We start from the raw sequence: 57,671 nt of genomic DNA, 5'->3' as shown, positions 1-57,671 counted from the left end.
TTACGTTTTATTAATATAAGTAATGAAATAATACCCAGTAAATGATGAAAAGGGAAATATATTGAAACAAATATAGCTGTAACAATAGAACCAAAAATATCATCATTTTGCGTTATAGATTCGTATCCCCTATTGAATGGTAGAAAAGTGATAAATATTAATATCCATATTAACCAAGAATAGAAAAAGAAATATAAAATTCTATATTTTTTAGGGTTTAACAATTTTAAAATAATATATCCTAAGGTATATACCGTAATAAATAACATTATTACAAAGACTAAGAATAAAGTATTGAAACTTGGTATTATGCTATAATAAATCATCAATTTCATTTCTTGTAATTAGACCTTCTCTTTTAGTAGTATGAATAACTCGACCATTATAAAAAATTTTTCTTTCTCCATGTCTGTAATCTTGTTCTTCATTTGTTGTGATTGAACCTTTAATATTAGGATTTGCCCTTTCTGTATGTCCTATAACTATAGCTTCAGTCTTTCCATTAGAATAAAGTAATTCAGATAACTCTTCACACATATTATCATGCAGATATAAATTACCTGCCGTTAAGCAACCATGAATTTCTATTATACATTTATTATTGCATTTTTTAAAATTTATTTCATCTATTTTTCTGCTATCTTCGTGTAAGTTACTTCCTCTCCAAAACCTAGTAACACTCCCAAGATATAATGAAGCATTCAAATTATTACTCTCAACACTCTCTTTACTGATTGTTTCATAAATACTTGCGCCTTTTATAAGGTATAAAGCAAACATATCTCCATGAGAAAAGAAATCTATAGATTTAATTGAATTATCTTCTTGCGAATCAATTTTTTCAACTATTTGTTTTCCTGAACCTACAGATTCTCTACTTGATAAATCATCTATATAATTTCTTCTATAATCATTATAAACATTTAACGAGGCAAAGTGAAAAGCACTATTATCAGCAAGACTTCTTGCTCCTCCATGAAATAATAGTCTAACAAAAGTAGACTGTAATTCTTCAGTTTCATTAACTGCAGTGGTTGTATAATCCACATTTGTTACAACATCATTAAAACTATTTTGTATTCTGTTTTGACGATGAGAAATTTTTTCGGTAATATTATATTGATTTGTTGCTTTCATGGTTTTTTGTTTAAAAAATCCTTTATCTCCTAAATACAAAATGTGTTTTATTTTTTTCTTTTTTAGGAAAATGTTTTATAAAACTTGCAATTGTAATTCTGTATGTGATACTACAAATTTGTCACTACTAGAACATAACAGGTATTTTGGAGTAGCATTATTGGTAATAAATTTTTCTGACATTTCTTATTGTTTTAATAGATTTTAGTACATTATAATAATTACTCTAAACTGGTATTCTCATATATCAAACTTCTATCTTCTCTCATAATATCCCATTGCCATTTAAAAAATGAATACATATTGTTTCTATTTGGATTTGGAAGCCCTACACTATTCGGGTTTGGGTCATATTGATTGAAATAATCCATATGATTATCTGTAAAACCTTGATAAAAAGTAAATGGACTTACATATTTTTCTTCAAAAGTATGAGGTAATGAGAGCGAATGTCCCAATTCGTGTATCATATTAGAATCATCTAGCAATCCAAAAGGGAAGAGTACTATAGAATTTCCCCAACCAGGAATTTCTTTATCAGGATGGCCGGCATAGGCCATACCCCTTAATTCTTCTCCTGTATGAGGATGTAAAGGTTTAAAAGGAGTACGAAATATATACGTTTTCTTGGATGCATTACTATTTATAGGATTTAGAACCTCGTTATATAGACTAAATAAATAAAGCAAATCGTCTTCAAATTTTAAAAGAGCATTTGAATCTGCATTGCTTAATGTAGGGGTATTGATATACATCTCTGTAAAATCTCGCACTACTGGGGCTGTTAATGGTAACAAGCTAATATCAAAAGAAATAGTATCAACAACTACGGGTTTAATCATTGCCTGTGTAAAAGATAGTTTTAACAAAGGATAGTAAAAAGAAGTATTATAACTTGTTGGATTTCCTGCTATACTTACATCAACCACTACAATTTCAAAGCTGGGAATAGTACTATTTTTATATACCATTAATTTTCCCACCTCTTCTTTTTCCCCCTTTAGTTCTGCAAAAATCTTTATTTCCTGATGATCTTCTAATACACCTCCTTCACATTTTACAGTAATCACTTTTTCTGCTAGATAATAGTCTTTGGTGGTATTCTCCCAATTTTTCGTTTGTTTATCTAGCAAGAGATCATTTAACGGAATTTTTTCAGGAGTGACTATTAAGTTCTCGTTATCACATTCAAAGATAATTTCTGTTTCATCTGATTGTAATGGTTCAATTTCTTCAATTTCTATATTTAATTGAACTTGATTTACATAACCTTCTTCAGTGTCAGGAAAGATTGACAACCATGCTGGGTAATAATCTATTCCATAAGGAGATATAGGACTTACAACATCTTTTGTCTTATATTCATTTTTTAAATCATTAGGGTTTTTACATACTGGCAAGGGAACATTATCTAAATCATTAGTAGTATTATGATCTATTGTTTCAATAGGATATATATATTCATCTCGTAGCCAATCAAATCCATACTCTCCTTTATAATCTTCTGGTCTTCTTACATTAACCAAAAACTTTTTTAACACAGCATTTTCTGAATCTGGTAAATCTGTAGGAACATCTATTTGTGCTGTATCTTCAATAGCTATATCAACTCCTCCTGTAGCACATTTTATGGTAGAGTCTTCTACTAGCATCAACTCACCATCAATTTCTACATCACTTGCCAATCCTTGCCATTGTGTGGGTGAAATTACACTGGCACAGGGTGGTTTGTTTTTACGCCATTTATTGCAAACGCCTCCAAAAACGAGATTAGATTTATTTCTATCCCCATTGGTTGCCCATGGTACATCTTGCAATTGTACTTCTGTATGTGATACTAAAAGGGTACCACTGCTTGAGCATAGCGGACATTTTAAAGTTGCACCATTGATTACAAATTTCCCTGGCATAACTTATATTTGTTTGATTCTAAAACTACTTTGATATTCTTCTCTCCCGTACTTTTCCAGAACTGTTATTTCTGCTTTTTCAATCCATGAATTTTCTTTTTCACAAAAATCATACATTGCGTCTATAGTAAGGTATTCTTTTTCTTGGGGATAACTAGCACTAAGCGTTAGTTGTATCTTTTCTGTATCATCAATGGGTTGTAACAACACTTCTTCATCTATCATAACCTTACCATATTTTGTGATCAGTGGTTGTGTGATTAGTATACTATGGTCTGTACTGTATTGATGACACAGGGATTTTAATACTCCTCCTAAATGTTGATATTCTAAGAGATAATCAATACTATCGGTCTCCGAATGTATTAGATACTCTGTTTTATGAATATAGCGTTGTACTTGTTCGCCTTTATAATGTTGTTGTATAAATTCTTTTTGCTCCTTCCATTTATCCTGTAACTCTTCTAGATTATCTATACCAACGATGACTCCCTTATAGGATACTCTAAGCTGAATTTTGTCGTATATGGATGTAACTCTCTTTAAGATATCTTTCATCGCATATGAGCCGTCAGAAAAATTCAACTCATGATTTTCTATGCTTATATTAACCAGTCTAACATAAGGCTGATCTTCATCAAAAAGTATTTCTATACACAATTTTCTTGTTGAAGAACATGTTATTTTTTTTGAATAATTGATTGGGTATATACTTTCTTGATAATATGTAAATACGCCCTCTTTTGGCATGTATAGTTGTCGTTCTTCTGTTCTAAATCTAAATGCGTTCTGTATCATTATAACTACTATTAATTAAACAATTTGTTTTGTACATCTTACAATTATCCCTTACTGATTTTTACATTCCCTCCCCCTTGAAAAGATGCTGTAGCTCCACAGGCAATTTTTATATTTTGTTTACTTTGTATTTCGGCATTACCACTGTTTTGAATTAACTCTCTTCCTACAGAAGTATTCATTTTATTTTCTACTGTATTGGTATGATTCTGTGACGAGGTATCAAAATTATTTTCTGTATAAATGGTTGTATTTCTTCCTATATTAAAAACAGCATCTTCCTTTACATTCATTTTGAAATTCTTGGCATTTAGCGTCATATTCTCTAGTGCAGTAATGGTAATATTGTTATTAGCTGTGTCAATAGTAATGATATTAGCGTTTTTATCTGTAATGGTAATAAACTCTGATCCTTTTGCATCATTTAATTCTATAGTATGCCCACTACGAGTTCGTATCGCTTTGATATCATTTTTGTTGGTTTTCCAACCAGATGGATTTGCTACTCCATTGTATAATGATCCTAACACATATGGTTTTTCTGCATTACCCCCTTCAAAACCTATCAAAACTTCTTCTCCTATTTCAGGAATAAAATGAAATCCTTTTTCCGTTCCTGCATGAGGAGATACTATTCGTAACCATGGGGTTCTCTCACCTAATGGTTCTTGCCAAAAAAACTGTACTTTGATACGACTTAATCCTTTTGGGTCTGCATTTTCTACAACTTTGGCTACTTGGGTTTCACTCTTAGGAAATGCTGTAAGATCAGTATTAGGATAGATGTCAGAATCTGAGACAACTCCTTCAAATTCATTGCGATACTTCCCATTTTCATTTACTATATGAGAAACTTTGGTTATCCTAAAAGAACCATACCCTATTTCATCATCTTCTATACTAATCACACTTCCTAGTTTTACCCCTGGATTATCGCTCTTTCCTTTTATAATTACCTGATTAAGTTCTGTTGCTTTTTTTTGTTGCTCGATGAGCTGATCAAATCTTTGTTTTAATTGAGGGTCATCATATGAGCTAACATAAACTCTTGTTTTTTTTGCAAATAAGGATTCACTTTTTTGGGTTGTAAAGTGATTAAGCCCATTAAGCCCTGTATGGATATCTGCACTATGTTTTTCGTGTTTCTCATCCAATAGATAATCTGTGGTGCAATAAATGTATGTATTGGGTTTAGGTGCCAGATTCAAAGAAAATTCATGAAGATCAAATCTATATCGTAACTTTATTTTTTTCTGATCTGGATTTCCAAAAACAAGTTTTTTACCATCATAATAAAACCACTCGTTATATTGGGCTGCTAATCGACTGGCATAGGCAAAAGCACTTTCATTATGTTGCACGCAATAGTGTAGAGGAGAGTTATTTCTGGGAGTAATATCCATTGCTAACTTTGATCTGTCATAGCCCATAAAAACATCTTGTAAAATATCAGATAATGAACTATCTGTATAGGATGCATAATGAGAGCCATCATCGGTTATTATACAAGCCCCTTCTCCAGAAATAGTAATTATATCTCCTTGAGATTGATGAAACCCTTTGGCTATATTCACAGAGGTTACAACTCCTTTAAACTCTAATTCTTTGTATTCCTCAGTAAAGTCAACAGAAGATACTTGAATTATAAAGATTTCATTTAAAAAACTTTTTGATTCTATTGCTATTTCTGATCTGGGGTTTTCTATAGTATCTACTCTACAGATTAGTTCAAAATGATGATGATCATCTATTTTTTGATTTAAAGTAAATTTTTTGAAACAAGTTATTGCTGTTTCTCCTATGTATATTTCTAGTTTTGATTGTAAAGCCATTTTGATTTGTGATTAAAAAAAATATTTAAAAAAGGGAGAGGTGAAATTTTATATAATAAAACAAGACCTTGTTCCTACTTATAACTGTATTTGTATACCATATCTCAATAAGTTCTAAGATTATATATTGATATTATTTTATCCTAAATAACAGTTGTACTAGTTCTTACTCTATTGTTTCCCCCAACGAATAATAACTGTTTTAAATAAAAGATGGAACCATCACAAAACATGAAACTAAAAATACTTTTTATATGATTCTATATCAAATTTAGAAAACTTTTAATAGAAATAAACCCCTGTTTCCCACCGAAACATCACCCTTGATTTCCACTAAAAAGATTGATTTCTAATTTTGTTTAATTACTTCTTTTTATTCAAATGTAGATTAGAACGATGAGAAAAGGGTGCCAGATTATAATTTGGAACATGAAGTTTACTTAGCCTATGGGAATTTGTTTAGTATGGATATAGGTAGAGATATAGTTGTAGATGATAAAGGCAGTAGGTTTGTGTTTTTTTTAAAGTACAAAACTCAAAAAATGGTATTTTTTTATTGTTATCAAATTTATTTCAATAACTCTTTGTTAATAGATATTAATCATGAAATCAAGAAAACATATAATTGAAGAGTTAAAAAGTTATAAGGAAATAGCACCTTTAACTTATCATCTGCTAATCAAATGATTTGAAAACTCTTCTACTTTTTCACAACATATTTGTTCCATTACTTGTTGCAACTGAGTTTTTAAGAGCGAAATAGTATGATTTCCTCCAGATTTGCCCAATGCAGAAACACCATACATGAATGGTCGCCCCATAAAAGTAAATTCTGCGCCACTAGCTAAAGATCTAGCAATATCTGGCCCAGAACGCAAACCACTATCCATCATTACTTTAATATCTTTACCATATTTAGAAGCTATTCTAGTTAACGGTTTTATAGAAGATTCTCCAGCATCCAATTGTCTCCCGCCATGATTAGATACTATAAGTCCATCTAAACCTAGTCTAATTGCTTTTTCGGCATCAGCTTCATTAGCAACTCCTTTTAAAACTAATTTTCCTTTCCACATATCGCGAATAGGGGCTATTTTTTCCTCATTTAATCTTCCAGAAAAAGTTTGATCCATAAATTTTCCTAATTGCTTCAAATCTAAATTATTCGGCATATAGGGTTTTAAAGTCTTAAAAGAAGGTTGCCCATGTAATAAGGTATTTAACGCCCATCTTGGTTTACCTAATATTTGTAGAATGTTTTCTATTGACATTTTTGGAGGCATGGCTAATCCATTTCTAATATCTCTAGGTCGAAATCCAAAAGTCGGAACATCACAAAGAATAACCAAAACTGGGCATTCTGCTACTTCTGCTCTCTTTATTATATCATCTCTTAATTTGTTTTCTGCAGGATGATATAATTGAAACCACGCTTTTCCTTCTGTAATTTCAGCGATTCTTTCTATACTACTTGTTGTAACTGTACTTAATATAAAGGGAATATTGTGTTCAAACGCCGATTTTGCCAAAATTTCTGGAGCATTTGGCCACATAAGCCCCTGTAGACCTACTGGAGCAATTCCAAAAGGAGCATCATAAGTATGCCCGAATAGTTCTGTTTGCATATTAGAACGTGTATGCTTACTTAAATAATAAGGAAGGAGTTCTATTTCTCGAATTTCAGCAGTGTTTTTATGAAGATTAACATCTTCATTGCATCCTCCGTCAAGATATTCAAAAGCAAATTTTGGAATTCTGTTCTTTGCTTTTTTTCTTAAATCCTCAATTGATGGATATTTGAAATTATAAGTAAGTTTCATATTGTCTTTTAAATTAATTCTGGAGCGTAAATATCTTGTCCATTATCAATTTTTTCTAATGAAAAATTTTTATTCACTATTATAATCATAAATGGTCTATTCTTGATCAAGAAAATTTCTAAATCTTCAATGCCAGACTTTTTTTAGGCTTCCTGAAAATAGAATAGTTTGAAATTCAAATTTACTAACTTTAAATTCAAACTGTTACAATAAAAAACAACAAATTTAGCAAAAGTCAAATTATCAGGACGCTCAAGGAAAATGAAAAGATTGATCGGTTGGGAGGCTATCTCGAGAACAGGGCATTGGTAATAGTATATTCTATTATTGATGAAAGAAGTACGAAAGTATGGAACAGTAATAATTAAAACGTTTAAAAAATCTAGAAGATGAGAACTAGTTAGCAATAAGGTACTTATAAGTGTTGTTGTTGAATTCCTTAACGAAGTTCATTACAATTTTACTGTCTAAGTGATTTATCAGAATGTTTCCTTCAGAAAATTCTGCAGCAAGCCAGATATAAGATGCCATTGGTATCAATTAAGGATGTTAAAGTAAAGATGGTTATTTTTCTAAAGCAACCAAATAGATCGATGTTTTAAGAAAAAGTGACCATTAAATATTCCTATTTATTAAAAAACTTCAAATTCTAAGGATATAGTATAGAACGGTTAATTCATTCAGGTTTTTATAAAAAAGAACTTAATGGAATGCATTGGAAGTTATCCAATAGTTGTACAAAGATCAAAGCAGAAGATTGGATATATTAATCAATTTCCAATAAAGTACTGGATAGCATTATAAATCTATTGTTAAATACTTTCTTTTTTAATTAAAATTAACCCCCTCTTGTTTTCAATTAACCCTTTTGTTTTTAATTTTTTTAAATTTCTAGTCACTGCTTCACGAGAACAATTTAATTCTTCAGAAATTTCGTTTTGTGAGATAGGCAATTCTAGTGTATTATATGAATTCGATTTTATTAAAAGATAGTTGTGTAAACGTTTCTCTAAACAATCAGTTGTATAGGAGTGAATTACATGTAAGATAGAAGAATAATGATATTCTTTAGACTTGATGAAGCTTTTTCTAAATTCTTCATAATCCAACGAATACGCTCTTATTTTATCTAGAGATATAAATAAAATAGCAGACTCTTTCAGAGATTTACAATAAAAATCAATAGGAGTATCGCTTAATGAACTATAAATGCTTACGATTGGTAGCTGCTTATTTTCTAGCTTATATAAAAACACCTTTTTCTCAGAACGATTTAGATAAAGTTCTAAGGAACCGTAGATTAAAAATTTATAAAAATTGGCTGTATCATCACTGAAAGAAAAGAATCCTGGATCATAATATTTTATACTATTATTGGATTCAAACAAAAATGGAAATTGTTTAAAAACCTCTGATGTTTTTATTCGGTTTGTGATTGTATTTAAAATCATATGTTAAAAGTCTTGAAAACAATAATTTAAGTATAAATTATGAATGGTAAATGAGGGTTAATTAACAGTTAGTTATTCATAAACTAAATTTGTTTATTATTATTTGTTCTTCACTTAGTGTGATTTGTTTTTTTGTTTTAAGGGTTTTTATAATTTTAAAGACAGTTGTTTTTGAAATTTGTAAATCTGAAGCTATTTCATTCCAAGAGATACAAAGTTTATTTGTTTTATAGATACTACTCTTGGTTAGTAGATAATCAATAAACCTATCCTCAATAGATTTCCTCATAATAGTATCCATTGTTAATAAGAGCTGTTGATTGTTATAGTGGTATGAGGATAACATTTCAATTTTTAATAATGGAAAAGAATTAGCTAGCTCCAAGATGTCTGCATTAGACACCCATAATAAACTACTTTTTTCTAAAGAGGTAATAGAAGTTTTTACTGAGCTAGTATAAAAATTCATTAAACTTATGATACATTGGTTTTGAGAGTCTATGTGATATAGTAATAAAGGCTTTTTTCCTTTTAAGGTTACTTTAAATAATCCTTTAAAAATAAAAGCAGTTTTATCTTTTACAGACCCATTTAAAATAATGAGGTCTCCGTGGTTATATTTTTTTTCCTCTCCTTTCTTTTTTAAGGCATTATATAGTTTTGGGTTAGAATCTAGAATCTTTTTTAATGCCATTTTTGCTTTATGAATTTTTAAAATAAAATTAAATACCATGTTGAGTTTTTCAACATCGATATAATAATATATTTATATGAAAAATGATGCCTCTATATTATAAGAGGCATCATATCAGTAAATTGAGTTTCTTAAGAAAATACTTCTGTTTTAGTGTTTTTTATAGAAAAATGATATCCAAAAAAGGGTTTGAATACTTCTTATACCTAATATTGGAGATTTTTAAATTTTGAATCTATTACAAAAAATTATTGACAGACTCTGTTTGCAGGATATAATTGTCTTACTGCGATTATATCTTGCTGACTCAGCGTGCCAGACTGAAATAATGATACATCTATATTCCCATTTAATACAGCATGAGCTTGAGCATTCATTGTAGATCTGGAATCATTCATAGGTGTCCCTTCTATATGACTACTACCTGGATCATTTTGATTTGTATGTCCAAAACCAATATTATGACCGATTTCATGTCTGAGTACAAATCTTAAAACTTGAGTTCTTTGATTTGCTGGGAGAACATCATATAAAGCAGGATCAATCTCTATAACTGGCCCTGGTCTTCCGTCTGCTGTAGGAAACCTTCCTGAGCCGGCATTTCCTATTTCTCTATTAATATTAATATCAGCATTACCAGTTCTTACCAATCGAACTCTTAAAGAACTATTCACTACCTCATTCCAACTGTTAACCGCATCACGTACTAGATTGTTAATACTAGGAATGTTATTTTTTACAGTTACACGTCTGGCTGCATCACAACTTAATATATTTGCGGCTCTTCTATGTTTAGCAGATGTAGTTGTTGCATTTAAAATTGTTTTTGTAGGAATTATAATATCTCCTTCAACCAAATACCCTTCCTTTTTCTGGAGTACTTCATAGTCTACAGTATTAAATCCCATAGCATTCAAGCCATTTATAATCTCTTCTGGGATAGGATCTTTTGCTTGTTGGAATTCTTCGATACCTTCGTCTTGACATTGTACCATTAATAATGCAACTAGTAAAATTGCAAAAAGATTTAGATTTTTCATTTGTTTAAGTTTGTGTTATTAAAAAAAATGTTTCTATTCTATTGTTATTATTAATTTTATACTCGGAAAAAATAAGGGTTAACCCAAAAAATATAACTAGTTACATGGTGTCTTTTCTTTTATAATACCCTTTTGAATCTAATGTTAAATTAGGGAAACCATTTCCTGAAAAACACCCGTAGAATTTAAATTAAATTCTATGCGCTATTTGGGTAATAATTATAAATGGAACCTTATTCACATTAATTAAAAAAGGGTATTAATTAAGCCTTAAGATGTTGCTAAACTATTAAATAAACATGCGATAAAAGAGAGGAAATCAAGCAGTAAACAAGATCACATTGCTATAATTAACACTAAGCTCTAAAAAGAATATTGAGTTTAAGTATTTCTAATTCATTGAACTATACGAATCCATTTTTAAGAAAAAAGACAAAAACAGTAAAAAGATTATGGTTAATAAATAAAAAATACTGCTTTTGGATATAGGTGTTTAACACCGTTTAACATAATTTTCACAATCACTAATTCGACCAAAATTAACATATTGAGATACTCTTAATCCTTAGAGCAGATATAAATTATATATTTAAGCCTATTTTTTATCATTAAATTATTTAAGAATGGAATGTCAAAAAATGAAAAACATCCTTGCTACTTTCAAATCCTGAATGAAAAAAATTGAACTTTGAGGGTATGGAGGGCAATACCTATAGATTTTTTATATTCCCATAATAATTCTTTTACTCTATCACTTATAATAAAAAATAGTAAATAAGTTCGCTAGATAATCTTTTTTATGCTACGATATTCTAAAAACAAAGAATATTATTATTTTTATCCAGTTGTATTATTGTATTACAAGCATAATCTATAGTTGGCGCTATAAAACATTGAATACACTATTCAATTATAAAATAGAAACATTTGATTTTAACCACTCTTCTTAATATTGCAATTTTTCAAGGAATTGTTTTAGGGGGCATTATTTTAAAATCCCCTTTGTTCAAGAGTAGTGCCAATAAGTATTTAGCCTTTGCTTTTTTCTCGCTCTCTATTTCTTTGCTAAATTATGTTCTTGATGATATTGGAGTGTATAAGAATATTCCATTTTTGCGCTTTATTGATATTATAGATTCTGGCATTCTTTTCCCTGTTTTTATTTTTTTATATGTTATTAATCAGATTAACCACCCAATTAAGAACTCTAAAAAGGTAATATGGTTATTTGTACCTTATCTATACGCTACAATTTTTAGTGTTTTAGATGAACTGGATACCATTAGTACTTTTGATTCCCCTTTTAGTTTTATGCTACTTTTTCTGGAAATTACACATATTCTACTCATAGTATTTTTCATCCCTGGGATTTTACTATGCACATATGTCTTTGTTAGATATTCAAATAACATTCAAGAAAAAAAATGGCTTACTTATCTATGGTTGCTCACTTTTATAATAATGATTTCTTTTGTTCTGTCGATTATTCTCGCATTACTTTTTGATTTTGATATTACATCAATTATGAGAGCTTTGGCAGTACTATCTACATTTTTAATACATTGGACAGCCTATTATGGTATTTTTAAATTCAGACTAGCGAGAGATCAGGAAGAAATTAAAGCCTTGATGAATAGAAAAAATCCAGTCAAAAAAAATCTAGTTGCCACAGAAATTACCCTACCTAAGGTATCTGATGATAAAAAAGAAGAAACTTTTACTAAGGAAAATATATATTTTAAAAAGTTGGAAGACCTTTGTGTAAACCACCACATTTATAGAGACAGTACATTAGATAGAGATAAAGTAGCAGAAATGTTAGGCATCAGTACAGGCTATGTTTCTCAACTTATAAATATAATTACAGGAAATAATTTTGCCACATATATTAATCACTATCGTGTTCAAGAAGTAAAAGATATCATTTTAAATACTGATTTTGATAATTATAGTCTTTTGGCGATTGGATTGGAATGCGGTTTTTCTTCAAAATCAACCTTTCATAACGCTTTCAAAAAAATAACAGGTATCACGCCAAATGCTTACAGAAAGAAGTATAAATAAGTCCGGATTTATTAAATTTTAAGGTATTGAAACCTTCAAAAACCATACTTCATATAGGTTTGTAGCGAAATAATTACAAATAAATAAGAAGGTATGAGAATTAAGAACATGATGAATATTGCATTCATTTGCAGTATATTTTTTTCGAGTTGTAGTAATGATGACAATTCAAATGATCCTCCAAAAACGCTCAAGGATGATATAGAAAATAAAGAATTTGTCAAAACTATAGAAGATAATGTTTCAGACTTACCAAAAAATGTGCAAATCGCTATAGCAATTATAGATAATGAATCTACAGAGTATATTGGTGTCTACAATGATAACAATGTATTAAGAAAAATTGATAATGCCGATAAAATTTTTGAAATAGGATCTATAACAAAAATATTTACAGGTATATGTTTCTCTAAATTAATTGCCACTAATAAAGCAACATTAACAGAAACATTACAGAATCAATTTGATTTCCCTTTGCAAGCTGGTGGAGATATTACTTTAATGCAGTTGGCCAATCATACTTCTGGACTACCTCGATTGCCTACCAATATTGATGAAATTATAGATTTTAACCCCAAGGATCCATTTGCAAGTTATACTCCTGATAATTTGAAAAGCTACCTACAAAGCCACGTTGTTTTAAATGCTGAAAGTGGTGCACAGTACGAATATTCAAATTTAGGAATGGGAATGTTTGGCTATATTTTATCTAAAAAGATGATGACATCGTATGAAGAGTTATTACAAAAGCAGATTTTTGAACCGCTTCAAATGTTTAATTCTACGACACTTCTAACAAATGTAGATGCCGAAAAGCTAGTGCCTGGGTGCAATGAAAGTGGTGATGCCGTTCAGAATTGGAATTTTACTGAAGTGCTGACAGCAGCAGGCTCTATAAAATCTTCAGTGACCGATCTGGAAAAATTTGTTCATAAAAACTTTGAAGATGACATGGTGTACAACTTACCGCAAAAAACAACATTTGAAATAGGAGGAGGTATATCTGTTGGGTTAGGGTGGCACGTTCATGAAACCGAGGGATTTAGAGTGTTGACCCACTCTGGGGGAACTAGTGGTTATGCCTCTTATTTGGCAATAGACAAGAGAAATAAAAAAGCCATAATCGTATTGTCTAATGTTTCTGGACTTACTGAAAGTACTTACGGATATAAAATAAGTGAATTAGGTGCTGATCTGTTAGGAAACATATCTGTTAAATAATAAATAAGTACAGATATGTTCAAATTAAAGGTATTAAAACCTTAAAAATGGGGAATTCTAATACAATTATTATCAAAATAAGTAAATACTAAAATAAAGAAACATAAAACGATCCACCATAAAAGTTTTGACATATAGCAGAACATGATTACTTGGGAAGTTCTATGTGACCTATAAAACAATATTATAAACATATGAGAATACATAGTATTATTTTTCTATTCATGGCTGTAGTACACCTTCAAGCCCAAACTCAAAGCAGTAGTGTTTCTTTTTTAGACAGAACAGAGTTTAAGGTAGGATATTACGGAAACTTTCTTTGGGATAATGGACTTGCTATTGGTGCTGAATACGCATGGAAGAAATTTGAAAATATCAAAGAACGAAAGAAAGGACAAAAGGTTATCACTCACCAGTTTTTGTTTAATGGTAGCCTTGGTTATTCTACAAACTTTGCGACACAAACAGACAATGGATTATCAACTTACTATGGTCTTACCTGGCGTAGAACGAATCCCAAAGGCAAGCAATACAATGTAGAGGTAAACCCGCTTGGATATTATCGTTCGTTTTTACCAGAAACCTATGAGGTAAAAGGAGAGCATGTGTCTAAAGTTTCTTTACCTGGTAGAGGATATTATGCACCTTCTATTGCTATTGGAATAGGAAAACAACGTAAAGGGAAAAAACGCTCAGGTTGGTATCTAAACCTTCAATATACCCTACAAACAAATTATAATGCAGGAGCATTACCTATTCTCTCATTACACTACGGTCATCGATTTAATTTTAAAAGAAAAAAATAATGGAAAAAATGATTCTTCATCACATAAAAATAGTCGTTCTCATACTTATATTGATGAGTGTTTCCTCTTGTTCAAAAGGAGATGATGATATTAATGATTTAAGTGAAACCATTTATGTACGGCATAAGCAAGCTGATATGCCCGCATACATTCATGGTAATGCCTCTGAAAAAGTATTTTTAATTGTATTGCATGGAGGGCCAGGTGGTACTGGATTACAATATAGAATTAACACTATTAAAAGTGAAATTGAAAAAAATAATGCCGTTGTTTATTTTGATCAACGAGGTTCTGGCAACTCTCAAGGTAGTTATTCTGAAGCAGATGTAAGTGTTGACCTGATGGCAGAAGACGTATTGGCTTTGGTAAAGGTTTTAAAAGCTAAATACGGTAATGATTCCAGATTCTTTTTAATGGGGCATAGTTGGGGAGGTACTTTAGGGCCTGCAGCCTTGTTAAAAGATCAAAAAGATTTCTTAGGATGGATTGATGTTGATGGTAGCCATGATCCAAAAGGGGCTTATAATGCCTATAAAATAGCTTTAAAAGAGATGGCTGATGAGCAAATTGTACTACAAAACAATGTAGAATACTGGAAAGGTGTACAAGATGTGGTTAAAAGCGTAGGAGCATCTTATAGTGATGATGATTTTTATAAATTAAATAGAGAAACACATAATGCAGAAAAAAAGCTTGCAGATGATAATATCATCAACGAATCAAAATTTGATGGAGAAAGCGGATCGCAATATAACTTTTTTACCAATAACTGGAATAGTGGTAAAATACAATCTATTTTAGTGAAAAAAGGACTTTTTTCTAAAGTGTCATTTACCAATAGATTGTCAGAAATTAAAATACCATCACTAGTACTTTGGGGAAAATATGATATTATCGTTCCTATTGTATATGCCCAAGAGGCCTATGATAATTTAGGTTCTAGAGATAAAGAACTCTTTATCTTTGAGAGATCTGCACATAGCCCCATGTTTAGTGAACCTGATCTTTTTGCTGAAAAAGTAATTGAATTTATCAATCAGTATAAATAGAGAGACGATAATCATATTATCTAATTAATAGTAATTAAGGGCTAAGCTTTACGTTTAGTCCTTATTTTGTTATTTTATTTGATAGAGTTAGTATTGCCTTCTTCTTTTATCCATACTTATGTGATAGATAAGAAAATAGTGTAGAGGCTAGTAAGGTTGATTAAAATAAAATATTAATTTGCAATATCTTATAATTTTATTTTCTAATGTTGAAATTGATTAAACCTTTTTTTATCTTTTTGTTTCTTTTTAATGCTGTTCACTCTCAAAAAACAGAAAGTCAGCTTAAAAGAACCCCAACAGAAGAAGCAAAAAGACTGACAGAACTACAATCAAAATTTTATAAACTTGGAATTTACGAAACATTTAAAGTATATACAGATTCTATACTAATACTTGCCAAAGAACATAATTTAAAAGAGTTTGAAATTGATGCAATTATTAGACTGGGAATATACTATAAAAAAATTGATGCATATGATGAAGCTTTAACCTATTATCTACAGGCTTTAGAACTTTCAAAAGAATTACCAGAAAGTTATAAAAAACGTACTGTTGTTTTAATCAATCTTGGAAATCTGTATAATATAATTGGTTATCCTGATAAAGCTAGAGAGGCATTTAATGAAGCATCACAGTATTTAGAACAGTTTGATGGGCCAGATGTATATAAAATGGCAGTTTTTATTGGATTTTCAGAATCTTCTTCGGGAAATAAGAAATTTAAAAAATCATTAAAATATCTTGAAAAAGCTAAAGAAATAGGAGAAAAGCTGAAACGTGATGATATCCTTATTGCCGTTTTTAATAATATGGCTGATAATTACCTACAATTAAAAAAGTATGAACAATCACTAGCATACAGTAGAAAAGCAGAAGCACTTTATACAAGTGAGCAGTCTGCAGAGAGTAGAGCCTTAAGTTTATATATTATGGGAACCTCTTTGGTACGGCTAAAAAAGTATGATGAGGCAATCACACCTTTACAATTGGCACAAGGAATATCTTTTACAAATGAGTATCTGAAAATTCAAATGGATACCCATAAACAATTGGCAAAGGCTTTTGAAAAACAAGGCGCTTTAGAGCGAGCTAATATGCAGCAAAAAGGATATATAGCTTCCCAAAAAAAATACCTATCCTCTCTATCTAAAGCTAAAAGGTTAGAAGTAGAAAAAGATCTTGCTAATACAGAAGAATTATTAGAAGGCCAAAAGAAATCTAAGTGGGTCTCTATTTGGGTTGGTTTTTTTGTGATTTTGATTTTACTAGGGGTATTATTTATATATGGTAAAAAGAAAAAGAAAGCAGAACTAAGAGCTCGCCAATTAAAAGAAGATCAAATCATATTAAAAGATGAGAACAAAACTCTTAAAGTAAAAATATATAACCTCACACAGCAAAAAACAGCTGCTAAAGAGAGCAGTGCAATAGATGTAAACCATAAAAAATCTTCATTAACAACAAAAGATAAGGAGAAATATGTGCAACAGGTATTAGAATATATGGAAAAAGAACAACCTTATCTTGATCATGAAATTAAACAATCTGACCTTGCTAAAAAATTAGATATAAGTGTACATCTTTTTTCAGAAATATTGAATGTTTGTTTTGAAAAAAACTTCAATAATTTTCTTAACCTATACCGCGTAGATCGAGCAAAACAATTAATGAAAGATGATAAATACGCACATTATAAAGTGCTTGCTATTGGTTATGAATCTGGTTTTGCCAGTAAAACGTCATTCAATAGAGTATTTAAACAGTTGGTAGGGCAAACTCCATCAGAATATCGACAAGCACAATTGACAGAAGGTTCCAATGCATAACCTATATCAACTTGTATAAGAAAAATAAGAAGGTAAATCGTACTTGATTTTTGGTTTTAGCACTCAACTCTTATTATTTTTTCACCTTGTAGTGTTCGTTATTCATATCATCAAATATCCAAACCATTCGGTCTAAAAACCACATTTTTGCCAAATAAATAATTATTCCTCCGATAATTGTCAAGTTTATTTCAAGTTTCCATAAACCAATCATTAGTGTTATTCCACCAATGGTTTGTAAAATGGTTAAGATAAATACTACTCTATGATGATGTTTAGGAACAGGATTTTCCTTTCTTTCAGACCAGTATCTTTCTCCTAATACAGATTTAGCTCCCCAATTATCAAAACTGGTCGGTTTTTTGAATAAAGTTGGGTTTATTTTTATCCAAATAAGAAGAAGTATTATAGGGATTAAGCAATACCAGCTTATCCATACTCTTGACCAAATAGCTACTATTAAAAAAGGTAGCGTTGCAAACCTTGTCCATATAGACCATGGGTTGGTATGCTTTATCCAGGTATCCCCTTCAAGATTGAATATTTTTGCGAATCGTTTTTCTAGTGTCATCATTTAATCTATTCTGTTATTTTTAAGCTCCCATTTAACCTTAAGTTTTGGAATTTCACTCTCAAGAAATTCGTAATAGTTCAAAATTTCGGAGAGACTCTGTTTTTTTGAGTTGCCATTACTTAAATCAAATTCTAATCCTTTCGCTAAAATCATTTTAAACTGGATAACAGACTTGAGCTTAGATGTCATTATGTTTTCAAGACTGATTAAGGCAATTTTGTAATATGATTTTCTGTCGCCCGAAATCATATGTTTTTCAATCATATTTTGACTCAACAGTAGGTTTATATTTCCGCTTATTGACCCTTTGCTCGCTTTCAATGTATTTTTTAAATCATCGAAAGAATTATTGTCTGTCTCAGAAGATATTAAATAACCCAATATTCGTCCTGCCATTTTGGGTAACCCATAATTTTCATAGAACATACCAACATCTTCTATATATTTTTCTTTTGCGGTCATTTTTTTAAATCAAAATTTATTTAATGCAAAGTACATTAAGTTCAGTAATAAATGAACCAGAATATGTAAAATATTATTCTGTAGCCGTAAAATCTTATTAATTTAAATTATTGTAGCCTATATTCAAGACAAATCATAATGACACACAATGGTAATGATAAGGTATGCAGCATATCTCTTTACTATAATAGTTTAGTCATTTATCTATAAGTTATAGATTACTTAAACCAAAAAATGATACTCGGGATCGAGTTTTAATCTAGTATTCTGTTGATATGATTTTATATGTCTTTAGTGTCTATATGCCTCTTAATAAGCTCTATTAGTAACAAATAATATAAGCCAGTATCACTCTCTAATCAAATAACTATATGTATCAACTTATAATTTGGTACTTTTTTATGGATGACTCTACTTAATTTCATTCTTGCAAATAGTAAGAGATGATTTCTAATGAATAATCCTTATAGAAATAGATTTTTAGATACGATAATATGATAAAAAAAATACACCTAAGTACTATACTATATATAACTATATGTAGCCTTTTAATTACTTCTACTTGTTATGGATTTTCAAAAGGGTATTCAAATACATCAGAACTTTTTGCATACGTAGGAGAATTTACTGCAATATGGGATACAAACCAACCAGGTACTTCTGCTATCAATCAAATTACAATCCCTACAAATTCATCATATACATATAATTTTGTTGTTGATTGGGGAGATGGGTCTACTGATACAGGTGTAACAGGAGATATCACGCATACGTATGCAACACCAGGAACATATACTGTGAAAATAAGTGGTGATTTTCCTGCCATTTATTTTAATAATTCGGGAGATAGACAAAAGATTATTGAGATTCTCGAATGGGGTGTCATAGAGTGGCAAACGATGGAAAATGCTTTTTACGGATGCGTAAACTTAAATTTTGATGCTATAGACGCTCCAGATTTATCTCTGGTAACCAGTCTTAAAAACATGTTTCGAAACTGTAGAGTATTCAATGGGATCATAAATAATTGGCAGGTAAGTGCAGTTACAGATATCTCTGGGATGTTTGCAGGAGCTTATATTTTCAATAGACCATTGGATAGTTGGAATACTATATCTGTTACAGATATGTCTGAAACTTTTAGTGAAGCCCGAAACTTTAATGAACCCTTGGATAATTGGAATACTGCCTCTGTAACTACGTTGTTAAACACTTTTAGAGGCGCTGGTAGATTTAATCAAAACATTAATAATTGGGATGTAAGTCAGGTAACCACAATGCGGGGTACATTTAGTAGTACCAATAGATTTAATCAGCCCTTAAATAATTGGAATGTTGCTAATGTGGTTACTATGTCGAGTATGTTCTCTTCTTCTGATTTCAATCAACCCATTGCAAATTGGGATGTAAGTAATGTTACCGATATGTCTAATATGTTTGGACAATCAGATTTCAATCAACCTATTGCAAATTGGGATGTAAGTTCTGTAACTAATATGTCTAGAATGTTTTATAGGCATAGAACATTTGATCAACCACTTAATAGTTGGAATGTTACCAATGTTATCAATATGGCAGGAATGTTTGATGGCTGGATATGGGGTGGTGTGTTTAATCAACCACTTGATAGTTGGGATGTAAGTAATGTTACCGATATGAGCTATATGTTTAGAGACAACCGTTTTTTTAATCAACCTCTGGCTAGTTGGAATGTAAGTAATGTTACTAATATGGGAGGTTTTTTTGAAGAAGCTACCGCTTTTAATCAGAATATTAATAATTGGGATGTAGGTTCTGTGACCAATATGATGAGCATGTTTGAGGATGCAACAAGCTACAATCAACCCTTAAATAATTGGAATGTATCCGCAGTAACAAATATGTCTTCTATTTTCTTTGGTGCATCGTCATTTAATCAACCGCTGGATAATTGGGATGTGAGTAGTGTATCCAATTTTCAGCGTGCATTTTCTAATTCAGGTTTTAATCAAAATATAATAGGTTGGAATGTTGCTTTAGTGACAAACATGAGTGAAATGTTTACAAATGCTTCAGTTTTTAATCAAAATTTAGCGAATTGGGATATTACAAATGTTACCAATATGACCAATATGCTATCTAATAGTGGGATCTCTCAGGAGAATTATGATTCTATATTGATCGGTTGGGCTACTCAAGCAGTTTCAGATAATGTAATGCTAGGAGCAACAAGCCTTAATTATTGTGATGGCAGGAATGCTAGGCAAGATTTAATTGATAACCATAACTGGAATGTTACTGGAGACATAATCAATTGCTCTTTTGTGCTTTGTACTCAGATAACATCGCCCGTAGATGGAGATACCAATGTGCCTGCTAATTCTGATATACGATGGGCGCCTGCTCCAAATGCAACGGGATATAGAGTAAGTATCCGAAGAGAGAATGGGGGGAGTACACAGATTATTTATGATAATCACGATTTTGGAAATGTAGTGGGACTAGATTTTACCAATGAGTTTACACCTGGGGATACTGTCTATGTAACCGTTGTGCCATATAATGATGAAGGGCCAGCTACAGGCTGTTCAGAAATTAGTTTTACAGTTATAGAAAGTTGGGTCAACAGTCCAGATGCTTTTAAGCTTACTTATGATACAAGACTTCAGGAAGTGAACCAGACTACACCTATAAATCAATTAAAAATTCAAACAACCTCAATCTCTGGGTTTCCATATAACTATGCTATTGATTGGGGAGATGGGCAATATGACAATAATGTAACAGGAGATATAACACATACCTATCTAGTAGCAGGAATCTATACAGTGAGTATTATAGGTACGTTTCCTGCACCAAGGCATGACGAGTTTAATAGTGACGCCTTTAAGCTCCTTTCTATTGATCAGTGGGGAACACAAGAATGGAAAAGTATGCAACGAGCATTTGCAGGTTGTGAAAATATGGTATATAACGCTACAGATATCCCTAACCTAAACGATGTTACCAATATGAGCTCTATGTTTATTGTATGCCAAAATTTTAACGGAAATATTAACTCATGGAATGTTAGCAATGTTACTAATATGAGAGCATTATTTGGGGTAGCATCAATTTTTAATCAACCACTGGATAATTGGGATGTAAGCAATGTAACTGATATGACTTTAATGTTTTTCAGAACAGATGCTTTTAATCAAAATATTAATAATTGGAATACAGGTAATACCATATCTATGCTTAGAATGTTTGAAGATGCAGATGCTTTTAATCAACCATTAAATAGCTGGAATGTCTCATCAGTAGAGAACATGGAAAAGATGTTCAACAGAGCAGAAATATTTAATCAACCACTGGATAATTGGGATGTAAGCTCTGTACTTACAATGAGAGAAATGTTTAGAAGTGCTCAAGCATTTAATCAACCGCTGGATAATTGGGATGTAAGTAGTGTTACCAATATGAATAGTATGTTTAATCAGGCTGTAGTATATAATCAACCTATGAATTCCTGGAATGTTTCAAACGTAATTACAATGCAAGGTATGTTTTCTGGAGCATCTGTGTTTGATCAACCGTTAAACAATTGGGATGTTTCTATTGTAATCACTACAGCTTCTATGTTTTCATTTGCCACTAGTTTCAATCAAAATATAAATAGCTGGAATGTTACAAACGTTACTACCATGCAGAGTATGTTTAATAATGCAAATACTTTTAATCAGGCATTAGGTAATTGGAATGTGAATTCTGTTGTAGACATGTCGAGTATGTTCCAAAACGCAGATAGTTTTAATCAACCGTTAAACACTTGGGATGTAAGCGCAGTAGCTAATATGACATCTATGTTTGAAGGTGCAACAATGTTTAATCAACCATTGGGCAATTGGGATGTGAGCTCAGTAACACTTATGGCATCTATGTTTGAAGAGGCTTCCGTTTTTAACCAGAATGTAAACTCCTGGAATGTAGGGGTAGTAACCAGTATGCAGGCAATGTTCAAAGAAGCTATTGTATTTGATCAACCACTAAATAACTGGAATACTGGTGAATTGCAAAACACGCAAGAAATGTTTAGTGGAGCAGTAATGTTTGATCAAAATGTAGATAATTGGAATGTGTCGTTTGTAACTACTATGGAAGAGATGTTTAAAGATGCTATTGTATACAATCAGCCTATGAACTCCTGGAATGTTGCTTCGGTAGCTACAATGGAAAGAATGTTTCAAGGAGCCACTTCATTTGATAGTGCTATTAATAACTGGAATGTAAGAAGGGTACATACGATGGCATACATGTTTGATGGTGCCAGTGCTTTTAATCAACCCTTAAATAATTGGAGAATTAGTAATGTTCAGAATATGAATTATATGTTCAGAAATGCGATTAGTTACAATCAAGAAATGAACATGTGGAATGTTGGTAGTACGAGTATGCGATCCATGTTTCAAGGAGCAACAGTCTTTGATCAATTTTTGGGTAATTGGAGTGTAAGTAATGTAAGTGATATGTTAGATATGCTGGATAATACGGCTCTAACTAGAGAAAACTATGACAACACATTAATATCATGGTCTGAACAAGCATTGGTTACAGGTATTAACCTAGGCGCAGCAACACTTCTTTACTGCGAAAGTATCGAAGAAAGACAAGCTATGATAGACACGTATGGATGGGTTTTTACTGATGATATTCGTGATTGCCCTATTCCAGAATGTACACAATTAACATCGCCAGAAAATGGGGCAGTTGATGTGCCAATAAATACTAATCTTGTATGGAGACCAGTACTATATGCTACTCAGTACGATCTTACAATTACACTTCAGCCAAGTGGTGCAGTGATCAATGAAACAGTACTTACCGAAACGTATGAATTTGCCGCCAATGCACTGGTTGGTACTACTAGTGTAACGGTACTTATTGAACCCAGAAATGATGAAGGAGTAGCAACAGCTTGTGTTGTAGAGACTTTTAGCCTATCTACAGCTCTTGCCTCTGTACCAGATTGTACACTATTAACAAATCCAACAAATGGTAGTACCAATGTTATGATAGATAGTAACCTTTCTTGGGAAGCAATTGCAGATGCAGATGGGTATGTAGTAACAATTGGTACTTCTTCTGGAGGGAATGATATTTTGAATAATGAAGATGTTGGTAATGTGATCTCTTATGATTTGACAAATGATTTACCAGAGAATTCAGAGATCTTTGTAACATTGATACCTTATAATGAAGAAGGAAATGCTAGCGGATGTGTAGAAGAAAATTTTACTACCGAATTGATTCCCGTAGTACCTTCCTGTACTACAATTTCTAATCCAATAAACGGAGCAACAAATGTTCCAATAGATACAAATTTGAGTTGGAATAGTTCAGACGGAGCGACAGGATATTTAGTGACTGTAGGGATTACGCAAGGAGGAATAGAAATAGCCAATAATATTGACGTAGGTAATGTTACTACATACGATTTTTCTAGTAACCTTAATGAGAACAGAACTTTTTATGTTACTATTATACCTTATAATGCTGTAGGTGATGCGATTGGGTGTCTAGAAGAAAGTTTTAGAACAGGTAATACCACATTAAACGATCCGCCCGCTTGTACAACACTTTCTGTTCCGCTTAATGGCGCTATAGATGTAGCAACTACTACTAATTTAATATGGAATAGTAGTGCTAATACAGATGGGTACAGATTAATAGTAGGTACAACAACAGGAGGAACCGATATACTTGATAATTTTGATGTAGGGAGTGTAACCACTTATGACTTATCAACCAATTTACCAGAAGACACTGAAATATTTGTAAGCATTATACCATATAACACTACTGGCGATGCCACTGGATGTGTAGAAGAAAGTTTTACTACAGAAACATTAGGTACAGCACCAAGTTGTAGTTCACTTTCTAGCCCTGTACATGGTACAACCAATGTGTCTATAGCTACAAATTTAAGTTGGAATGCCGTTGCTAGTGCTACAGGTTATCGAATTTCAATAGGTACAAGTTCAGGAGCTATTGATATTATAAATAATCAAGATGTAGGAAACATAACCACTTTTGATATACCCACTAATTTACCAGAAGGCACTGAAATATTTGTAAGCATTATACCATATAACACTATTGGCGATGCCACTGGATGTGTAGAAGAGAGTTTTACTACAGAAACATTGGCTACAGTGCCAGATTGTAGTTCACTTTCTAATCCTATGCATGGTTCAACCAATGTTTCTATAGCTACAGATTTAAGTTGGAATGCCGTTGCTAGTGCTACAGGTTATCGAATTTCAATAGGCACAAGTTCAAGTGCTATTGATATTATAAATAATCAAGATGTAGAAAACATAACCACTTTTGATATACCTACTAATTTACCAGAGGGAACTGAAATATTTGTAAGCATTATACCATATAACACTACTGGCGATGCCACTGGATGTGTAGAAGAGAGTTTTACTACAGAAACATTGGCTACAGTGCCAGATTGTAGTTCACTTTCTAATCCTATACATGCTTCAACCAATGTTTCTATAGCTACAGATTTAAGTTGGAATGCCGTTGCTAGTGCTACAGGTTATCGAATTTCAATAGGCACAAGTTTAGGTGCTATTGATATTATAAATAATCAAGATGTAGGAAACATAACCACTTTTGATATACCTACTAATTTACCAGAAGGCACTGAAATATTTGTAAGCATTATACCATATAACACTATTGGCGATGCGACTGGATGTGTAGAAGAGAGTTTTACTACAGAAATATTGGCTACAGTACCAAGTTGTAGTTCACTTTCTAGTCCTATACATGGTTCAACCAATGTTTCTATAGCTACAGATTTAAGTTGGAATGCTGTTTCTGGTGCTACAGGATATCGGATCTCTGTAGGAACACTTTCTGGAGGAACAGATATCATCGATAATCAGGACGTTGGGGGCGTCACTACTTTTGATTTATCAAATGATTTGTCTGAGAATACTACTGTTTATGTAAGCATTATACCATACAATACTAGTGGCAATGCTATAGGATGTGTAGAAGAGAGTTTTACTACAGAAAATCCGATACTCGTTGTAGAAGATACTACCAAATACGGATTTTCTCCTGATGGGGATGGGATTAATGAATTTTGGGAAATTGATGGAATAGAGAATTATCCAGAAAACACGGTTTCTATTTATAATCGCTGGGGAGATATGGTATTTAAGGTTTCGGGTTACAATAATGCATCAAAAGTGTTTAGAGGGAATGCAAACCGATTGACCAATTTAGGAGGAGGGGAATTACCAGAAGGTACATATTTCTTTACTATAAATATTCCCAGAGCTAATTCTTTAAAAAAACTAAAAGGCTTTTTAGTTTTAAAACGATAATCATATGGTACAGTATATATATCAGATAATGACAATACTTATTTTGTCATTGTGCAACAGTTCTTTAGTAGCACAGCAAACACCATTGTTTACAGACTATTATTACAATCAGGTTTTGATTAATCCCGCTCATTCAGGGTATCATCCAGATACAGAAGTAAGCCTAAGTAATTTTGGATATTTGAATGATTTTGAAGGAAGTCCAAGAACATTTTCTGGGATTCTTACTACAAGTGTTTTTGATAACAATGTAGGAATTAGTGGTGGTGTTATAAGTGATCAAATAGGGGTAACCTCTGCAACATCTATTTTTGCATCTTATGCTTATAAATTATTTTTTGATCATAATTATAGCCGAGCACGCTGGTGGAATTATAACCCAAATGTACTATCCTTTGGTCTTACTACTGGAGTACTTTTTTTAAACGAAGAGCTATCACAATTAAATATACAAGGAGATCCAAATTTTGAAAATGATGTAAGTGTAACGGTACCCTCTTTTGGTTTTGGAGCTCTTTATAACCACAATAAACTTTATCTGGGGTTTTCAGTTCAAAACTTATTTTCTGATGGGATTGCTTCAAACCAAAATATAAATATTCAGACACCTTATTATCTATATGGGGGATATAGATTGTATCTGAGCAGATTTCAAGAAATACGTGTACAACCAAGTATGTTGGTTAAGTTTGAGGCTGATGCTCCTGCACAATTTGATTTTAATGTATCGGTTAATTATAAAAATAAAATAGAAGTTGGAGCGGGGTATCGCAGTAGCTCTTCCCTGAATGCATTGGTAGGTCTTTATTTTTTGAAAAACTGGCGTTTTGCTTATAGTTATACAACATTTGGTAGAGATACTCCCATAACCAATACAAACGGTTTTGTTTTAACATATAAAGCAGGAGAAGGGTTTTAATATGTCCTAAACCAACAACTTTATTAGGAGATGAACTATGTTTCTTTGGTATAAGTTAAGCTCAAAGCTGATTAATTAATGCAAAAAGTATCTATCAAGATACTTTAAGGTTCTAAAAAGAAGGAAAAAGGTTCTTGTTTTAACCAAAAAGGTACTTTGAAGAAGCAAAAAGCTTCTAAAAACAAGCTAAAAGTATCTTCGAAGTACCTAAAAGGTTCAAATTAATAGCTTTTTGGTTAAAATAGGTCTATGTTTTTCTATTTAGACAGTTTATGCTACTATCTCTATTAATTTGCATGAACATCTAAACTAATTAAGTTGTTATCATTAAAAGCTTTAGTAAAATCATCTTTTCCATCCCCATTAAAATCACCAGTATTCCATTTTTGATTACTAGAATACCCACCTTGTCTGGTGACCATAAGAGAATGATTAAATGAATTTCCATTTGAGAAATGTACATCTATAGTTGCTAATCCATTATCATTAAAAACTTTAGAAAAATCATGTTTTCCATCGCCATCAAAATCACCAGACAACCATTTTTGAGCACTCCAAAATCCACTTTGTTTTGTTGCCCATCTAGCCATAGAGAAGGTATTGTTATTAGAAATATGTACATCCATACTGGCATACCCATTATCATTAAAAACTTTGGCAAAATCATCTTTTCCATCTCCATTATAATCACCAGACATCCATTTTTGAGCATCCCAAAATCCACCTTGTCTGGTAACCCATCTGGACATAGAAAAACTAGCTCCATTTGAGGAATGTACATCAATACTGGCATATCCATTATCATTAAAAGCCTTGGCAAAATCATCTTTGCCATCCCCATTAAAATCTCCTGCCAACCATTTCTGAGCATCTGCATACCCGCCTTGCCTAGTAGCCCATCTTCTCATATAAAATCCTGATCCTGTAGATAGATGTACATCGATACTTGCATATCCATTATCATTAAAAGCTTTGGCAAAATCATGTTTCCCGTCTCCATTAAAATCTCCAGATACCCATTTTTGAGCATCTGCATATCCACCTTGCCTGGTAGCCCATCTTCTCATATAAAATCCTGATCCTGTAGATAGATGTACATCGATACTAGCATACCCGCGATCATCAAAAACCTTTGCAAAGTCATCTTTTCCATCCCCATTAAAATCACCACTAAGCCATTTTTGCCCATTGGTATATCCACCTTGTCTTGTAGCCCATCTAGCAAAAGAAACAGTACTTGGATACATCTTTTTAATACCAACAACATCATCAAAAGAAAGGTGAGTACGATTGGTTGTAAATGTATACCCGTTTTTTTTGGTCATAGTAGGCAATCCATTTCTAGAAAAAGCATATGAATCATACAACATAATACTAGAAAAATCCAGATGATCAGTATATTCATCTCCATCCATTCCCATATTCTGGTAGGTATAAAAGTTATGTTCTTTTCCAGGCTCTACATTTATAATATTTACAAGAAGGTGTTGATTTCTATCTTTTCTGCTTTGCTCATGCCATAGGCCTACAGAGTGACCTATTTCATGAATGATAGCTCCTTTATCACAATCAGGAGCTAAATTAATATACTGTCTGCCACCAACACGACCAACATTAGAAGAACATCCTGTACCTGTTCTGAAATAGATATAATTGGGTTGATTGGTTCTGGGTATAAAACGCAGATATGTATTGGCTTGCCAATGTTCTATAGCCTGTAAAATCCTGTTTGGATCAGATATTCCATTTTCTATTTCATAATATACGATATTATTAGACCAACGTGCTTGAGTTCTTCCTACACTTTTTTGTGATGGGGTATGACTATGAGGATTCATAATGATATCTCCTTCAAACACATATTGGTCATCGATCTTTTCTACGGTTATTGATTCTCCAAAAAAATCTATATCCATGACTTCTCCTGCTATACCATCTGGATATGCTTTTTCGGTATTACTTTTTCTGCTGTCAACTGATTCTTCAATCTCTTTTACTTTTGTTAATGAATCTTGTTCACAAGATATACATAGAGTAAGCCCCGTTACCATGAATATCACTTGATAAATTATAGTTGTTTTCATCTTAGTTTATGTAAGAGTTTTATGAATTTAGCGTATACCATTTTCAATAAAATGCGTTAAAAATATAGAAGTTGATTTATGGTTTTTTTGAAGTAGCTAAAAAAGAAGACACATTATCATTCCAGGATTGACGCCAAAACCACCACCCTGATAATGTATAAGGTCTTAGATCTTCTACCCTTAAATTAGGAGCATTGTGTGATTTGAAAAAAGTATAGGATTTACCAGATCTGCAGATATCTTCAAATAAGGTCAAAGAGACTTCCCAATTGTATAAAGAACTACACATAAAAGAACTTAAACGATCATTGTAAACTCCAAGATGATACTTGGAATAGTCTTTTCTTTTGAATGCTGTAATACCAGACATTTCATTAAAATAATCAATATCTACATAAAAACGATAATCTATTGGCCCATAGTTGTCTATATCGTTACATTCGTTTTTTTGATTTTTTGCATCAGCAATCGCAAGGGTATCATGTCCTACATATTTTGCAACCTCTTGATGTGTATTAAAAACCTTTGACTTAATTAAATGATCCGCATTATTTTGTTCGTCTATATAGAATAATACAGATTGAGATGCTGATCCTTTTCCTAAAATTTCTTGAGCTATTTCAGTATCTCCTTTTACATTAATAACAGTACTGTTTTTTGTATCTAAAGAATAAGTGACTTTAAATATTTTTCCATAATAATCATACTCATGTGTTATTATGTCTATAGATGCTGTTTCAGAGATTTCATTTTTTTCGATTCTGTTATTAGATATTATATTTTGGTTTTCAGGTATAGCATCATCTTGTGTACATGCGATTAGTAGTATGCTAACTATTGATATTCTTAAAAAATTCTTCATTTCTATTATTTTTATAATTGTTAATTTGATCTTTATAAGTAAGTAGCACTTGGGTTTTAGCTACTTTAACTCTTTTAGGATAAACCATTTGATGAGCTGTGTATTACAACACATCAAATGGTCTTTTTCAATTATTATTTAGAGATTTTAATAGCTATTGTATTGCTAATTGCTGTGTACTTACTTTTCCTGAATCTCTTGTGATTCTAATGAAATACATTCCTTGAGAAACTTTTGAACTAATTTCTATATGAATAGTACCGTTTTGTTTTACAAAAGGGAGAGGTGTACTTTTTCCAGAAAGTTTTACTAATTCTATTTTTTGAATACGATCATTGGATGAGGTGGTAATAGTAAGTGTTTTTCCTACTTGAGCAGGGTTGGGGTACATTTCTATTTTTGATGTATCTGTTTTTGTATCTCCCGATAATATTCTACCTTTATATTCTTCATGTAGTTTAAAGATAGCTCCCGAATTTACTAATTCATTTATCTCTCTTGTATAATTACTGTCAGGTTCAAAAGGATACTCTTTGGTTTCTAGAATAAAACCTCCAATGTTGTTTCTACTTTCTTGTATCTGAACCCTAAAATATTTTCTGGTTTCTCGCCATTCTTTGCAGTCATTCCAGACACCATGTTTTATATAGTACCACTTGTTGGTTAATAGTCCTTGAAAAGAAGCTATATCAGAGTTACAGCAATATCCATTGATCAAATTATGATTTATGTCATACACTTGCCATCCGTGATATACAGAAACAGGATTGGTATCTGCTTGTACATTTACACTTACTTGACCTCCGCTAGCACTAAGACTTAGCGAAAAATCATTGGTATATCCAGGCCAACTAACAGAATTGGGAACCATCTTTCTGGTTTCTTTCCATGGATAACAATTTTTATCAGAGTCTTTCCAAACTCCATGTTTGATATAATAATTTTTGGTCATGCTTAATCCACTAAAAGTAGTTGTGGTACCCGATTGAATAGCTCCTACTTGAGTACCACCATTTGTGGTAGATGTAGAGGTTTCAAATAATCCCCACCACTGGTGAGCATTGGGATTTGTTGCAGTTACTTGCAGGGTGATTTTTCCGTTTTGAGCACAGCTAGCATTCATTGTAAAATCAGAATCCAAAGCTACATTAGATAAGACAGTAAATCGCTTGGTAAGAGGAAGCCACCCGATACAATCATTGCCTAAAGCTACTTTTATCTCATATTCATAACCTGCCTCAAAGTTTATAGAATTAGCAGCAAATAATGTTGTTAAATCAACTGTTTGTAATTGCCCAGAAGTCCAGCTTAATCCATATACATATTGAAAATTGCCAATACTACCAGTGGGTCTTCTACGAGCATCAATAAAATAGTGAACTTCACCTTGAGAGGCGCTACCATTTAAAAAAACTGTTTCTCCCTCACAAAAAGTATCCCTAATATTTGAGGCTGTATCTTCAAAATGAAAATCGATACTAAGCGGGTCATTTTTTTCGATAACAATATCATCAATAGACATTTCGGCCTGTTTTGCTCCTCCTGTGTATAATGGGTTGATCAAAAGGCTTGTGTAATTGGAGTTGGGAGTGAAAGTAGTTGTAACAGTATGCCAATTACTACCTAAATAAGTGCCGATTGTATTAGAAAAAATGGTTTGTTCATTAAGAATATTTCCACTTTGAAAATTAACAGCTCTTAGGTTTATCGTGCCATGATCGCTAATATGTTGATTGTTTTTATCATGCGTTTTTACTTTAAAAGAAACAGAATAACATTTCCCCTGCTCAAATGCTACAGGAGTTTGTATGCTTTCATAATGATTATTAACTGGCCCACTTTGTCCAGACCACATCCAGGCAAAAGGATTAGCGGGTACTCCGCCAAGTGATGGACTGCCAGAATATGCAATCCAATCATCGACACAATTGGTAGATGCAGAATTGGTAAACCCATAGGTGAAATCATCACAAGTAGCATCGTATTGAGAGAAATCACCATTTAAGACTAGATTTTGACTCATACCCAGATGGGTTGATAGTATTATAAAAAATAATTTTAGAATGTTTTTGACGTTCATTGTATTTGTTTTAATAGTAATGCTTACTCATACGCTTTTCAGCTTCCGCGTTTTTTTATAAAAAGCTATTTAGGTTGATCAGACCTTATACCATTTTTATTGAGAAATGGTATTACAACAATTGCCATTTGGTAGGAGGAGTATATTTGTATTGAAATGTTACCCCTTGTTTTTATTTTTTTATGATTAATGGATTTTATGAATGAATTATCAGAGACCGTTATCGAAGTTTTTAGGTACTCTTTTTTTGTGTTTTAAAGAGATGATAAATGTGGAAATATGCAGAAAATAGCGTATCAACTTACCAAAAAAGAGGTTGTCTTGAGAGAAGGTAGAATAGTATAAATTGCCTTGTCTAAGACGTAAAGAAAGAAAGTGATTTTGTGGGTAATACTTATACCATTTCGCCTATGCTTCAAAATAGAAATTAACCGTAGCTAATAGCTATGTTGATTTTTTCTTCTTTGCATAAACAAAAAATAATTAATTTTCTTTTTACAGTAAATTCAAAGTATAACTGGTATTATTTCTATAGATGGCTAAAAAATAAATACATAAGTAGATTTGTCAATACGATTATGCCTATATACCCCCACCTTTTGTTTATCCTGAGTACTACATATTGTAGCATCAAGACTATAGCAGTATATATTCCTATTAGACCTTGATCATTCCTGTACTGTTTAAGTGATGCATCATCCAATAGGTAAAACGTTCCTATTATTTGATACTCTTTTATATATTCATTAAAACAATAGATGCCTATAAATAATGTAAAGGTCATTACAACAAGTAGTATGGGAACAAGCAAATGCTCATTTACTCTATTTGGATAGGTACGGTTACTCATTAGATAGCTTCTTTAGAATAAAGTATTTTACGTTTTATACTTCTTGTAATTTCTCTAATTATTAAGAACAAAAGCCAACTGTAAAAGGTGGTGATGACTATAATAGATGGTAGTACCATACCATAGAATTGTGTTAAAACGGCAAGTAGTATAAGAGTACCTAGAATTCCTAAAACCCATTTTATAAGTAATGGTTTAAGAGCTGTAAAGTTATGATCTGTTTTACGTTTTCTTTCTGTGCGTTTTAGATATACTAGAAACCCAGTCATAGCCAGAAAACCAGAGGTTATCCCAAAAAATGCATATATTATTTTAAGCCATATACCTCCCCAATCTCCAAAATGCATAGATTCCTGAATAAAAAAAAGCTTTTTCCCAAAAGAAGCTTTACGAATATCAAAACGATGTAATTCTTCAAATGTTTCTTTATCTAGAGTAATCACAAAGCTTTCACGTTCAAATGCTGTTCTGGGTACCGTTCCGTAGATGGATACACTTCTACTGCCATCTTTTGATGATACAAGGGTTTGAGGAATAAATTCTGGAAAAAGCTGACGTGAGGTTGCATAGGCATCTTCAAAGCTAAAACTGTATTTTGTATCATTTTCCTGACTTAGAGGCTTCTCAATAGCATGATACTTATTAGGTCTACCAGATTCCATTACTATTGGTTGTAGCCAACCTTGCAGTCCCAGCCAAGCACCTGTAATAGCAATAACAAGATTAAAAAATAAAGATGTAATACCAATCAGCTTATGATAATCTGCCGATACAATACGTAGGTTTTTTTTACGGATGGCTCCAAAGAATTGCTTTTTCATAAAACCACCATAAATCCAAAAACCTGTAATGGTAGAAATGAGTAGTGCCAATCCTGCAATTCCAACTATCTTTCTTCCTAAAAGACCCTCATACAGACGCACGTGTAAATGTCTGATAAAATACGCAAATGTGGTAAAATAATCTCGCTCTCCTACTATTTTACCTGAGTAGGGATCTATAAATATTTCCCAGTTTATAAACTCAAAACTACTTTTATTCATAAAAAACCAGACAACAACACTCTCATCTGGTTTTTCAGAAAATTTAATGCCATTAAACGTATCATGGCCATATACTGATTTAAGGCTATCTATTATTGGGGTAAGTGTTATTTTTTCACTTTTAGGAACTACTTTGTAAAGTGATGGGTTGATTGTTTTGTCTAATTCTACTTTAAAAAGAGCAACAACCCCACTAATACTCAATAAAGCAATCACAACTCCAGCATAAAGGCCAATCCAATTGTGTAAGGACCACATTTTTTTACGCCAGAATTGTGATTTTTTCATTACTAATGTTTTTTAATATGTTTTAAACAAATGATTAAAATGAGTATCCTAAAGTGATTAGAAAATTACGAGGCGCTCCAGCAAAAACCCGCCCTTCGTCTATTCCACCTATAAAATAACGCTCATCAAAAATGTTATTCACATTAAATGTCAGGTCAATATTTTGATATTTATAAAATATACCTGCTCGTGCTGTAGCATAGCTAGGAAAAGTAATTACTTCACTAATAGGGTTTACGGCTCTGGTACTGATTCGACTTTTACTTACAAAACGACCTCCTAGTCCAATACCTAAATTTTTCAAGAAACCATTAGTAACCGTATATTTCCCCCAAAGACCTGCTGTATGTTGTGGGTTATTGTCATCCAAACCTAGTTGACGTACTTCGGGATTATCGTCAAGGATTTCAACTTCATTAAAAGCGTAATTGGCGGTCAAAGTAAAATTAGATACTATTTTACCCGTAATATCCAATTCTAGACCACGGCTTACTTCTTTTCCTAATTGTAATAGCTGTATAAATGCTGGATTAGAATTAGGGTCTTCTATTAATCTACCCTCACGGTTGATCGAATAAAAACTTAATTGCCCTAATAGTTTATTATTAAAAAATGTAGTTTTTGTTCCAAATTCTATTTGATCACTGGTAAAAGGATCAAATACCTCACCATCATTTACATTGGTGACTCCAATAGGAAATTGTTGAGGTTGGAATGCCTCGGTATAACTTGCGAACACATTTATTTGGTCATTAACCTTATATGTAAGTCCTAATCGAGGTAAAAAGATATCATTGTCTAGGTTGTCAGTAAGGTCAATAGCATCTCTAACAAGACCAGATTGATCCAGATTTTCATATCGCAATGCCGCCAGAATTTTAAACTTACCAATGGTTATAAGGTCTTGAAGATATACTCCACGAGATTGATTGATGAGATCGATTCCTCCAGATACATTTTCAGCAAAATTTACAGATAACTCTGTTAATTCTTGAATAGGAATGCGATTATTGAACCTAAGATTAGGCACTCCATTTGCTTCTCCCAAGGCAAATCTGTCGATACGTTTTTGTGATGTTTTGTAGTAATCCCATCCAAGTACAGCTTCATGCTTTATACCAGCTGTTTTAAATTTTCCTGCTAGATAAAATGTTACAAAGTCAGAGGCTCCTTTGGTATCACGATTAATAATTTGACGAATTAATTCTGTGCCGTCATCAGTAAAACGATTGGCAGAACGGGTCTCGAGAAAGTTTTGATTAAAATCAGAACGTGTATAAGAACCGTTTAACGAAATGGCATCAGAAAACTTATGACTTCCAGATGCTGTCAATAGAATACTATTGTTTTGTCTGTAATCATAAGGTTCTGCTGCATTAAAATTGATGGGTACGGCAAAAATATCATTTTGTAAGACAGGAGTTCCTCTATAAATACCTGCATCATCATTATTAATGGTTCCTATGATATCTACATTAAAACGGGTTTTTTCTGAAGGAAGATATGATAATGAAGGTGCAAAAAGAATACTTCTGGTTTTTTGAAAATCAACAAATGTTTCTGTGTGTTCCCAAGCAACATTAGTGCGATACAGTAATGTTTTATCTGCGTTCAATGGCCCAGTAATGTCTAATGTGGCACGTCGTGTATCAAAACTACCATAGGATACACTTGCATCGGCACGATTTTCTTTTAAAGGTTTTTTTGTGACAGCATTTACAACCCCTCCAGGAGAACTGTTTCCAAAAAGGGCAGCGGCAGGGCCTTTTATAAACTCGATACGTTCATATTGAGTTGCTATTGCCGAGGCTGAAAAATCGGGAGCTAATAATGCCCTGTTACCATTAATGTAATCATGTGAAACACGAAAACCACGAGAGGTAAAGTTATTACCTGCACGAGTACGGGTGACTCCTGCAACATTTTCTGTTACTTCATTCAGCCTAAAAATACCTTGATCTTTAATTACCTCTTTATTGATAACAGCAATGCTTTGTGGTATTTCTTTTACATTGGCACCAGTTCTGGTTCCTGCAAAGGTGATATCGGCTTTGTAATCAGTATTTCTACGTCCGATTATTTCAACAAGTTGCAATTCTTCTTCACTAGTAAATAATTGAGTATTAATGACTAATGTGCTGTCATTGACTTCTATCTCCTTTACGTAAGTGGTGTAACCAATAGAGCTAATTTCAAGGTTGTAACTTCCATTTGCAATGTTTTGTAAGGTATATTTTCCTTCAATAGTAGTAATTGTACCATTTGTGGTGCCTTGTAATAGAACACTTACAGATTCTAGTGGTTCACCTTGTTCGTTTGTAACCACTCCTGTAATTGTGGTTTGTGCATTTATGGTTAGTATACCAAAAAGCATCAATACATATATATAAATTTGTTTCATCTTAATTAAATAATTATTGAGGTAATAATGCACTATTGTTTACAAAAATTAAAGTATGACCTTCGGGAGTACTTTTATCTGGGAAAAGCATATAAGTACCAAATTTTCGATCTTCGTTATTTTGTAAGGTTAAAAACGATGGATTGCTAATAGGCGCATTATTTGCATAAGCAAAAGTGGGTAAAGGAAAGATTGCATTAGAAGGTATGGTTACCTCTGCATTATCTTTGTAATTTAATATTCCGAATTTGTCTGGAACACCTAGTAAATTCCCAAAAGCTAGATCTACAGGAATCGGTTGCGCAAGAGCAGGATTGATAGAAGATACATCAATAAAAGGGGTGACATTATCAGTTCCTTCTGCCAGATTAATAAAACCAAGGCTTATAGAACCAGAGGGTATTGTATTTTGGTTTTTAACCTTTTCTTTAAGTAATAATTCAGGATTATTTTCAGTCCCTATCAGATAAAGAGTATAATTTTTTAAGGCTTCCATATTTTGATTTGCAGATAAAGTGACTCCATTATATTCAACTTCAATCAAGATGGTTCCATCGGTTTCTTTGGCTATATTGGTATCAATATTATAATAGGTGTTATCTGTAGTTTTTGAAGCTATTGGATTACCTGTAATAGCAACTGAGGGAACATGGAGTGTGGCTTCATGATTTGCATCTATGGCATTTACCAATAATATTTGAGTATTTGCTGGATTTATGTCTACATTTATTAGATCTCTGGCAATTTGATCACCTCTAAAAATTTTGAGAGACAATTCATACCTTCCAGAGGCATCAGGTTGTACCTCAAAAGTAGGTTTAGGGGTATTGGTATTAGAAAAAGTAATAGGAAATCCTTCTGGGGTTGATATCACTTCCCAAAAATACTCGAATCCTAAGTTGTTAATGTCTTTAGAGTTGCTACCATCTAATTGAATGGTGGTTCCAGATGTTTCTGTAAAGATAACCTGATCTTCTCCAGCACTAGGTAATAAAACAGTGAATTCTTGTTCATCAAAATCAGAACAAGACCCTAACGCAAATAGGATAACCAAGTAGAAAATAGTGTTTTTCATTTGTATAGATTTTTTTATACAAATATATCATTGTTTTAATTTAGATTTAATAAAAACAGTATGTTTTTTACTTGATTGCCGTAAGTAGATTTGGTAAAAAAAGAAGATTAATACTTTATGTAGAATTAGATAAATAAGATAAAAACCAATAGTATGAAGTTGAATAATTATTACTTTTCTTTTTTTGTAAAATGATAAGTTATATGAATAATCTATGGATTATGAAGTAGTGCCTTGTCTTAAGAAAAGCTTACATAAATCTTAAAATAGTTTTTTAGTTTGCGTGTACTTGGTAAGTAGTTAGATTCTTTATACTCATAGGTGATCTTTTATGGTTATATGATTGATAACTATAGCAGGTAATTCTTCTTTATCTTCCATATGTTCTATAACATAATTGTTTGTGCCATTTTAACTTTGAAATCGTGCGTATAGAAATTGAATTTATTTTTTTAAATTTTGAGAATATTTATTTGGTAAATGGTTTACTTTCGCTATTACTGTATAAACGATCAGTACCAATAAATAAATTTAGTATTTGATTATTGATTGTAGATACCTTTTTAAATTATAAAATCAATATTACTTTTAGATATAGTACAGTGATAAATGTTTAGAAATTATAGTATACAAATTATACATAAACCTTATCCATATTTATTTTCTCTCAGAAGAAATTTAATAATAGCGATTACTCTTGGCGTATTGATTTTTGTGGTTAATTTGATGGCTATAGATGAAAACTATGTAAATGAAAATTTTATATTCTCAAAACCTCTCGTATGTTCATTAGCGGGGTTAACAACTTTTTTGAGCATTATCTTTGTGGTCGAGTTTATACCAAGGCTATTTTTTACACCTGATTTAAAAGAAAGCTGGACAATAGGAAAAGAAATCCTTTTGATCCTATCTCTTCTCTTGGTAATCATACTATTTAATAATAGTATGTCTTTTATGATTAGTAAGAAACATACGTCATTTAATATTCTACTTCGTTTTTTAGATTCATCGTTTTATGTCGTCATTATTGGTATTGTTCCAGCTTTTATAATAGTTTGGCTTAATTACACCATACTTTTAAAAGAAAATTTAAAAGAAATATCCTTATATAATAAACAACTGGAATCTAGAGTTGCAAAAAGAGAAAATACAGTACCCGATATTATACATATACAATCCAATAATAAAAATGAAGTACTGAATCTTGATATTGACACTTTTTTATTTGCGAAGGCAGAGGGAAATTATATAGATGTTTTTGTGAAAACATCTGGCGAAGTAAATTCTAAGCCCTATCGACTCACGATTCAAAAACTTGAAGATGTACTAGCTGATTACCCATTTATTATTAGTACCCACAGATCTTTTATTGTTAATTTAAAAAACATAAGTTCAACCTCTGGGAATGCCCGTAATTATAGAATTAAGTTTAACGGAACACCTCAGGAAGTCCCTGTGTCAAGAAATAAGTTTCAAGCTTTTAAAGATGCTTTTAACCTTAAAAAAGTGTAATACACAGTAAGGATTACACTTTTTTAAGAGTCATTTTGAATAAGTTTTTTACAACCGATATCCTAAACCGACACCAATAAAAAATCTAGAATCAAAATCAGCAGGTCTACTTCTTCCTTGATCTAAGAGTCCTTTTAAAGAAACCCAGGCAAACCCGCTAACACTAAATTTATGTATGTTATAACCAATAGATTGAGAAAATCCGTAGTTAAAATAAACATATTCATTTTTGTATTTTTCAGATATCGAATATTGAGGTATTTTTAATTTTCCTTTAGATTTCAAGTGTGTTGCTCCTATAAAAGGTTCTAGTGATAGGTAAAATTTTTTCTTATTAAAGGGGTAATAAGTAATATCAAAAATAGAGTACAACCCTATATCTCTAGTATATCCATCTATATACTCAGTAAATAAGTTTTCTGTTTCATCTATATAACTGTTTTGATGTGCTAGACCATATGATAAAGTAAAATGCTTACGGTCTAAAAAAATCAATTTCCCTTTAAATATATAGCCATAGTTTTTTCCATAGCTGGTATTCAATATATCATGAGAATATAACAATTCTAATTTCCATTTGTTTTGAGTTGGATTCTTATTTTCTTTTTGCACTTGGGCTACAATAGGTAAGGTGAAAATAAGGTAGAGTACTAGTAAGTAGTTTTTCATTATATTGAATTTATAAAATTGTATAGAGCCCTTTTTTAAAAGAAATAATTGGACTGTTTCTATGAGAAATATTCTTTAATCTTTCAGAATGTAGTGTCAATCCTATATAGGATCTCTGGTTTATTTTATTCTTAAAAGCATTATAAAAAAGATTGATAGATGCACCTTCTAAATCTCCTACGGTAATGTAAAGGTTCTTGTTTAGTGTATCATTGATATTGAAGTATTGCTGTTCTAAATCGAATAAATATGCGTCATACCACATAAAGTTTGAGCTGGCTGCTATGATATTATCAAAAGGATTAGGTTGTTGTTGCTGAAATAACAAATACAAAGCAAGATAGCCTCCTAGAGAATGACCAAATAGTGTTTTATCCGCACTTTTGATCTCAAGTTCATTTTCAATATAAGGAATAAGCTCATTATTTATAAAATTGATGAATTCTCTGGCACCTCCTGATTTAGTGGGGAAATCATTGTCTTTGGGATATGAATAATCTATCCCTCTTCTGTTTTTTCCATCATATCCAATGCCGATAAGAATAATATCCTCTTTATTAGATTCTGCCACCACATCTGTTGCTTCTTTATAATAATCATCTCCGTCTAGGATATAAACTGTGCGGTAGCTATTTGATGGAGTATAGGTTTCAGGATATAAGACATTAATCTCATATTTTGTATTGGTGTATTTTGATTCAAGAGTAAAAGAACGGCTGTTTTTTATAGAAGAGATATTTTCTTTCTCACAGCTATTTAGAACCAACGAACCAATAATTAAACAAAGAAAACCTATGGCGTTCTGAGTAATTTTTTTGAACATACTATTTGTTTTTTGATTTATAATTATGTTCAAAATTACTTTTCTAATGACTATGTAAACCACATATAATGCAGGTTGGTGCGAAGTGTCATGTTTCTGTGATGAGTTGGCATAAATTATATAACAATCCTTTGCCTATATTAATTAGAAATCTGTTTTGTGTCGAGTTTTTAGGTATTGATTTACTCACTAAGTGAGATAGGTAATTTTAGAGTGTTGTATGAATTTGGTTTTGTTAAAAATATGTAATTATTCAAAAAATGATGAATTACATTTAGTTATGTAATGAACCTTTTACATAACACTCTATGTTTTCTAACTATTTTGACGAAATCTATGTAATGTACTGGTTATGTGTGTAATAAAAGATTTTTTAGTACTAATGATTTATAAATTTATACTACATTTTCATTCATATTGCACAACACTTCTTGTTTGTCACTAGCTCATTAGTCTATATTTGTCTTATTAATTTTATCTTAAAATTTAAACTACCTCAAAAAAAATTACCCTATTGAAATTAAAACTACTTATCATTTTTTCAGGATATACTTTTATTGCCTCTGCTCAAAATCTTGAGCAGATAGGGAAAACTCCTTTACTACGATTTAATGGTGGAATTTCTAGTAATGGTATTTTTTATGATGGTACAGCCAACCGAGATCCTTTTACCTATTTTGTTAACGGAAATCTTAATTTTAATATTAGTGGTATATATAATATTCCTCTATCATTTTCTTATACCAATCAAGATTTTGGATATAGCACTCCTTTTAAAATAAATAGGCTAAGTATTCATCCATCATATAAATGGGTTGCAACTCATATAGGAGATGTTTCTATGACTTTCTCTCCCTATACCCTAAATGGACATCAATTTACTGGTGGTGGTGTTGATCTTTCTCCCAATGGACCTTTTAAAATTAGTGCCTTATACGGTAGATTTTTAAAAGCCACAGAGTATGATGAAGAAATTCCTGAAGCAATCCCAGCCTATGAAAGGTATGGATTTGGGCTAAAAACCGCTTATGATTTAGGCGGAGCCTCAATCGGATTAATTTTTTTTACTGCAAAAGACAGAGAAAATTCACTACAAAATTCTATTCCAATAGAAGTAGAGATTACTCCAAAAGAAAATACTGTAGTAAGTGCAGAAACCAATTTTACTCTTTTCAAAAAAGCAAAAATTAACTTAGAATATGCCATTTCTGGTGTGACCGAAGATACTCGCATATCAGAATCCAACATGTCATCGGCAGGATTTTTTTCTTTTTTAATGACTGAAAATGTAACAACTAATTATTACAACGCTTTTAATTTAAAAATGGATTATCCTGCAGGTAATGGTTCTGTTGGTATGGGATACGAACGCATAGATCCTGATTATAGAACTTTTGGAGCTTATTATTTTAATAATGACCTCGAAAACATAACAGTGAATGCTTCTCAGAACATTATTGACAATAAAGTAAGTATAAGTGTAAATGCTGGTCTTCAAAAAGATAATCTGGATAATACTAAAAGCTCAGAATTACAGCGTATAGTAAGTGCTTTTAATGTAGCCTATAACGGATCAGAGAAACTTTCTATTAATGCTGGGTATTCAAATTTTCAATCCTACACCAATATTAGAGATCAATTTGACTTTATAAACGAAGTAAATCAATTTGAAAATATAGATACTTTGAATTATCGGCAAATATCTCAAAATGCGAACCTTGGAGTAAACTATACCTTAAAAAAAACAGAAAGTCAACAACAAGCAGTAACTATAAATCTTACCTATCAAAACTCTAATAACAAACAAGGAGAAGAAACAGTAGAAAATGGGGTATCCAACTTTTACAATATAACTTCTGGATACATTCTAGGATACCCAAAAAACGCTCTTAATTTTTCATTTGCAGCAAATATCTCATATAATACTGTGGGGGTAACAAAAAACCTTACACTTGGACCAACACTTACGGCTACCAAATCTTTCTTTGATAAAAAATTAAGAACAAATTTCTCTAGTTCTTATAACACAGCGTATACCAATGATGAAAAGCAAAATGATATTTATAACCTGCGACTAGGGGGTAATTACACACTGTATGAAAGTCATAATTTCACGCTCAATTTACTCTCTTTATTTAGAAAATCTAAAGCAGGTAACAATACAGATTTTACAGCTACTTTAGGGTATAGCTATAGCTTCGATACTTTTAAAATCAAATTCAAAAAACGTAATAGAGAGTTAATGGATGATGATAAAATATCTAGACTAGGAATCCTACAGTTTAGATATCGATCAACTACCTATAGCGGAACTATACCAGAAATTACAGAGCAACTTACCAATGTGAAGAATAGTGCAAGGTTTCAGAACATTCCACAAGAAAAACAAGGAGATTTAACGCTGTTATTTACCGATGTAAAAAACCAAACTAAGCCAGAGCTTTATAAAGAAAAAGTCTTTGTTTTTTTAGATGCACTTTATAGCTATGAAGATTTCTTAAAAGCATATGATACTATACTACATGAGGTGATACAAAGCTTAAGAGAAGATATGCAATATATTGATTTTAAGCTTGAGCGAAGCTTTGTGAAAACCAAAATCAAACTCGACGATCTTAAAAAAGAAAAGCCTCTTAATGGTAAAGAAATTGACAAATTAGAAAAAGAACTGAACAATAGGCAAAAGAAATTAGTAGGTCATCGATGGATGAAGAAAAAAATGGATACCTACACTAATATTCTATCGGTTACAAACCCAGATGAATTGATCTCAGAATTTAAAAAACGTGAAGCTAAAAATGCTTACAAACTCTATGAAGAAGAAGATGGAGTTAAAAAAATCAAGTCATATCTAGAATCTCAAATTATTGATTTCTATTATCATAAGTCACTCGAAGAAGTGAACCCAGACAAATTCGAACTTAGATATATAGATAAAATATAAAACCAAACGTATACCCTTATGAAACAAAGGTTACATATTCTGTTTTTAATAGCATTACTTGCATGGCAAGGTGTGATATCACAAACCTATCCAGTTACATTGGTGCCTCAGGTTATGCCTCCTGCTCCTATTTATTTTTCATCCTATGCAGATGCGAGCTCCTCAAGTGGCCCTTTAAAACTCCAAATTGTTTTAAATGACCTTTCTCAAACTGGGAGAGAGATTAAATTAAAAACCTATTTTGAAGGTAATGGTATTGCTTTCGAGAGTAAAGATGTAATTATAGGAGCTCCGTCATTATTTGTAGAAGGAGGAATTCCTCTTTTACTTACGAATCTAGAATTGGCGCCATATTTTACTTTGCAAAACATATCAGGTATTTCTCCTGCCGCATACGGACAAGTAATCCCAGAAGGTTCGTATCAATTCTGTTTTGAGGTGTATGATGCTCCTACAGGAGCACGAATATCACAAAAAACGTGTGTAACTACTTATATATTTCAGAATGAACCACCTTTACTAATTGCCCCAAATAATCAAACTGATATTTCTGAACAAAATCCATTAAATTTATTATTTCAGTGGACACCAAGGCATATTAATGTAAGTAATGTTCAATACGAATTAAGTATTGTAGAGATCTGGGATCAGACAATGAATCCTCAAGCAGCTTTTTTAGGGTCTCCACCAGTATTTCAAACAACTACAACCAATACATCTTATTTATATGGTCCTGCAGATCCTTTACTCTTATCCAACAAGCGATATGCATGGCGAGTACAAGCAAAAGCTATCAACGGTGCCGAAGAAATAGGTCTTTTTAAAAACAAAGGATTTAGCGAGATATACTGGTTTAATTATACTGCTCCTTGTGACACTCCAGAAAATGTACGACATGAGATAAAAGGAGCTCAGCATATCAATATTTTGTGGGATGATTTTGCAACCGATGTTCCTGAATTTAAGGTGCGCTATCGAGAAAAGGGAAATCAAAATGAATGGTTTTTCTCAAGAACTAATGGCAATTGGGTTACATTATGGGATTTGCGAGCAGGAACTACATATGAATATCAGGTCTATAAGAAATGTTTGATTTCAGAAAGTGAATACTCTCGTATACAGAGTTTCACTACGCCCAATGAAGATGATCAAACCAGTCTAGTAGATTGTGGTATATCTCCTGATATGGATATCGAGAATATGGAACCTTTAGAACAATTGTTCCCTGGGAATGTTTTTAAAGCTGGTGATTTTCCTGTTAAAGTAACAGAAACGAATGGTAGTAATGGTCGTTTTTCTGGAAAAGGGTATGTTACCTTCCCGTACTTTAATAGTATCAAAGTAGCAGTTAATTTTACCAATGTTTTTATAAATAACGAAAACCAACTTGCAGAAGGAACAGTAATTACCACCTATGACCCAAAATGGGGGAATATTCTAGATGTAGATGAGGTAATCGATGTAGTCGAAGATATTGCAGATGTATTTACAGGTGGGGATAATACAGAAATTCCACGGCTTGATTATGATATAGATGCAAACGATATTAGCATTGCCGATGGGCAGATTATTATCACAAATCCAAACGGTAGTCAAGACACTTTTGACTATGATGAGGGTGACACCTATACTATAACCGATGCCAGTGGTGATGAGTTTACAGTAGATAAAGATGGTACTATTACCCAAACAGGTACAGGAGATACATCACCTTCTTTAACAACTGATAATACAGATGGCATACAATCGGGGACTCATAATGGTACGATAGAAGATCCTTATGTAGATACTATTACCAATGATGCTATTACTGTCACCTTTAGAACTCATAAAGATGAGGAAGGCAAAACACAATTTGCATTAGATCTGGTAAACAATGACTACGAGAAAGCAACATACCCAAAAATAAATACCTCAGAAGGATCAACTTATTACCCTGCTCATAAGGCGATCATACAAGGAGAAAGTGATGTGTTTTATGCAGATATCACAATTAATGATACCAAAATAAATATCGATAGCCTCATCATTAAAACGGCTAAGAATAAAGCGATCAAACATGAACGATTAGCCAATACCAACACCTATAAAATTACGATCTCTGGTGCAAATCCTTATCGTACAGAAGAATGTGTTGTTACTTATTTAGACCCTACCGACAAAAAGTATAAAATTGCGGCAAGTTTCTTTGTACATCACTTAAAGAAACATACCGAAACTCCCGTACAAGTAGTTACTATAAATGGAGGAAACAATCTGCCGAATCTAGAAGCAGATTTAAATGATATTTTTGGCAAAGCAGGTGGTAAATTCAAAGTAAAACCTAATGCCATTAATATTACGATTGCTCAAAAAGACTGGGATGACAATGATAATGGTGTTATTGATTACGATGGTAGTGGCATCTTAGCAGACTATCCTACAGAATTAAAAAACATATATAAAGCCTTTAAAAAACAATACCCTTACTACGACTCTCAGCAATACTTTGTATTGGTGTTGGGTGATGAATTCGTGGTATCTAAACCGCTAAGTGGTTTTATGCCCAAAACTAGACAATGGGGATTCTTGTTCGAAAAACATATGGGGAGCGGACTTGAGAAGAAAGATTCTGCTCTTAAAGTTGCTGCGCACGAATTGGGACATGGTGTTTTTAACCTAGAACATCCTTTTGGCGAAAATATTGATAAGGCAGAACAAGCCAATACTTGGCTTATGGATTATGGTAATGGTACTGAATTGGGATATCCTAACTGGGCAACGATGAGTGATCCTAGTTTGAAATTGATGTTGTTTCAGGATGATAGTGATGGGGAACTTATTCAAAACACCATAACAAAATATTTAAGTATAGATAATAATTATTGGAGAGAATATGGTTATCTATCTCCTTTTGGCACTGCTATTTTATTAGATGATGCATCTCATGTTCAGTTCAACGAAGACGGTGCTGTAATATCTTTTATCAAAAACAACGAAAAATACCAAGGTACGTTCTATAAAGAAAGCCAAAAATTCCTCGGTTACATAAAAAAAGATGACTGGAACAGGTTTATCAAAGAAAAAATTAAAACTTCTAGTGAAGAAGCTTTAGTCTTGTTTGAATCTTTGAGATATAAAGACATAAAATATGCTCCAATTGGTAAAGAAATATTTTCAATATCTAAAAAGAAGTATAAAAATGCTTATTTAGATTGTATTGTTGAAGCTCGATGGAGCAATAAGACACTTGCTAACATTCATACAGGTATTGCTACCCCTCCCTTTTTACCTGACACTGAAGGCGTTTTAATGATTAGTAGAGAAGGGAAACAATGTGGATACGCAGGAGCAAACGGAGTAATAGACGGACTGGGAGTGAACATATATTATGCTCTGGAATATGATACTCCTGATAATCAGAAACAAGATCTTATTGAATTTTCCAATTACATGACCAATAAATTAAAAGATAAAACATTTGCTTTTTACGGTCATGAATTACAGAAGGAATATAGTAATTCTTTAAATGGAGTGCTAAAATATCTAAAAGAACATAAGATTTATTCTAAAGATAAGTTTCTTGCTAAAGAACATTTTCCTATAGAAACCTTTGCTAGAGATGCAGAAATAATATTTTCTAGTGTTAATTTACGAGAAGGAATTCCTGAAAATTACAATAAGAATTCCAAAGATTGGAAAAAATTCAGAGAGGATGGTAATAAAGTCCCATATGAGTATTCTTTTAATGATTTAAAGTCCAGGTTAGAGATCATAAACGGTAACACTGTACTTAGAACTGCAATATTAAATTTTGAAAAAAATGGAAATGCAGAAGCCATATCAATGAAAGATGGTTATATCCAATATATAGCTCAATTTGGTACTAATTCTGCCTTTTATTCTTGGAATAAATTTGCTGTTGGTTCGAGTAAAGATGTTGTAATGGCTGCTATGATTCAGAGATTAATTGCACAACATGGGGTCCAAATTTTAAATGAATTTGGAAAACATGTCAGTAAAGAGTTTGTAAAGGGAGCAACAGTAGAGGCTTTAGGAAATATCATTGCAGGAATTCTATTGATTGAGTTAAAAGGAGATGAACTTACTCAAGAAGAAATATCTAAAATCTTTTCTAAAGATTTTTTCTTGGATATAACTATGGCTGGAGTAAAGGAAATATATTCTCCTAGTTCAAATTCCGCTGAAGCAATGTGGGGATGTGCTATAGGAATAGACTCTGGGGCGTTGATCGATTTAGTTTATAATATAAAGAAAAAACCTACAAAAGAAATAATAATTGAGATATCTAAATTATTAAGTGAATGTTTAATTTCGGGAACAATTGGAAGATACTCCAATAAAATTAAAAATTTGTTGCCAAAGAGTACTCCTTTTGTCAAAAACGGTTTCCTCTTTTTCAAAGAAAAAATAAACTTGGGAACTCCCAAAACCGTCGATCTATTAAAAAAAATAATAGATTTTGAAACCTTAGTTAAAAACAAAAACAGTTATTACAAAAAAGCTGTTGAACAAATGTTAGCTTCAAAGTCTGGAGTAACAGCCATTGATCTACTTATAAAAGCCAATTTTAACATGGCTAGACTTTCAGCACCTAATTTAAAAAGATTAACCACCATTATAGAAAAGTACGGTTATTCAGATAAGCTTGTCGATTTATTCAAGGGAGTTAATGATGTGAATAGGCTTTTGATTTTTCTAGAAAGAAAGATTTGCTCTCCCGAAGAATATCAAAAATTGATGAGCAAAATTCTAGAAAAAGGGAATAGCCAATTCAAAAAGACTATTACGGTCAACGGAAAAACGATGAGCTACAAAGAGATTTTTAATGACATGAGTGACGTATATAAGTATTACCACAAGATAGACGGAGATAGACACTATTTTTCAAAAATTTATGAGAAAAACATAATCCTTATAACAATTGACACAGGACTTGATGTTACTATTGGAACGGGAGATAATATTAGTAAAGACTTAACTAAAGATATTATTGATGAAATAACAAAAGGCGAATAATCTCTAAGCATGTAACGTTTTTGCTAGGAAAAAATAAAAACAATAATAAAACAGTAGCAAGTAAACCAAAATCGAATGAAAAACTACCATCTGTTCATACTTACCCTATTCCTATCAGCTACCTGCTTTGCCAGTACTGGTAAAGATTCATTATTGGTCGCAAAAAAGAATACGGTATCATCGCTATATAAAAACTCGATAACCAAAGGATTAGATTCAATAGCACTACAACGATTAGCAGCATTCAAAGCAAAACGTGTAGCAGAACAGCAAAATAGTGTCTATGCTTTACGTAAATACAATACTAAACAATTTCGATCTTTTCCAGAATTAGAAACCGCTTTAGCAGAAGCACCCACAGAAGGTTTCTTTAAGGGGGTTGCAGAGTTTACCAAAGACTACATCAAAAAAATATATAAACCTACTCCAAAAACAGATTCTCTCATTGGTAAAGCAAAAGAATTGTTTAATGAGATAGAAAAGCAAAAAAGCTTTGTCAATATTCTTAGTGGTAAAGAGTTATTGCAATTTCCTGTAGGGATCAAAAAAGACGTATCAGCAAGTTCTTCGATAACCATAGGGGTGGTTAAAGCAAAATTACATGCGAACTATGCAGAGGTTGATTTATTTGCCAAACTTACTTTGGGGGAGTTAAGCACAGAACTTTTCTTTATGGCTAGTAATGTAAAATTATCACATCAAGGAGGCATCTATGGCGAAGCACAATTGAATCTTATTGGGGATTTACCTGTAGGGCAAAGTGGGGGACAATGGGCTATTACATTCAAAGGAGGACTAGAAAGCGATGGTAGTGCTACCAAACAGACCTATGTAAAAATTGATTGTACAGGTAAAGTAAGTGAAATTGGCTTAGAAGCCGATGTACGAATTGCAAAAACAGTAGCCATCCCATTAAATGAAGACGGTACCAAAAAATTTCCTGGAGAAACAAAACCACAGGATGGTAAAAAAATAGCAGGTAATGAGAGTTATGTAGGGGCAAGCTTTAGTCTAGTAGCGAATTCCTTACAAGATCTTTTGATCGAATTAGATTTACCAAAATTTGAATTAGTGCCACTATCTGGTTGGGGATTTAAAATGCATAATGTAGTATTGGATCTTAGTGATACCAAGAATTCTTCTGTAGTAAAATTCCCTAAAATATATGAAGAACAACAATTAATACCAGCTGATCAAAAAGAACTATGGCGTGGTTTTTATGGCGAAGAGGTAACCATTACCCTACCACCAGAGTTTCAGATTACAAAATCCAAAAAGCGAATTTCCTTTGGTGCCAAAGGTTTATTGATTGATAATTTTGGAGTTTCGGGCAACTTTTTTGCTACCAATATCTTCAATATTAATGAAGGGAATGCCAGTAAATGGCAATACTCCTTAGACTCTATTAATATAGATTTACAAGTCAATCATTTTATCAAAGCCGATTTTAATGGCGAATTGGTACTCCCCATAAGTAAGGCAGATAAAGATGGTGGAGCACTAGCTTATAAAGGCTTAATTACTTCTAATAACCATTATAGTATGCGGGTAGAAGTAACCGATGATATAGATTTCAGTATTTTTAAAGGTAAGGCTACGTTATTTCCCGAATCCTATATTAAAATGGAAGTCGAGAAAGGAAACTTTTATCCAGAAGCGAATCTAACGGGGTTGATGGCATTTAATAAAGAACAAAAAGATTCTTTAGCGACTTCTTCTTCGCAAAACATGAAAAATAATGAGATCGAATCACTTAATTTTGAAGGGCTCGCATTTCAAAACTTTAAAATACAAACTAAATCACGCCCGTATCTCTCCATAAAATACATGGGCTTTAAAGATACTATTGCATTACCCAAAATTGGTGGGTTCGAACTAGGGTTTTATGATATAAAAGCAAAAACCTATCCCGATGATCGCGCAGAGATTGGTTTAAACAGTTATATCAATCTGGATAAAACAGGAATAAAAGGAGATGTCAGATTGCGTATCATTGGTAAACTGGAAGAAGGAGATTATTTAAGGTGGTCATATGATACTACAGAAATCGATGCCATCATAGTAGATGTAAAACGAAAGAATTTTGAGTTCTATGGCGAGCTTAATTTCTTTAGAGAAGACCCTGTATATGGTAAGGGACTCACTGGTGAACTTAAATTATATGCAGAAAGTTTAAAAGTAGAGCTTGATGCCAAAGGAATTTTTGGAAGAAAAGATAATTTTAGATACTGGTATGTCGATGCTTTTGGAAAACCAACGTCTAATAAGAGCTCCAAAAGTTTTAAAATTATAGAGCTAGGTGGTGGCCTATATCACCATATGCGCAAAGCTGGCATGGAGGAGAAAGAAAAGCACAGCATGTCAGGAATCTATTATCAACCCGATATAGATACAGAACTTGGTTTTAAGGCTATGGCAGCTTTTAAAGTTAAAAAATCAGCAACCTTCACGGGGCTTTGTGCCATCGAGATGAGTTTTAATAGTCAATCTACTGGCGGAGGTATTAGTAGACTTGGGTTCTATGGGGGTGCAGCTCTTATGAAAGGTAACGGAAGCGACGCAGGCCCATTTGGTACCGTAGCTAATATGCAGGTGAAACTGGCAGAGAAAGAAAAGAAGAACCCCGCTTTTAGTGAAATGTCTATTGATAAAGAAGGAATCAAATATTTTGCAACCCATGTATTCCCTAATATTCTTACAGGTCAAGAAGAATTTGCAGCACAAATGGCAATTGATTTTGATTTTAGAAATGATACCTACTGGGGGATGTTTGATGTGTTTCTAAACCTTGGGATGATAAAAGGAGCAGGAGAAAAAAATAGATTAGGATATATAGAATTCTATGATTCTCCCAATGATTGGTATATCTATATTGGTACCCCTACCAAGCGTTTTGGTGTTGCAGGAATTCCTATCGGTCCTTTTGATGCTGCAATCGATCTATATTATATGACAGGAACCATATTACCAGATCCTGCATTACCTCCTCCTAATGTTATAGACATTTTAGGTTTAAAAGGAGAGGAACTTCTTTTTGGAAGAAATTTTAATAGTCAACTAGCACAAGGAACTGGGTATGCTTTTGGAGCAAGTTTTACAATGGGAAAAAGCTTTGATTGGGGAATTGTTTATGCCTCTGTAAAAGCAGGCGTAGGCTTTGATCTAATGCTTAAAGATTTTGGAGATGCCCATTGTAGAGGCCGATCGGGGCCAATAGGTATGGATGGATGGTATGCTACAGGACAACTTTACGCTTTTTTACAAGGTGAAATAGGAGTGCAAATCAGGGTTTTTGGGATGAGATTAAGAGCCCCAATCCTTAGAGCAGGACTTGCCGTGTTGGCACAAGGACAATTACCAAATCCATGGTATGTAAAAGGATATGCAGGAGTACGTGTAGAAGTTTTAGGGTTTACAGTTCGTGCAAGACTTAAAGTTACGCTAGGTGATGAATGTGAGATCATAGGAAAAAGCGGGATGCAAAATCTACAGATCATATCAGATATAATGCCAGAAGACAATGAAAAAACAGTAGATGTATTTGAGTCTGTGCAAGTAGCCTTTAACGTTCCTATAGGTGAAATAGTAAAAATTGAAACAGATCAAGGGAATCAAAAATATCAAGTTTTGCTTAATGAGATTACCCTAAAAGATGGAAATACCATTATATCAGGAGAACAAGTATGGAATACAAAAAAAGATGTTTTGATCTTTGAAACAGACGATATTTTTCCGCCAGAAAAGAAAATTACTGCTACAGTAAAGGTACAGTTTAATCAATATCAAGGAGGACAATGGGTAGCAGTACTCGAGAACGGAAAACCTGTTTTAGAAGAAAGAACAATAACCTTTACTACAGGTAAAGCTCCTACAAAAATACCTCATAAAAATATCGAACATATGTACCCTATAGTAAATCAACGGTATGTATTACCTAAAGAAAGCAATACAGGATATGTGCAATTAGAAAAAGGACAAGATTATTTGTTTGGTACAAAAGGATTTAAAGACGAATTATTTTTTGTTACCGAAAATGGAAAAACATTTAAAACCGAATTTTCTTATGATAATGCTAGCAATACATTACGGTTTAATGTGCCAAAATTACCTAAAGAAACAGGAGTTACCTACAAACTGATAACTTCAAAATCAGGATTAGAAAATGGAAATGAATCTTCTAGTCAGATCGTAATTGACGAGGTGAATGATGAGAATACTGTTGCTATTTCTCAAAATACCCTTACAGGGAATGCTACCAATGATGCCTCTATAAGTCGATTAGAATTCAGCTTTGGAACTAGTAAATACAGCACTTTTAAAGAGAAAATAAGAGCAATGAATGTTACAGACTATTATAACTTTATGGATGGATCTTCTAATGCTGCACAATTAGAGTTACGTATTGCAAAATTCGAACCTTTTGATGTCAATGAAGTAGTAGGTACAAGATATACGCTAAACAAACCTTTGATGTCAGGAGTAGGGATGAAAACAGATGTCTATTTTAAGAAAGAAATTTATCCTTTACTCTATGAGAATTATCCTTTAGATGCCAATATACGGGTAAATAGAAATGAGAACGTATTAGGAACACCGCCTATGAAAAACATAAAACCTTCTCTTACTTATAGTGAATATGTACAAAACAATCCTGAAAACCGCTATTTAAAAGAGCGATTCCCTTTTAGATGGAATCTGGCAGCGGCATACAAACAAGATTATGTATACCTGCAATATAAAATTGTAAACAGATACCTTAATACGAATACGATAGATATGAATGCATATGAGAAGTATAAATACATTATGGAAGGAAGTTTTCCGTATATCAATGTAGAAAAATATCAAGTAGAATTTCAGTACACATTACCAAATAAAACGACGGGTAATAAAATTAAGGTAGACTATAAAAATTTCTTTTAATGATGTTAAAACAGACCATACTATATATAACCATTTTTTTTATTGGGTTTTCTTCTTTACTATCGGCTCAAGAAAAAGAAACTGAGTCTCAACCAAAAATAGTTGTCAAAGCCTTGGCAAAAGCTGATGCTATACTTTTACGTTGGGGGGTCACTGATAAATATGCTTGGAAACATGGGAATCAGTATGGCTATATTATAGAACGTACAACAGTGTTACGAGATGGAAAACCACTAGCCAATCCCGAAAAAATAATCCTTTCGGGAGATACGATTAAACCTAAACCATTAGAAGAATGGAGAACGTATGTACAAGACAATGAAATGGCAGCAGTGGCAGCACAAGCCATTTACGGAGAGTCATTTCAGGTTAATAATGAAGGTGATAATCAACTGCTAAAGATTTTTTATGAAAGCGAAGAACTCGATCGTAGGTTTGGATTTTCTATGTTTGCTATCGATCGGGATTTTGAAGTAGCCCAGTATGCAGGACTTGGATATGTAGATACCAATGTAAAAGAGAACGAAAAATATTTGTATAACATAAAAAGTGCGATCCCAACTAAAAAAATAGAGATAGAGCCTTCTGGTATCTTTATAAATATAAAAGACCGTGAAGAATTACCAAAACCTGCTGATTTTTTCGGGTATTTCTACCAAAATGCCTTTGTACTAGTCTGGGAATATGATCAATTAAAACCATATTATACTGCTTATAACTTAGAAAGATCAGAAAACGGAAAAGATTTTACAAAAATAAATAATGTACCGATCACCAAATTGGCAGATACCCCATATACTGGAGTTTCTTATACAGACTCTATCCCTCAATACGGTAAAAAGTATTGGTATCGTATTAAAGGAACTAGCTTCTTTAATGAAACCAGTCCTCCTTCTGACCCTGCAGTACTTATTGGGTTTAAAGAAATTAAATCAGAGCCACTTTTTACTTCATCCAATATTATTTCTGAAAACAAAGTAGAACTACAGTGGTCCTTTGCCGAGGATGAACAATGGAAACTTAAAAAATATGAATTATTACGTGCCGAAACTGCTATAGGCCCCTATAAAATAGTTATAGATAGTATTGCTCCTGATCAAAAAAAAGTTACTTATAGCCCACTATCAGATATTAATTATTTTAAACTAAAAGCAGTTGGTAAAAATCAAGACTACAAAAAGTCTCCGCCAGCGATGGTTCAACCCATCGATAGTATTCCGCCAAAAAAACCACAAGGGCTCGAGGGTACTGTAGACACATTAGGAGTAGTAACCCTAAAATGGAGCAAAAATGCCGAGTTAGATCTAAAAGGATATAACATTCTAAGAGCCTACCGTAAAGATCAAGAGTTTACAAAATTAAACAAAGCTAATCTTATCAAAGAGAGCTTTATAGACAGTATTGATATGACTTCTTTTGATAAAGAGGTGTATTATCATATAGTTGCAGAAGATAATCGATATAATGAATCATTGCGATCAGATACTTTGATATTAATAAAACCTGATCGCATACCTCCCACATCTCCTGTATTTAAAACCTACGAAATCAAAAAAAATAAGGTAAGTCTTAGTTGGATCAATAGCTCTGTAGAAGATTGGAAATCGACCATTGTATATCGTAAAGAAGCTAAGGACTCGATTAGCCAACCTTGGCAAAAAATATTCGAAACAAGTATAGATACCGTTACAAGCTTTATAGATGGCAAAGTCAATCCTGGAAAAAAATATAACTACACACTAATTACGATAGATCAAGGTGGTTTAGAAAGTGAACCTACGCCCCCTATTCTAATCAATATGCCTGGCGCACTATTGCAACCAGGAATAAAAGGATTATATGCCACGGTAGATCGAGAACAAAAGTTTATACAACTTACATGGCGTTTTACTAATAGAAATGCTGTAGAAATACAAGTGTATCGCAAAACGAAAGAAACACCATTTATACTATATAAAAGATTAGATCCAAATGATAACAGATGGATCGATCAGAAATTAATCACCAATACAAGTTATACCTATGCTTTTAAAGCCACATTTAATGACGGTAGTATAAGTGAATGGGAAGAAATTGAAGTAAAATATTAGAACTATGAAAAAAATTATATATTTCGTTACTTTTTTTATAGTCCAAATTGGACTCGCTCAAGACTATGGGTTTTTAATTATTACAAAAGTAGATAGAGAAGAACATGCAAATCACTTTAATGCAAATATAAGGACTGATTCTCCAGAGAACTATGGATCTATAAGATATGGTGCTTCGGGAAATACAGGAGAAGTTTATTATGATCTTGTCGAATTAAATAATAACTTCAATATCGCTAAAGTACACCTTTCTAGTCATTGGGTTTCTCTTAGTAGTGGTACCTGTGATTCAAATGACACTTTTGAATACAATAAAAATGACTTTGCGACCTCTTTGATTAATAGCAATCGTATAGATTGTAATTTTTACACACGGATATATACGATTCATATTAATAAACCCGCAGTAAGTGAACTCTGCATAGATCAGGAAATAACACTTAATTATGGGTACCATTGGCGGTTTAATATTGATAATCAAGGATGGGTTGATTTTCCTGCTTCTAAAAACGAAAGAAGAGAAACCACTTTTACCTTAAAAGAGCTCTTTGATGGAACCAACACTACAGCAGATAAATGGAAAAAAGGAAGTACTATTCAGTTTCAAACTGGATATGGTACAAAGTTTACGAATATTCGATCTATGACAATTATTAATTGCTCCCCCACACTAGATGGCCCTATAGTTGATATTCAACCTTCTTGTAGTAATAGCATTAATACAAACGATAATGACAATGGTAGTTTTACGGCTACCTTTAATAGAAAATTGGACTTTTCAAAAGGAGAAAAAATGAAACTTGAACTATACCACTTAGTGAACGGTTCGTTTGATGGACTTGAATCCAAAATACTAGACAAACCTGAACAATTTAATGGCCGTTCCTATACCTGGAATCCTAAAAATATTGCTTCTGGAACCTACAAACTATTCTGGCAAACCAAGAGTAACGGAGAAGGTTTTGATGATATCAAAAATACTCCAGATGTTTATGATCAAAGTGATCCATTTATTATTAATGTACTACCAGAATTATCTGTGATAGGTACTTCAACACGAGTGCAATGTTTTGGGGGTAATGATGGGAGTATTACCGTTGCTCCTTTGGGAGGAACTCCAGGAGTATCGCCAGCACCTACCTATGAATATTCTATTAATAATGGAGCCTCTTGGCAAGAAGAAAGATTATTTGATAAGTTAATAAAAGGCAATTATACGATTCTAATACGAGATGGAAATGGATGTACCGTATCAAGTCCTGTCATTGCTGTAGAAGAGCGCTTTTCTAGTATACCCGATGTAACAGGCTTACAATCTTTGATCAAAAACCCTACACGTATTGCAGGTAATAATGGGCGTATTGTAATTACTATAGCGGGAGGATCAGGTAATTATACAACTTATAATTGGACTAGAAATGGAATTCCTTTTACTCCGCCTGTTGGTTCTACAAATACGAGTATCAATGATTTATATGCGGGCATATATACTATTGTGGTAACAGATAATAATGGTTGTAGCTCAGTACTAGAAACTTTTATTTTAGAAGACCCAAAACCTATAGCGATTACTATGAGTATGACCCCTAATAAGGTAGCGTGTTCAGACTCCAAAGTGAGTCTTATTGCTAGTGCAGCAGGAGGTTTTTTAACCCCTACAGGAGCATATAGTTACCTCTGGTCTGATGGTACTACAGCGGCTACATTATCAAGTGTAGGAATAGGAATTTATAAAGTTACAGTTACTGATAATGGAGGAAATAAGGCTGAAAAATCTTTTGAAGTACAAGGGCCAGACCCTCTTTTACTTACAACAACTATAAACCAAATACAATGCCCTAAAAGTAAGGATGCATCTATAGCATTATCTATTTCAGGAGGGACTCCATTTGATCTTGTTGATAACCCCGATGGATATACTGTAGTGTGGACTAAACTTTTTGACACTTCTTTTACTCAATCAGGTGCTACTCTTTCTAATCTAGGCGCTGGTTTTTATGAATATAAAGTAACGGATCAAAATAATTGTGAGATT

General features: G+C 32.4%; 32 protein-coding genes. 13 read left to right on the top strand and 19 right to left on the bottom strand.

The features are described 5' to 3' along the window. Positions 1 to 312: 312 nt before the first annotated feature. From DG508_RS01215 to DG508_RS01175, 8 genes are all read right to left on the bottom strand, one after another. Positions 313 to 1,137, bottom strand: coding sequence for a hypothetical protein (locus DG508_RS01215; RefSeq protein WP_103866988.1), 825 nt, complete (start codon positions 1,135 to 1,137; stop codon positions 313 to 315). A 221-nt stretch (positions 1,138 to 1,358) separates the two neighbouring features. Then, positions 1,359 to 3,047, bottom strand: a complete 1,689-nt coding sequence (locus DG508_RS01210) for a DUF4280 domain-containing protein (protein ID WP_108866404.1) — start codon at positions 3,045 to 3,047, stop codon at positions 1,359 to 1,361. Between the two features lie 3 nt (positions 3,048 to 3,050). After that, a complete protein-coding gene (locus DG508_RS01205; protein WP_108866403.1) occupies positions 3,051 to 3,845 on the bottom strand; it encodes a hypothetical protein in 795 nt (264 codons plus the stop codon). 44 nt (positions 3,846 to 3,889) lie between these two features. Next, a complete protein-coding gene (locus DG508_RS01200; protein WP_108866402.1) occupies positions 3,890 to 5,677 on the bottom strand; it encodes a type VI secretion system Vgr family protein in 1,788 nt (595 codons plus the stop codon). 668 nt (positions 5,678 to 6,345) lie between these two features. Next, positions 6,346 to 7,497, bottom strand: a complete 1,152-nt coding sequence (locus DG508_RS01190; protein WP_108866400.1) for an alpha-hydroxy acid oxidase — start codon at positions 7,495 to 7,497, stop codon at positions 6,346 to 6,348. An 812-nt stretch (positions 7,498 to 8,309) separates the two neighbouring features. Beyond that, complete coding sequence (locus tag DG508_RS01185) at positions 8,310 to 8,948, bottom strand: Crp/Fnr family transcriptional regulator (RefSeq protein WP_108866399.1); 639 nt, start codon at positions 8,946 to 8,948, stop codon at positions 8,310 to 8,312. A 76-nt stretch (positions 8,949 to 9,024) separates the two neighbouring features. Then, on the bottom strand, positions 9,025 to 9,642 hold the full coding sequence (locus DG508_RS01180; RefSeq protein WP_159090586.1) for a Crp/Fnr family transcriptional regulator: 618 nt from the start codon (positions 9,640 to 9,642) through the stop codon (positions 9,025 to 9,027). 248 nt (positions 9,643 to 9,890) lie between these two features. Then, the gene (locus DG508_RS01175; protein ID WP_108866397.1) at positions 9,891 to 10,682 is read right to left on the bottom strand and encodes a M57 family metalloprotease; all 792 of its coding nucleotides are present in this window, start codon (positions 10,680 to 10,682) and stop codon (positions 9,891 to 9,893) included. 927 nt (positions 10,683 to 11,609) lie between these two features. Here DG508_RS01175 and DG508_RS01170 point away from each other — a divergent pair. From DG508_RS01170 to DG508_RS01150, 5 genes are all read left to right on the top strand, one after another. Next, complete coding sequence (locus DG508_RS01170) at positions 11,610 to 12,746, top strand: helix-turn-helix domain-containing protein (protein WP_108866396.1); 1,137 nt, start codon at positions 11,610 to 11,612, stop codon at positions 12,744 to 12,746. Positions 12,747 to 12,839: 93 nt separating this feature from the next. Then, positions 12,840 to 13,967 (top strand): serine hydrolase domain-containing protein, encoded by a 1,128-nt coding sequence (locus DG508_RS01165; RefSeq protein ID WP_108866395.1) that lies wholly within the window; start codon positions 12,840 to 12,842, stop codon positions 13,965 to 13,967. Positions 13,968 to 14,161: 194 nt separating this feature from the next. Continuing rightward, positions 14,162 to 14,773, top strand: a complete 612-nt coding sequence (locus DG508_RS01160) for a hypothetical protein (protein ID WP_159090585.1) — start codon at positions 14,162 to 14,164, stop codon at positions 14,771 to 14,773. After that, a complete protein-coding gene (locus tag DG508_RS01155; RefSeq protein ID WP_108866393.1) occupies positions 14,773 to 15,822 on the top strand; it encodes an alpha/beta fold hydrolase in 1,050 nt (349 codons plus the stop codon). The genes DG508_RS01160 and DG508_RS01155 overlap by 1 nt, the downstream gene beginning before the upstream one ends. Positions 15,823 to 16,028: 206 nt before the next feature. After that, a complete protein-coding gene (locus DG508_RS01150) occupies positions 16,029 to 17,651 on the top strand; it encodes a tetratricopeptide repeat protein (protein WP_108866392.1) in 1,623 nt (540 codons plus the stop codon). 73 nt (positions 17,652 to 17,724) lie between these two features. Here DG508_RS01150 and DG508_RS01145 read toward each other — a convergent pair whose 3' ends face one another. Together DG508_RS01145 and DG508_RS01140 are read right to left on the bottom strand one after the other, a co-directional pair. Then, a complete protein-coding gene (locus DG508_RS01145) occupies positions 17,725 to 18,225 on the bottom strand; it encodes a DUF6653 family protein (RefSeq protein WP_108866391.1) in 501 nt (166 codons plus the stop codon). After that, complete coding sequence (locus tag DG508_RS01140) at positions 18,226 to 18,687, bottom strand: GbsR/MarR family transcriptional regulator (RefSeq protein WP_108866390.1); 462 nt, start codon at positions 18,685 to 18,687, stop codon at positions 18,226 to 18,228. A gap of 494 nt (positions 18,688 to 19,181) precedes the next feature. Here DG508_RS01140 and DG508_RS01135 point away from each other — a divergent pair, with 494 nt between their 5' ends. Further along, positions 19,182 to 26,054: a BspA family leucine-rich repeat surface protein gene (locus tag DG508_RS01135; protein ID WP_108866389.1), complete on the top strand. Its 6,873-nt coding sequence runs from the start codon at positions 19,182 to 19,184 to the stop codon at positions 26,052 to 26,054. A 4-nt stretch (positions 26,055 to 26,058) separates the two neighbouring features. Beyond that, positions 26,059 to 26,973, top strand: coding sequence for a PorP/SprF family type IX secretion system membrane protein (locus DG508_RS01130; RefSeq protein WP_108866388.1), 915 nt, complete (start codon positions 26,059 to 26,061; stop codon positions 26,971 to 26,973). Between the two features lie 287 nt (positions 26,974 to 27,260). Here the strand turns inward: DG508_RS01130 and DG508_RS01125 are convergent, their stop codons facing one another. The 7 genes from DG508_RS01125 to DG508_RS01095 form a co-directional block, all read right to left on the bottom strand. Next, complete coding sequence (locus DG508_RS01125) at positions 27,261 to 29,057, bottom strand: M12 family metallopeptidase (RefSeq protein WP_108866387.1); 1,797 nt, start codon at positions 29,055 to 29,057, stop codon at positions 27,261 to 27,263. A gap of 76 nt (positions 29,058 to 29,133) precedes the next feature. Beyond that, positions 29,134 to 29,919, bottom strand: coding sequence for a hypothetical protein (locus DG508_RS01120; protein ID WP_108866386.1), 786 nt, complete (start codon positions 29,917 to 29,919; stop codon positions 29,134 to 29,136). A gap of 154 nt (positions 29,920 to 30,073) precedes the next feature. Continuing rightward, on the bottom strand, positions 30,074 to 31,942 hold the full coding sequence (locus DG508_RS01115; protein ID WP_159090583.1) for a T9SS type A sorting domain-containing protein: 1,869 nt from the start codon (positions 31,940 to 31,942) through the stop codon (positions 30,074 to 30,076). 586 nt (positions 31,943 to 32,528) lie between these two features. Further along, positions 32,529 to 32,849: a hypothetical protein gene (locus DG508_RS01110; protein ID WP_108866384.1), complete on the bottom strand. Its 321-nt coding sequence runs from the start codon at positions 32,847 to 32,849 to the stop codon at positions 32,529 to 32,531. Continuing rightward, the gene (locus DG508_RS01105; protein WP_108866383.1) at positions 32,849 to 34,180 is read right to left on the bottom strand and encodes a PepSY-associated TM helix domain-containing protein; all 1,332 of its coding nucleotides are present in this window, start codon (positions 34,178 to 34,180) and stop codon (positions 32,849 to 32,851) included. Before DG508_RS01105 ends, DG508_RS01110 begins: the two co-directional genes overlap by 1 nt. Before the next feature lie 34 nt (positions 34,181 to 34,214). Further along, positions 34,215 to 36,581, bottom strand: a complete 2,367-nt coding sequence (locus DG508_RS01100) for a TonB-dependent siderophore receptor (RefSeq protein WP_108866382.1) — start codon at positions 36,579 to 36,581, stop codon at positions 34,215 to 34,217. Between the two features lie 13 nt (positions 36,582 to 36,594). After that, positions 36,595 to 37,656: a hypothetical protein gene (locus tag DG508_RS01095; RefSeq protein ID WP_108866381.1), complete on the bottom strand. Its 1,062-nt coding sequence runs from the start codon at positions 37,654 to 37,656 to the stop codon at positions 36,595 to 36,597. A 609-nt stretch (positions 37,657 to 38,265) separates the two neighbouring features. Here DG508_RS01095 and DG508_RS01090 point away from each other — a divergent pair. Continuing rightward, positions 38,266 to 39,168 carry a LytTR family DNA-binding domain-containing protein gene (locus DG508_RS01090; protein WP_108866380.1) on the top strand — a complete coding sequence of 301 codons (903 nt, stop codon included), beginning with the start codon at positions 38,266 to 38,268 and terminating at the stop codon, positions 39,166 to 39,168. 48 nt (positions 39,169 to 39,216) lie between these two features. Here DG508_RS01090 and DG508_RS01085 read toward each other — a convergent pair whose 3' ends face one another. Together DG508_RS01085 and DG508_RS01080 are read right to left on the bottom strand one after the other, a co-directional pair. After that, the gene (locus tag DG508_RS01085) at positions 39,217 to 39,837 is read right to left on the bottom strand and encodes a hypothetical protein (RefSeq protein WP_108866379.1); all 621 of its coding nucleotides are present in this window, start codon (positions 39,835 to 39,837) and stop codon (positions 39,217 to 39,219) included. 10 nt (positions 39,838 to 39,847) lie between these two features. Further along, the gene (locus DG508_RS01080; protein ID WP_108866378.1) at positions 39,848 to 40,660 is read right to left on the bottom strand and encodes an alpha/beta hydrolase; all 813 of its coding nucleotides are present in this window, start codon (positions 40,658 to 40,660) and stop codon (positions 39,848 to 39,850) included. Between the two features lie 514 nt (positions 40,661 to 41,174). On the opposite strand from DG508_RS01080, the gene DG508_RS01075 reads away from it, so the two are divergent. The 5 genes from DG508_RS01075 to DG508_RS01055 form a co-directional block, all read left to right on the top strand. Beyond that, on the top strand, positions 41,175 to 43,604 hold the full coding sequence (locus DG508_RS01075) for a TonB-dependent receptor (protein ID WP_108866377.1): 2,430 nt from the start codon (positions 41,175 to 41,177) through the stop codon (positions 43,602 to 43,604). A gap of 18 nt (positions 43,605 to 43,622) precedes the next feature. Then, the gene (locus tag DG508_RS01070; RefSeq protein ID WP_108866376.1) at positions 43,623 to 48,623 is read left to right on the top strand and encodes a fibronectin type III domain-containing protein; all 5,001 of its coding nucleotides are present in this window, start codon (positions 43,623 to 43,625) and stop codon (positions 48,621 to 48,623) included. Between the two features lie 75 nt (positions 48,624 to 48,698). After that, positions 48,699 to 53,546, top strand: a complete 4,848-nt coding sequence (locus tag DG508_RS01065) for a hypothetical protein (protein WP_159090580.1) — start codon at positions 48,699 to 48,701, stop codon at positions 53,544 to 53,546. Further along, entirely contained in the window at positions 53,546 to 55,636 is a 2,091-nt protein-coding gene (locus DG508_RS01060; RefSeq protein WP_159090579.1) for a fibronectin type III domain-containing protein, read from the top strand. The genes DG508_RS01065 and DG508_RS01060 overlap by 1 nt, the downstream gene beginning before the upstream one ends. A gap of 4 nt (positions 55,637 to 55,640) precedes the next feature. Further along, positions 55,641 to 57,671: SprB repeat-containing protein (locus tag DG508_RS01055; RefSeq protein ID WP_159090577.1), on the top strand; the 2,031-nt coding region annotated here is incomplete at its 3' end.

It is taken from the genome of Aquimarina aquimarini (assembly GCF_900299535.1).
Taxonomy (GTDB): domain Bacteria; phylum Bacteroidota; class Bacteroidia; order Flavobacteriales; family Flavobacteriaceae; genus Aquimarina; species Aquimarina aquimarini.
The sequence above is the reverse complement of the archived record's forward strand: the minus strand, read 5'-3'. Positions and strand labels throughout refer to the sequence as shown.

What these genes read in the sequence shown, in the direction of transcription:
- DG508_RS01100 (WP_108866382.1), bottom strand. Translation starts at nt 36,581, where the DNA reads ATGAAACAAATTTATATATATGTATTGATGCTTTTTGGTATACTAACC.
- DG508_RS01150 (WP_108866392.1), top strand. Translation starts at nt 16,029, where the DNA reads ATGTTGAAATTGATTAAACCTTTTTTTATCTTTTTGTTTCTTTTTAAT.
- DG508_RS01090 (WP_108866380.1), top strand. Translation starts at nt 38,266, where the DNA reads ATGTTTAGAAATTATAGTATACAAATTATACATAAACCTTATCCATAT.
- DG508_RS01065 (WP_159090580.1), top strand. Translation starts at nt 48,699, where the DNA reads ATGAAAAACTACCATCTGTTCATACTTACCCTATTCCTATCAGCTACC.
- DG508_RS01070 (WP_108866376.1), top strand. Translation starts at nt 43,623, where the DNA reads ATGAAACAAAGGTTACATATTCTGTTTTTAATAGCATTACTTGCATGG.
- DG508_RS01105 (WP_108866383.1), bottom strand. Translation starts at nt 34,180, where the DNA reads ATGAAAAAATCACAATTCTGGCGTAAAAAAATGTGGTCCTTACACAAT.
- DG508_RS01115 (WP_159090583.1), bottom strand. Translation starts at nt 31,942, where the DNA reads ATGAGTCAAAATCTAGTCTTAAATGGTGATTTCTCTCAATACGATGCT.
- DG508_RS01140 (WP_108866390.1), bottom strand. Translation starts at nt 18,687, where the DNA reads ATGACCGCAAAAGAAAAATATATAGAAGATGTTGGTATGTTCTATGAA.
- DG508_RS01060 (WP_159090579.1), top strand. Translation starts at nt 53,546, where the DNA reads ATGATGTTAAAACAGACCATACTATATATAACCATTTTTTTTATTGGG.
- DG508_RS01120 (WP_108866386.1), bottom strand. Translation starts at nt 29,919, where the DNA reads ATGAAGAATTTTTTAAGAATATCAATAGTTAGCATACTACTAATCGCA.
- DG508_RS01215 (WP_103866988.1), bottom strand. Translation starts at nt 1,137, where the DNA reads ATGAAAGCAACAAATCAATATAATATTACCGAAAAAATTTCTCATCGT.
- DG508_RS01145 (WP_108866391.1), bottom strand. Translation starts at nt 18,225, where the DNA reads ATGATGACACTAGAAAAACGATTCGCAAAAATATTCAATCTTGAAGGG.
- DG508_RS01165 (WP_108866395.1), top strand. Translation starts at nt 12,840, where the DNA reads ATGAGAATTAAGAACATGATGAATATTGCATTCATTTGCAGTATATTT.
- DG508_RS01130 (WP_108866388.1), top strand. Translation starts at nt 26,059, where the DNA reads ATGGTACAGTATATATATCAGATAATGACAATACTTATTTTGTCATTG.
- DG508_RS01205 (WP_108866403.1), bottom strand. Translation starts at nt 3,845, where the DNA reads ATGATACAGAACGCATTTAGATTTAGAACAGAAGAACGACAACTATAC.
- DG508_RS01180 (WP_159090586.1), bottom strand. Translation starts at nt 9,642, where the DNA reads ATGGCATTAAAAAAGATTCTAGATTCTAACCCAAAACTATATAATGCC.
- DG508_RS01135 (WP_108866389.1), top strand. Translation starts at nt 19,182, where the DNA reads ATGATAAAAAAAATACACCTAAGTACTATACTATATATAACTATATGT.
- DG508_RS01095 (WP_108866381.1), bottom strand. Translation starts at nt 37,656, where the DNA reads ATGAAAAACACTATTTTCTACTTGGTTATCCTATTTGCGTTAGGGTCT.
- DG508_RS01110 (WP_108866384.1), bottom strand. Translation starts at nt 32,849, where the DNA reads ATGAGTAACCGTACCTATCCAAATAGAGTAAATGAGCATTTGCTTGTT.
- DG508_RS01190 (WP_108866400.1), bottom strand. Translation starts at nt 7,497, where the DNA reads ATGAAACTTACTTATAATTTCAAATATCCATCAATTGAGGATTTAAGA.
- DG508_RS01185 (WP_108866399.1), bottom strand. Translation starts at nt 8,948, where the DNA reads ATGATTTTAAATACAATCACAAACCGAATAAAAACATCAGAGGTTTTT.
- DG508_RS01155 (WP_108866393.1), top strand. Translation starts at nt 14,773, where the DNA reads ATGGAAAAAATGATTCTTCATCACATAAAAATAGTCGTTCTCATACTT.
- DG508_RS01080 (WP_108866378.1), bottom strand. Translation starts at nt 40,660, where the DNA reads ATGTTCAAAAAAATTACTCAGAACGCCATAGGTTTTCTTTGTTTAATT.
- DG508_RS01160 (WP_159090585.1), top strand. Translation starts at nt 14,162, where the DNA reads ATGAGAATACATAGTATTATTTTTCTATTCATGGCTGTAGTACACCTT.
- DG508_RS01085 (WP_108866379.1), bottom strand. Translation starts at nt 39,837, where the DNA reads ATGAAAAACTACTTACTAGTACTCTACCTTATTTTCACCTTACCTATT.
- DG508_RS01125 (WP_108866387.1), bottom strand. Translation starts at nt 29,057, where the DNA reads ATGAAAACAACTATAATTTATCAAGTGATATTCATGGTAACGGGGCTT.
- DG508_RS01200 (WP_108866402.1), bottom strand. Translation starts at nt 5,677, where the DNA reads ATGGCTTTACAATCAAAACTAGAAATATACATAGGAGAAACAGCAATA.
- DG508_RS01210 (WP_108866404.1), bottom strand. Translation starts at nt 3,047, where the DNA reads ATGCCAGGGAAATTTGTAATCAATGGTGCAACTTTAAAATGTCCGCTA.
- DG508_RS01175 (WP_108866397.1), bottom strand. Translation starts at nt 10,682, where the DNA reads ATGAAAAATCTAAATCTTTTTGCAATTTTACTAGTTGCATTATTAATG.